The sequence below is a fragment of the Lachnoclostridium sp. An118 genome (assembly GCF_002160985.1).
GTDB lineage: Bacteria > Bacillota > Clostridia > Lachnospirales > Lachnospiraceae > Claveliimonas > Claveliimonas stercoravium.
The window spans coordinates 1-43,443 of sequence record NZ_NFLQ01000023.1 but is presented as its reverse complement, the minus strand read 5'-3'; the positions used below and the strand labels follow the sequence as shown (position 1 = coordinate 43,443).

Here is a 43,443-nt window from a genome sequence, read left to right as displayed (position 1 = left end):
TACTGCTGTCAGAAGGAGAGATAACCATACCATGGATGTATGAAAGAGTAAATATCAACTGTGCAGAAGTAAACGCTACTACCCGTAGGAGAGGTGGAATTTAAAATTTCATTTTTGGAACTTTGTTAGAGATGTAAAATAATCCGTCCAAATGAATACTAATATGTTATAATATATACGTGGTGAAGGGTTCTTAAGTATTGGTGATTAAAGGACCTTTTTTATATTTAAAGGAGCAGACTGTTTTTGTTCGCTTGAAGAACAAGGGCTAATTTACCTTAAGAAGGAGTACGAGTGTTGAAAGAATACAATGAGATAAGATGGCTACATATATCAGATTTGCATATTGGAAACCCTGATAGTTTGTGGCTTGATCCGACTTTACGTGACAGACTGAAGGGATTATTGAGGATTATTGGATCGATTGATTTTGTCCTAATTACCGGTGATGTGATACATCAAGGGAAATATCAGGATAGAGATATGGTTCAACAGGCTGAAAAATTAATTAGTGAAATAAAGAAATTCTGCCCACATATTATATTTTGTATAGGAAATCACGATTATGTGCGTGATGATGCAAGGTTTACTCTGTTGAAGGATTGGGAGCAAAAATCTTTAGATGAAAAAATAAAACAGCAAGAGAATTATGCGTCTAAATTACGGCCTGATTTTGAAAAATTTGAAAAATTTTGTAAAGGTGTTGCAGGGCAAGATAATTCGATCACAACAAAATCTTATATATATGATAAAGTGTCGGGGATAAATATTGTTGTTTTAAATACTAGTACTTTTGCTGGACAACCGGTTTTGGATGAGAAAGGTAATATTATTAAGAACGATGGAATAGTTGAGGTAAATGATCAGGGGAAAATGTGGATGTGTGTACATGATTTCCCTGATGTTTCGAATCTTGATAGTAGGAATCCAACAATCGTAATTGGCCATCATCCATTGCAGATGTTTGAAAAATATTCCCGAGAGAAGACATTAGAATTTTTGAAAAATTTACCGGCTAAGTATTACTTCTGTGGCCATATACATAAAAAAGAAGATAGAGAGATAGAAGGTATCACGCAATTAGCAAGTGCAGGATTATTTAAAGATGGTTACAATATCCCTACGGTTACTTTGTATCAGATAAAGAAAAATCAAAATGAACATATCGATATAGTAGACATATATAGTTTCGGTGATGGAGAATGGAACAAAAATACCAATAAAGATTCCGGAGCAAAAAATGAGAGAAATCAGAGTGAGTTGTATCAAAAGGAGAAAGAAACTGATGTGGATGATACTAAAGGTCAGATTGTATTCCCGGTTACTGACACATCTATAAGCGATGGAGCTGTTCGGATTCCATATAATGGGGGCATTTTTAATCTTTATCTTTCTAAATCGGCAGGGATGGATATGGTTGTACCTCATATGCATAAGGATATGGATGAAGTGACATATGTTGTAAAAGGAAATATATATGGTTATATAGGTAAACAATACATTGAAGCTTCTGCAGGAGCGGTTATACTGATGCCTAAAGGGGAATTTCATTCCTTTATCCCAAATGAGTATCCGTGTGAGCTTATTACAATGGGAGTGGAAACAGGTAACTATAGAAAATATGAAGCTCAGTGGAACGAAGAAATCGAACAGATTGAGCGGTTGAATCAAGAACTGGCGGACGGTGAAGGGGAAAAAGCTGGAGCAATCTATGACGAGCTAGTTAAGTATTTAGAGTCAACTATACTTGAGGTACGGTGGAAAGCGATAGATGTATTGAAGAAGCACCGTTCTCGAGAAGATGAAGACGGATATATAGAGGCTATCGTAAAAAGAATAGTTATTGAGTCATTGAAGAGTTCAAATACTGAAAGGAAATTATTCGGTATTAATATGGCTTATGAATTCAGGATTAGTATTGTTGCAAAAGTAATACATAGCCTTATGACAGATTTGAATCATTTTATGTATGCATGGAACTGTGCATATTACCTTATCGGCGTTAGACCGAATATTGACTACGATAATCTATATAACAAATTATTGGAGCTGGACTCAAAAGAGTTGTCTGAACATCAGAAAATAAGCCTTTATTACGATAAAATAATTATTGTGCTGATGCAATTGATAATAAAACACAATAGCAGACATTTCGATGCAGTATATGAACAAGAAAAGAACAGATTACAATCTGGCGTGATTCCGATTGATGACATTATAATTCATTTTGTTCTATGGTATACATCGTTTAACAAGCTTGGGGGTGACGTGTTGAATTATGAAGAGGCGGTTAGGCAGTTACCGGAAATTGAAGGACTAAAAAAAGATGATATTTTACGTGGAATGTTGAGCTTCAATAATTCAGAAGAGAGATTTAAAGTTTTAAAAGCATGTAAAGAAAAAGGTGTGCTTGCCGAAATAGTTAAAGCATATTTTGGTTCTATGAGGATAGAACAGGAAAATAAGCCGGAGGAAAACTCAACTAAGGAAAATGTAAAAAAATACCTACGCATTATTATATCTGAAAAATGTAATTTGAATTGCCTTTACTGCCATCACGAAGGACGTATTGATTCGCTTATCGGTTCTTCTATTAAATCTAATCCGGAGTTTAAATTAGAAGAATTTCTTGAGCAAGCTAGGAAAAACGGGTTTTCAAAAATAAAAATAAGCGGTGGAGAACCTTTGCTTTATCCAAATATCATCGAGATATGCAATAAATTCCAGAAAGATTTTGAAGACATTGGATTTACAACAAATGGAACTCAAATTACCAGACTAAAGTCGGAATTGGATAAAATCAAAGGTAGCAGTTTGTCATTTAATGTTACATTAAATACATGTAACAGCGAGAAATATAAGGTTATCACTGGAGGGGGAGAGTGCCTAGAAGATGTAAAAGCAGGGATAGAGTATCTTGTCAGCAATAAATTTCAGGTAAAATTAAATTCCGTTATCACAAAATACAATATCGAAGATATAGAGCATCTTGTAGCATACGCTGCAAGGCTGAAAATAAATATAAAGTTTTTGGATTTGTTTCCGGTAGGAAAACTGCCAAATGAGTTTCAGCATGTATCTATAGTTGAGATTAAGAATCGGTTAAAGCAGCTTTACGGAGTTAATGATGATGACTTTTATCTGCAAAAAGATTATCTGTGCATGAAAGCAATGGGAATAGAGATTATGATTCCTAAAAGAATATATTCTTCGGACTGCATATATAATTGCGAAATGTATCCCTGTGCAGAGGGAATTTTCGGTATGCGTGTATATGAAGATTATTCCTGTGCGCGTTGTTTTAATGGAGAGGTATTCGGGGGTGGATTAGAAAAATTCTCTGAAAATGTTGATAAAATACGAAGAGAACTTGATTTGATGAAGTTTTCATTTTAAAAAATGTTAAATAGAAAGTGGAATAAATGGAAGTTCAAAAATATATAGTTCTTTTATCATGTATTTTACGTAATCGGCATCCAGACCGGAGAAACAGAGGACTTGAAAAATTCAAGCCCTCAGTGTATAATCTGGGTAGAAAGGTAATCAGATGCAAGATCTGATGCCCTCAGTTATATCTATCAAAAAAGCGATAGCATCTCGAACTTTAGGCGGTTATGGGATGCTATTTCTTTTTGTCGTTATGATGATCTATGTAAGATAAAGCCGCAAAGATTACAAGCACTAATGTCATTACTTCCATAGCGTTCATTGGCATCACCCTCCTTTGTATCTTAGAGGGCTGACAGAAATCGCATCCGTTTCTCTCCCAGATTATACCAGACAAATATACCATGGCCGGCTTCTATTAGCAATAAGATCGGGGTCTAAGGCGATACCTTATTCTGCCACCTTATTCATAGGGAAATATTGAAATTCTGAGCTTTCTAAGCGGATGCCAGCTACATTTTGCAAAGGTAAAACAAGGTGGCACAGTGAAATGTTGAGTGCTATAATTTTTATAAAAACGGTGTAGATAAAGAGGTTAAAATGACAAGAATAAAATATGGCTATTTGCATTGGACTGATACTGATATATTTATACAGAAGATAGAAAATATTAGTCAAGCGGTTTCACAAGAAAATGTAAACGATTTTTCTATTAATGATGTCCTTGAAATATATAATATACTTCGTTGGATGCAATCTGATAAAATGATATATCAGAAACAAGAAGAATTAAATCAGCTTTCGTTACAATATGAAAAAATATTAGAAAAGTACCTTGGCAGATATATGAATCATATCATTGATGAGAATTTTCAAAACCTATATGATGAAATAGAGTGGGAATATAAAGAAGATTTTTGGACACTATTTGAAAGGTATAAAATATATAAAAAAGTAAGCAGTGGCACATTTAAAAAAGTTATATATAAGTCTAGAGTGCTGATAACGCAGATATTGGAGCATTCCCAGATAGTAAAATTTTATACTGAAGTTTTAAGAGAATGGTTTTTAAACACCCCCGACGCAGCGAAAATACTATTAGATAAATATGAAATTCATCCTTTAAATACGAAACACTCTATCTGCTTACCAGAGCTCTCAGAGGATGATATTAATGAGATATTTATGAATTATATTAATTCACCTTTAGCTCATATCAATTATTTGGAAATTATATATGGTGTACGCAGTAATGCTCAACTGCCAATTAGTGATAAGGTGAAACTGAATGCTGCAAGAAAACGAAAAGAAATTATTACTGACATGGAGAGAGAAAACAAGGGAGTAAAAATAGATCATGAGATTTGTGTATCTTTTCGCGACTGTACAATCCCATTAGAGGAGGAACAGGAGAGCCAATGCCAGTATTATATATATGATCGCAAGTGGATTGCCAATAATAAAGATTATCCCACATTACTAAATAATTTTATTTATTTGTTTGGGTTTGCCGATCGTGAGATGCGGATACCGCTCGTAAGTAAGAAATCTGAGATACCAATCTTAATGGAAAAAATAATTATTAGATCTCAAAATGATTATTTAGCTGGAAGTATATTTTATATGAAAATGGCATTGGCGTTACTTCAGGTAAAAGGGTATTATCAGGAGTTGGCAAGGCAAGGTGTATTATTAGAAGATGTCATACAGTGGTTCTTTAACGAGTATCTTAGAGATGAATTTGGCATCTCTGGATTTACGATTAAATTGCCATCGGCAAGTAGTTCATATTTAGAAAAATGTAGGCATATGTTACCAGAAATGGAGTCCGTGTTAAAGCAATTTAAATTATATGTTGAAGATGGTGAGATAGATCATGAATTATTGCAAATGACATCAGGTACAGTGGGGGTATCACAAATCCCCAGTCTACTTAAAAATAAATATATTTATGGTACAGGTTCAGAATTTGAACATATACAATATTTGCTTTTTTCAGATCAATGTTTGTTACACTGGGTTTCCCGGATAAATAAAAACTATAAAAGTTTTTCCGAGTTAATAACACATGAAAATGTTAAAAAGGAAGATTTTAGCGAGGCGTCTTTAGATGATTTGGAATGGCTCGCGAAAAATGGTTGGATTCTGTATGACAAAGATGGATATGTGAAAATAAAAGATTGGTATCTGTTTTCTATTATGTTGGATTTGCATAAAAATGAAGTGATAAATTCCTATTATTATTCCCCAAAGTTTAGGAGATTATTTGACTTACTTTATGATAAAAGAATAATTAAGATGGAAAGCACACTTTTTTCACTTCCAGAGCAGAATTGGATAGACTATTTACTCAATAAATCAAAATATAATAATGGGCTTGATATCCGAAATAAATATATGCATGGTACACAATCAGACAGTAATGATGAAGGAGTACATTATCAATACTATTTTTACATATTGCTATTACTCATCGAGTATATGATAAAAATAAATGATGAGTTTTGCACATTTTTTGATAATAATAATGAATTAAAATAGGAAAGGGGGGCAAAGTTGCCCCCTAGATTGTTATAGATTTTGCCGGATAATCCTTGTAATAATCCCAAGTGCCACATTACGCTCAGAGTCTATGTGAGTAACAACAAAAGAAACATCATCCTTTTTTCCTACAGTCCGGCTGTCATAGCAGGTATGGGCAATGGCATTGACACCGATCTGAAGCCTGACGAATACTGTTCCGTTATGGATATCTTCAACCGTGCCGGCATATTTTCCCTGTACCTTACAAAGTGCCAGATTTGCCTTGCTGGTATCCCCTTCTACACTTTTTACATCTGCCCGGACGGAAATGTGCTCCGGATCTTCTGCTTTTACTTCCTGAATCCGGACAAGGATATGATCCCCGACGTGAAAACGCTCTCTGGCATCACCCAGCCAGTCAAATGATAGATCCTTTGCGGGAATGGATGTCTCCACACCGAATATCTCCGCGCGAACGACCTTTTCCGCAACAGAGATCACCCGGGCCTGCACCACCCGATCCGGATAGACTTTCGGAGTTCCGGATGAATCCTGATCAAAATAGAAGATCTGCCGTTTCTTGAGCATGGCATCTTTCCGGCTTGCGACAATGCTTCGTTCTTTACTGTCCAGACCCTTGATGATGAAGTTAATCTCGCAGCCGAGCATTGTGTTTACGATCTTATTCTGCCGCAGAGACAGCTCCCCATAATTGTGCGTCTCATCTTCAATCAGATTGATCATCATTTCTGTTATGGGGATGACAACACGGAAGTTTTTGTAGTAAACGATCGTGATTGTAGCTCCGCCCTCCAGCTTTTCAATTCCGCCAAGCATCCCGGTCAGTATCCGGCGGGTGCGGTAAGCGTTGGTTATCTCGTGCCATATCAGATCTTCCTTAGATTTTTGTGTTTCAACTGCAGCGTCATTTTCCAGAGTTAAAATATTGTTCATTTCATTTGGCATAGTTTGTATCCTTTCTTTAAGACATAATTGAATTTTTATCTATGGGTGTCAGAAAATCATCCTCTTCAGAAAGCAGGTCATCAAACTCTGTTTCTTGAGAAAAATCGGGTTCCGGCTCCTGCACATTCATATCTTCTGAAGGTACAGGAGGGAAATCCGGGCGCTTCTTTTTCCGGCCGGGGCGCTTAGGCTTTGGTACAGCCGGAGCATAGTCGGATTCTTCCGTCTGCAGCTCCCGCCATTTGGGAATATGACTGGCGGCTTTCCGTTTCACTAGCTTCTTTGATTCGGGATGCCTTGTATAATCATATTTCTTCGCTTTCAGCACTTTCTGCCCTCGCAAGATAATGAGTTCTTCATCCAGAGACAGCCTCAGCACTTCATCCGGAGTCAGTACAGCTCTCTTGCCGATAGACTCCGTGCGGCGATATTCCGGAGTATAATCAGAAACACGCCAGCTATTGAGCTGTTTGGCCTCCGAAGAAACATTGACGGAGGCAATGCCCGTGCGCTCGGATATAAAAGTGGCAGTAATTGGATCTGTACAGCCTAAAAAGACTGTGGAATCGCAATTTCCTAAAATTTCCTGCCATGCATTATACGGATAGCGGTTTTGCATCTGGGGCAGATTTTGGAAGATGCAGCTAATGCTGATACGGCGGCTGCGGATTACAGAGATCTTCGTCTGAAGATCCAGGATTGTTCCGGAAGCCGCGCCCAGTTCATCTGCAAGGATATGGACCGGCACAGGGAGCTGCCCATTTTCACCGTGGATATCCGCAAAGCGTACTAATTTGATGAAAATAAAGGATAAAAAAAGTGAGGACAGGAAATCAAAACTATGATCCTGATCGCTCACAATACAAAAATAAGCGCATTTTTTCTGGCCGGGCAGCGTAAGGTCAATCTCATCATATGAGGTGATCTGCCGGATAATTTTGTTCTGGAAGATCTGGAGTCGTGATCCAAGACCGATGATTACGCCGCTTCGCACGGTTTCGGATGCCTGCTTATAAATACAGTATGGCACCTTTGCCGGATGACTGACCGGAAGGAGGTCAAAAAGAGCATTCAGCTCCTTTTCGGAACTCATGGTCAGAAGTTTGTATACCTGCCCGATATTTTTTGCTTCAGGCGGGTAGCCCTGCTCCACATAAAGGATCAGCGCCTTTAAAAGATTGAGCTCCGCGTTATCCCAGAATCGATCCCCTTTGCCGGTTCCGGTGTTTTGGATGACCACATCCGCAAATATCTGGGCCATTGTTTCAGAACCATCAATTTCCATGAGACAGTTCCAACTGTCGGAGTTTTCAGGGCTTACCAGGTTAAAGACTTTTACGATATATCCCTTATTTTCCAGATAGACTGCAAGATCCTCATAAAGTTCTGATTTTGGATCGGTGCATATCAGGCTTTCTCCGCGGGCAACGCATTGAAAGGCTGCATTTCGTACATAGGCGCGGGATTTCATTGATCCGGATGCGCCGTATACCGCAACATTGCGGTTCATTCTGGTTTCTTCCGGAAGACAGACTGCTTTGTTCCCGAGCCTGCCGAGAATCTGTCCTTTCGTATGCTTTACATTGTCAACAAGTTCCAGAACCTGGTGCATCTCCTGCGGTGTCATAAAGCCGGAGGTGCCATAGGTCCCCTTATTGGAATAGCTTAGATTCCGTTCTCGGTCTGATACGCCTCCGTTTCTGTCAAGGCCCATCCGCATAAGCAGGAAAGCCAGCAGAGCAAAGGCTGCCAGACAAATAAAATCATCGCCAATCGGTATGACAGTTGCCTGGACGATGTGGAGGAGAAGGTGTACACAAGAGATTTGTTCAGGAGAGATTAGAGAGGTTCTCAAATAATCTGATTAGATTAAAGGCCAGAAGAATTTTTATTAAGAGAAAAAACTTATGGAAACTGCCAGGAATATGTGCTACTATAGTTACAAAGCATTATATTTCTGGCAGTTTTTTTCTTTTGCGGCGTCTGCCGTGTCTGCAAGTCTGATAAGAAGATCTAAAAGAAATCTCAATGCTTTTTAATCCCATTGACAAAGCAGAGAGGTTTCCTGGAGATCATGATATCTTGTCCTACTTTTACGGGCTGCCTCCTGCGATTCTTGAAAAAGGAGGTACCTATGAGCAGAAAACCAAAGAAGCAGAACCGGAAGAAGCAAGACGGGGAAACGAAGGTGTATCCCGTTCCTGACCGGAACTACAAATCTTCGCTTTTTACTATGCTGTTCAGCGACAGGAAGGAGCTGCTGGGACTCTATAATGCGATAAGCGGAAAACAGTATAAGGATCCCGGGGCGCTGAACGTCAACACGCTGGAGAACGCCATCTACATGGCCATCAAAAATGACCTGTCCTTTGTGATCGACTCCCGGCTCTCCCTGTATGAGCACCAGTCCACCTACAGTCCCAACCTTCCGCTGCGGATGCTCCTGTATCTGGCAGATCTTTACGCGGACCTGACGAAAAATGAAAACCTGTACGGAAGGAAAAAGGTGAAGCTTCCGCCGCCCCAGTTTATCATCTTCTACAACGGAGAGGAGAAACAGCCTGACAGGCGGATACTGAAGCTGTCGGATCTGTACGAGGTGGAGGAAGAAGAGCATAAGCTGGAGCTGGAGGCAGTGATGCTGAATATCAACGCAGGCCACAATCCGGAGCTTATGAGGGCGTGCAAGACCCTGGCGGACTATGCCGAGTACACGGCCCGTATAAGAAGGTATGCCGCAAAGATGCCCATAGAAGAGGCGGTGGAGCGCACGATCACGGAATGTATCCGGGAGGGGATCCTTGAAGAGTTTTTGAGGAAATATCGAGCGGAGGCAAAGAGGATGAGTATATACGAGTATGATCAGGCAAGGCATATAAGGCAGGAGAGAGAAGAGGCCTGGGAAGAGGGCAAACAGGAAGGTAGACAAGAAGGCAGGGAGGAGGAAAAGAAAAACATAGCGGTCAATCTCGCTAAAATGGACATGACAGCGGAGCAGATCGGGAAGATAGTGGAAGAGGAGACTGCTGTGGTGGAGGAGTGGCTGGCTGATACTGACAGATGAATGCGTGAGAAGTGAAGAAAATCTCAGAGAGGATTGCTCAAGTCTTAGAAGGAAGCCAAATGGAAGAGTCTGTATGGTTTATGGAAATACTGAAGGCGTTTGTGCACAGGCAGACGCTGGAAGCATTTCCTGCGATTTCTGCGGAAGAGATACTAAAAATAGCAAAAATGCATAATGTGACCGGCAGCGTAATCACGTACTCAGAAATGTTTTGGCTGAAGAGGAGGCGGATGCGGTACAGCAGGCTATGAAGGATCAGTATCTGCTCACCATTTATCAGTCAGTACAGAAGGACGGAGAGGTTAATCTTTTCATAGAGGCGCTGGAGCGGGAGCGGATTCCCTATGCCTTTTTCAAGGGATATGAGCTGAAGGAGCTGTATCCGGTTCCGGAGCTTCGCACAATGGGCGATGTGGATCTGCTTGTGGAGGGGAAGGATATGGAGCGGGTCTCTGAGCTCTTGAAAGATCTGGGATACGAAAGAAAGGGAGAAGGAAACACTGTCTGGACCTTTCAAAAAGGGATCCTGTCTTTTGAAGTCCACAGGAAGCTGGCTGCGGGAAATTACTGGAACGGAGTTGATTATGAGTCCTATTTTGAAAAGGCCTTTGACAGGCTGCAGACATCAGGGGGCGGGAGTAGAAGATATTTTTCGGTAGAGGATCATTTTATTTTTCTCTGTTTCCACCTGGCCAAGCATCTGAACAGCAGCGGAGCGGGCATCCGCATGGTCATGGATATCGCCCTCTATCTCCAGCGGTATCAAAAAGAAATGAACTGGCAGTATATTCAGAAGGAATGTAAGGAGATCCACCTGGATGTGTTTGTCAGGAAGTTGGTCTATATTTGCAGAGTGTGGTTTGGGGTAGACACGGCTCCGGAGGTAGAAGCCGAACCAGTGGAGGATGAGGCGCTGAAGCAGCTGCGGGAATATATCCTGTCAGGCGGGACATTTGGCTTTGAGCGGGAGGACAGCATACGGCGCCTGCGAAAGGGAATGGAGAAGGGGACAGGAAAGGGAAACCTTCTGATTCAGAGCAGGGCCCTTTTGCGAATCGCCTTTCCGGACAGAAAGCATATGGAGTATTTTATTCCGGCTCTGGAAAAATATCCAATCCTGCTTCCGGTAGCCTGGGTGAAAAGGTGGAAGATTGGACTGGAAAATCGGTGGAAGCTAAAGGCTGCGATCCATGGACTGGGGAAAAATGTTGATGAGGCGAAGGCGCAGTATCAGATGCTGAAGAAAGTCGGGCTTTAGATCGGTCAGGGAATCTTTTGTGAATTAAATTAATGTTTTTTATGGAAACTGCCAGGAATATGTGCTACTATAGTTACAAAGCATTATATTTCTGGCAGTTTTTTTCTTTTGCGGCGTCTGCCGTGTCTGCAAGTCTGATAAGAAGATCTAAAAGAAATCTCGATGCTTTTTATCCCCATCGACAAAGCAGAGAGGTTTCCTGGAGATTATGTTTTGGAGCTTATGTTTTCGTCTTTACAGGCTGCCTCCTGCGATTTTTGAAAAAGGAGGTACCTATGAGCAGAAAACAAAAGAAACAGAACCGGAAGAAGCAAGGCGGGGAAAAGAAGATGTATCCCGTTTCTGACCGGAACTACAAATCTTCGCTTTTTACTATGTTGTTCAGCGACAGGAAAGAGCTGCTGGGACTCTATAATGCGGTAAGCGGAAAACAGTATAAGGATCCCGGGGCGCTGAGCGTCAACACGCTGGAGAACGCCATCTACTTGGCCATCAAAAATGACCTGTCCTTTGTGATCGACTCCCGGCTCTCCCTGTATGAGCACCAGTCTACCTACAGTCCCAACCTTCCACTGCGGATGCTCCTGTATCTGGCAGACCTTTACGCGGACCTGACGAAAAACGAAAACCTGTACGGAAGGAAAAAGGTAATGCTTCCGCCGCCCCAGTTTATCATCTTCTACAACGGAGAGGAGAAACAGCCTGACAGGCGGATACTGAAGCTGTCGGATCTGTACGAGGTGGAGGAAGAGGAGCATAAGCTGGAGCTGGAGGCGGTGGAGCGCACGATCACGGAATGTATCCGGGAGGGGATCCTTGAGGAGTTTTTAAGGAAATATCGAGCGGAGGCAAAGAGGATAGTGAAATCCTTAGACTGATAAAAGAATTTGACAGGCCAGTATGAGAATGAGATTTGTTGAGAGGGATTAGAAGGAAGCCAGATAGCCTGTATGGCTTGTGGAATTACTGCAGGCCTGCGGAAAGGGTGAGTGATATGAAGATCGCGCAGATACAGTCGCATGTGTACAGTGACAAAATGAAGAACGCGGAGCAGATGGAAAGACGGCTGGAGGAGCTGGCCTGGCAGAAGCCGGACCTTGTCATGCTGGGAGAGATGTTCTGCTGCCCCTATGAGACGAAGCTGTTTCCCGTCTATGCGGAGCCGGAGGAGGGACCTGTGTGGAGGGAGCTGAGCCGTCTGGCGAAAAAGCACGGCATCTATTTGGCGGCCGGGTCTGTGCCGGAGCGGGACGGAGAAGGAAGAGTCTACAACACAGCCTACGTGTTTGACCGGGCGGGCAGACAGATCGGAAAGCACCGGAAGGTCCACATGTTTGACATCCAGGTGGAGGGAGGACAGCATTTTAAAGAGTCGGAGACGCTGACGCCGGGGGATAAGTGCACGGTATTTGACACGGAGTTTGGGAAGGTGGGGCTGTGCATCTGCTTTGACTTCCGGTTTCCGGAGCTTGCAAGGAAAATGGTCCTCGACGGGGCAAGGCTGATCCTTGTGCCGGCGGCCTTCAATATGACCACAGGTCCGGCCCACTGGGAGCTGATGTTCCGGGGCAGGGCGGTGGACAACCAGTGCTTTGTGGCCGGGACCTCCTGCGCCCGGGACCGGGAGGCGGGCTACGTGGCCTGGGGACATACACTCCTCGTCTCCCCCTGGGGCGATGTGATAGAGGAGATGGATGAGAGGGAGGGCGTGATGGTCCATGACATTGACCTCTCCTATGCGGACAAGGTGCGCGCAGAGCTGCCCCTTCTGTCCGCCAGGCGGGAGGAAGTATACCGCTAAACAGGGTAGATGACATCAAACAGGTGTCAGTGAACGGGAGCATGAACGGGAGCAGTGAGCAGATAGTAACGGACAGATGACGAGGGAGCCTGAGAGAGGGCGCCCTCTTTTTATATGTAGAAATAAATTTCATTGTTTGATTAAAAATGAAAATTAACTTACATTTTACGGTGCCGTGATCTTATATTTAACCTACTCTTGATATGATACACAGCGTAGAAGATGAGAAACAGTGATCATCAAAAAGAACGTTATCAGGAGGTAAGAAAAAATGGCAAAGCGAGAGAATGCGACGCAGTCACAGAAGCTTATGGTGTTTGTGCTCACAATGTCCCTTTACGGACTGGCAACTTTATTTACAGAACTCATCCCATCTATCCAGGTGGGCATCGTGGAATTTTCAGTGGAGTATTTCCTGTTCATCCCCCTGGTGCTGGCCATGCTGTTTGATCCTATGTCAGCAGCCCTTGGCGCGGCTACCGGCGAGCTTGTCTTCAGCGAGATCATGCTGGGACAGTTCGGAGGACTGGGAGAGCTGGAGAAATTCATCACAGTGACCATCGGCGTGTACATTGCGGGGAGAATGGTGAGAGACCCCAGGAACCGGAAAATGGTGGGCATCGCGGCCATCAGCGGCGTCATCATCCAGCAGGTGCTGGGCATGATCGTGGACATCCTGAAGGTACAGTTTGCGGTGCAGGATTTTGAGGCGGTTCCGGGACTTCCTCAGAGCGTGTTCGCCACAGAGGGCTTTGCCTGTCTCAACGACGTGGTCTTCTCAGGCATCCTGTTCTGCATGCTCCCGACGCTGTTCCTTGTGCCCAGGCTTTACGGGAAGATCGAGCCTCTGATCGGCATGAGGCCCAGGACAAAGGAGACGGCCCTGGGCGCGGTAAACGCGAAGGTAGTCCTCGGTTCGCTGGTGGCATTTGCGGTGGCTGTCTGTGCGGAGATGCTGGCAGAGAGCGGAATGGCGCTGATCGACTGGGAAGCGGACTGGGCCGGAAGCGGTACAGCTCTGGCTGCCGGGATGATCGTGGCTGCTGTGGTGGCTGTCATCGTGCTGGCTGTTATGAAGAAGAGGGCAGAGGCATCCAAAGCCACGCAGGGAGTGTAGAGGCATGAATGTCATTGAGATCAAAGACCTGAAATTTTCTTATCCGGGGGCCAAGGCCCCTGTTTTGAAAGGCGTGGACCTGGAGATAGAGAAGGGAGATTTTGTGGCCATCATCGGAAATAACGGCTGCGGAAAGTCCACACTCTGCAAGGTCATGAACGGCCTGATCCCCCACTTTATCACAGGAGATTTCGAGGGGAGCGTGCAGGCGGCCGGCGTGGAGACGAGAGAGTCGGATATCGGGACACTGGCCCGGAAGGTGGGCTATGTGTACCAGGATTTTGAAAACCAGATCGTCCGCCCCACCGTGCTGGACGACGCCTCCTACGCCTGCATGAACTATGCGATGAAGGACTACAGGGAGAGAGGCATAGAGGCCCTGGAAAAATGCGGTCTCTCCGGAAAGGAACAGGACTATATCTGGCAGCTCTCCGGCGGCCAGACCCATCTCCTGGCTCTGGCCGGAGCCCTGTCCTTAAGTCCTGAGGTGCTGATCCTGGACGAGCCCATCGCCCAGCTGGACCCGCATCACGCGGATACCATTTACGAGATATTAAAAGAGCTGAATGAACAGCACGGCAAGACGATCATCGTGATCGAGCATCACACGGAATACATCGGCAACTACTGCAAACACGCAGTGCTCATGAAGGATGGGAAAATAAAATGGAAGCTGCCCGTGGTCGAGGCGCTCCAGAGGGTGGAGGAGCTGGAGGAGAGCGATATTTTTCCGCCCCAGGTGACCCGGGCTGCCTACAGGCTGAGAACAGAGGGCCGGCTGGCAGAGGGAGGAAAGCTGCCTTCCACTGTGGAAGAGGGCAGGAAGACATTTGCAGATTTCATTTATACCGGCAGAAAAGAGAACTGTGGGGAGCCTTCCCCCGCTGGAGAGAGGAAGGAGACGGTTTCCTGCGAAAACGTGTCTGTCTCCTACCGCTCCGTGAAGGGGGAGCCGAAGCAGATCTTCAGCGGCCTTGACCTGAAGCTGTACAAGGGCGAGAAGATCGCCCTCATCGGCTCCAACGGCGCGGGAAAATCCACTCTGATGAAGCTGATGGTGGGACTCTTAAAGCCCTCGGATGGAAAGGTCATGCTGAAGGGACAGAGCGTGGGAGACACCAGGCCGGAGAAGCTCTCCCGGTATGTCTCCTTAGTCTACCAGAACCCGGAGGACATGTTTATCAAGGACTCCATAGAGGCGGACATAGCCTACGCCATGAAGGTGAGAAATGAGGAGGGCTGGCAGGAGCGGACCGAAGAACTCCTTCGGCGGTTCCGGCTGACAGAGCTGAAGGACAGGGACGGGCGTCTCCTCTCAGGGGGCCAGATGCGCCGGGCCAGCCTTGCCATCGGCGTGGCGCTGCAGCCGGAGATCCTGCTCCTGGACGAGCCCACGGCCAATCTGGACATTGCGACGAGAAAAGAGATCATGAAGACGCTCAGAGACATGAAGGAGATCACGGACACGGTCATGATCGCCACCCACGATATGCAGCTTGTCTGCGAGTGGGCGGAGCGGATCATCGTCCTTAGCGGCGGCAGAGTCCTTGCGGACGGTGCCAGGGACGAGGTCTTCGGGAACCGGGACGTGGTGGAACAGGTGGGCATCCGCCCGCCGGAGATCTTCCAGATGGGGAAGGCGCTGGACGAGAGGGCCTTCTGCTACACCATTGATGAGTTTGTGCAGGGATTTGAAAGGGTGAAGTAAAATGCAAAGTATAAAGAAGAAACTGTCGGAAAACATACTGGACAAGCTGTCCATGGATTTTCTCAGGAACCAGGTGCTGAAAAATGCCTACGGCAATGACGACACATTTATCGCAAAGAGAGACCCCAGGATCCTCCTTGTGTGGTACGTGTTCTTTGCCCTGGCGCCCTGGTTTGTGGACGACCTGCCCTTTCTGCTGGGCTGCTTCGTCCTTGTGGCAGTTACCACAGTCATGGCAAAGGTGGCGCCCCTGGTGCTGGTCCTGTTCTGTCTGGGAGTATTTTCCCAGACCGGCTACCTTTTTGTGGTGTCCCTCCTCTTTGGGGGAAACGCACAGACCGTGGTGCCCCTTCTGGTGCTGACGCTGAAGGTGGCCAGCGTGTCCCTGGCGTCCATCACCGTGTTCTCAGGGCTGGATCCGGACCGGCTCTCCAACGGCCTGATGTGGTTCGGGTGCCCGGAGAAATTGTCCTTTTCCATCTCCTACGCATACCGGATGCTGCCCATGCTGATGGAGGAATTCCAGAATGTGCTCCTGTCCTACCGCCTGCGGGGAAACGCGCCGGAGCATGACACCCTTGCGGGAAAGGTGCGGTATCTGATCTACCAGATACAAGTGATCATCCACTCCTTTTACCCCCTTATGCTGAACACGGCAAAGCGCTCCCGGACTACGGTGGAGGCGCTGGAGATCAAGGGCTACCGGTATGCGGCGGTGAATAAAGAGGTGAAGAAAATGAAGCTGGCCACCCTGAAGGTCACCTACGATGACCTGCTGTTCCTGGCAGTGTCATTTCTCTGGATGGCTGTCGTCATCTTTGCGGGCACCCTCGTATAGGCCTGTATGGACCTGCATGAATGAAAGCGGAAGAAAGAAGGAAGAAAGATGTATATAGATTTTCACACCCACGGGAAACTGGCAAAAAAGCTGCCGTTTTCCACTGTTTACACAGACTGGCTCTTCGGGGAGGCCCGCAGGGCAGGGCTTGACGCCCTCTGCCTCACCGAACATTTTAACACGCTGCAGTTTGACGAGCTCTACGGCTACCTGATGTCTGTCTGTGACCGGCAGGGGGACACCCTGGTGACCGGGAACGGGCTCCGCATCTTCGCGGGCATGGAGACGGACATTGCGGAGGGCGGACATGTCCTGTCCATCGGAAAGCCGGAGGATATCCTGGAGCTGAACCGGCGGCTGGAGCCCTACAAGGAGAAGGGGCGCTTCCTTCCCTTTGCAAAGCTGCGGGATCTCTTCGACGAGTACCCGGTGATCGTGGGGGCAGGGCACCCCTTCCGGGAGGGAGGGCATATACCGGAGCTCCCTGCTGAGCAGCTTCGCCGCTTTGACTTCCTGGACCTCAACGGGAAGGACATTGCCCAGGACGAGGAAGGCACCAGGAGGAAGACAGGAGCCCTGGCGGGGGAGCTGGGCATCCCCATGGTGGGCGGCAGCGACACCCACCAGGCAGTGCAGTACGGCTGTATCCGAACAGGATTTGAAAAAGAAGTCCGGACGGTGTATGATCTCTATGAGGAGATGAAGGCGGGCAGGTACGAGATCAGCGTCTCGGACTACGCGGCCTTCCAGGTGAGGACGGCAGGGCTGCTGAAGAAGGCCCTGAAGGAGATACACGCCATCGGCGGCAACTATGTGTCCGTGCTGGTGGATGAGCCCTGCGCGGTGTAAGACCGGCAGGCTGTATGAGGCAGAAAACGGAGGAGAGACAGATGGAATTCCACAGAGAGGCCCTGGAGATCGTGCTGGCAGCGGGAAGAGAGCTGACCGGCCGCAGGGGGGCGGACCATATAAAAGAAAAAGGGCACACCGACTATGTGACGGAGGTGGACGTGCGGGTGCAGCAGTTCATTTTCCGGGAGCTCTCCAGGATAGACCCGGGCGCCCAGTTCCTGGGGGAGGAGAAGGATAACAGCGGCGTGGACATGAACGGCCGGGTGTGGATCCTGGACCCGGTGGACGGCACCACTAATTTCATCCACGATTTCCAGCACAGTGTCGTCTCCCTGGCCTGCTCGGAGCGGGGAAGGATTACCTCCGGCATTGTCTATGACCCCTACAGAAGAGAGTGCTTTGAGGCACAGGAGGGGCGGGGTGCCTTTCTCAATAAGAAGCCTGTCTCTGTGAGCAAAGCGGCGGAGCTCTCCCAGTGCCTGATCGCTGTAGGCACCTCCCCGGGGCACAGGGAGAGGGCGGACGAGAGCTTTCGGAAAATGCGGGCTGTGTATGACCGGTGCCAGGATATCCGGCGGGTGGGCTCCGCCGCGCTGGAGCTGTGCTACGTGGCCTGCGGCAGGCTGGACGGGTTCTTTGAGGAGAGGCTTAAGCTCTGGGACTACGGGGCGGCCGGCCTGATCCTCCGGGAGGCAGGCGGCTGGATACAGGCGGATGAGCGGCAGGTGGCAGCAGGCACGCCCGGCATCCGGGAGGAGCTCCTGGGGCTTGTCTGGGATGAGACGGATAAAAAGCTGTACAACGGTGACAGGGAAGGGATGTAATATGGGATCTTCAGTGCAGGAACCGGAAGGAAAATACACAAAATCAGACCGGCGTATCATGGATTTTGTGGAGGACTACACAGATGAGTTCCTTTTTATGAGCATCGGGCAGCTGGCTGGCCGGCTGGGCATGTCCGAGGCCACGGTGTCCAGGTGCGCCAGACATCTGGGATACCGGGATTTCAAGGAGATGAAAAACGACCTGATCCAGAAAAAAGCCGGGAAGGGCGCGGCCGGAAAGCTGGCAGGCACCCTGATGAAGGACCAGGGCTTTGACGTGGAGAACTGGTTTGACTTCCAGCGGGAGTGCCTCGCGAGGACGAGAGAGAACCTGGACATGGGGCAGTTCCAGGAGGCGGTGCAGCGCATTGGCAGCGCCCGGAATATCTATATCCATGCCAAGAACGCCTCCCTGGCGGCGGCCAGGCTCCTTTTTTTCCGGCTGCGGCGCCTGGGTTTCCAGGCATCCCTCATCCCCTCCGGCGGTTCCGAGGTGCTGGAGGGCATCGCCCATGCGGGGGAGGGGGACCTGGCTATCCTCTTCAGCTTTTCCAAGGTGTCGGAGGAAGGGCGGATGATCCTGGACTATGCCCGGGAGGCGGGCTGCTCCACCCTGGCCTTTACGAGCCGTCTCTACGCTCCCCAGGAGCAGAGGGCGGATGTGAACCTGTATGTATACCGGGGGGAGAAGGAGGAGTTCCACACCATGTCCTCCGCGGTGGCGGTCATAGACGCCCTTGTGCTGGCCCTTTCGGACAGCATGCAGCCCAAGGCCGCGGAGAAACTGATGCGGCTGCAGAAACTGAAGAAAAAATATGGCAGGAGGCTGTACGGAAAAGAAGACGGAAAATCCGGGCAGGAGTAGTCCTGCCCTTTTCTTTTTGTGCGCAGATATGCTATACTTTATACTTAGCTGCTGTGCCGTATCTGCCTGCCAGGCCTGCGGCGGACAGCGGCGAAACAGACGAGGTGAGAAAGACATGCAGATCGTAGATAAATACATTGAACACGTAAGGGGGGAGGCCATCCGGCGCCCGGAGAAGAGCTGGGACAAGATCCTCCTCGGCTTTAAGGCCAACAAGTGGAGGATGAAGCTCCTCCCCAACAAAAATATATCCGAGGGCTACCACCGGCTGGAGACCATGATGATGAGCCTGGTGGCGGACTCGCTGTGCAGGGAGGGAAGCTACGTGTGGGGCAATATCTTCGCCCCCTGCGAGCTGATGCAGTGCTTCGGCCTGAACACCCTGTCCATCGAGTGTCTCTCCTGCTATATGAGCGGGTACCACCTGGAGGACTATTTTATCGACTACGCCCAGAACATGGGCATCGCCCCCACGCTGTGCTCCTACCACAAGACCTTTGTGGGGGGCGTGGAGAGCGGCGTGGTGCAAAGGCCCGAGTACGCGGTGACCACCTCCCTCTCCTGCGACGGCAACCTGAATACCTTCCGCTATCTGGAGAAGAAGGCAAAGGTGCCCTTTACCTTTCTGGACGTACCCTACGCCGCTGATGAGGAGTCTGTACAATACCTGGCGGACCAGCTGCGGGAATTTGCCCGGGAGCTGGAGTCCCGGACAGGCCGCAGGTTTGACGAGGAGGAACTGAAAGACATCCTGCGCACGGAGAACGAGACGAGGAAAGAACTGAAGCGTTTCTTTGGCTATCAGAAGATCTACTATTATCCGGGAGAGCTGATCAGCCATCTCTACATGATGATGGGCATGCATCTGCTCATCGGCACGAAGGAGTTCCTGGAGCTGCTGCGATTCATGAACGAGGAGATACAAAAAGGGCCGGTGTTCCAGGGGAAAAAGATCCTGTGGATCCACCTCCTGCCCTTTTACCAGGAGAGCCTGAAGGAGTATTTCAACAGCAGTCAGGAGTATCAGATCATTGCCAGCGACATCATCCTGGACTACATGGATGAGCTGGATGCGGAACACCCCTTTGAGGCCCTCGCGGGCAAGATCATCAGGAACCTGTACAACGGCTCCTACGCCCACAAGGCGGAGATGATCGGCCAGCTGGCGGACGAACTCCATCCTGACGCGGTCATCCACTTCTGTCACTGGGGCTGCAAGCAGGCATCGGGCGGGAGCATCCTTCTGAAGGAGAAGATGCAGGAGAAGGGGATCCCCATGCTGATCCTTGACGGGGACGGCATAGACAAGCGGAACAGCCACGACGGCCAGATCAAGACAAGGCTGGAGGCGTTTCTGGAGATGATCGGGACAGGAGGCAGAGAGGCATGTTAGGATATATCTGTAAATACGCGCCTATAGAGGTGTTCCGGTCTATGGGCGTGGAGATGAAGCGGATCGAGCCGGAGGTGACCAACTTCACCCAGGCGGACATGAAGATGCACCCCAATATATGCAGCTTCGCCAAGGGCGTGCTGGAGGATGTGCTGGCGGGGGACTACGAGGGCGTCATCCTGACCACCTGCTGCGACAGCATCCGCAGGCTCTACGATGTGCTGACAGAGGAGCTGCCGGACAAATTTATCTACATCCTGGACACCCCCAGGATCACAAAGGACGCCGGGGTCACGCTCTATGAGAAGCGGATATGGAAGATGATCCGGGCGTACGAGGCATTTTCAGGGAAACATTTTGAGGAGGAGAAGCTGGCGGAGCTTTTAAAGACCAGACAGAAAGAGCAGGCCATCTCTCTGAAAGAACATGCGCTCAATATCGGTATCGTGGGGGCCAGGGCCAATGAAAATATCGCCCGTATCCTGGAGGAGAAGGGGGCGAATGTGGCCTTTGATATCACCTGCACAGGACTTCGGAGAAAATACCTCCTGGAGCCGGACCAGGTGATGACCGGCTACACGAGAGGGCTTTTAAGCCAGTTCCCCTGCATGCGCATGGAGGCGGCAGCGGGAAGGGATGAGCTGATCGAGAAATATGCCCGGAGCGTGGACGGCATTATCTACCATACTGTCCAGTTCTGCGACAACTACTCCTACGAGTACGCCTGGCTGAAAAAGGTGCTGGACGCGCCCATGCTCCAGCTTGAGACAGACTATACAAAACAGAGCTACGGCCAGGTGCTGACAAGGATCGAGGCTTTTCTGGAGTCGCTGGATTCCGGAAAGGAAAAGAGGCGTCCGGCCCCCAAAGGAGAGAAGAAAGACATGTATGTAATGGGAATAGACAGCGGTTCCACGTCCACCAACGCGGTGATCATGGACGGGGAGAGAAACATTGTGGCGTCATCGGTGGTGCGCACAGGCGCCAAGTCAGGCGAGAGCGCCCGGAGGATTTTGGGCGAGATACTGGAGAAGGCAGGGCTTAAAAGGGAGGACATCTCCTGGATCGTGTCCACGGGATACGGCCGGGTCAGCATTGATTTCGCTGATGAGAATGTGACCGAGATCAGCTGTCACGGCCGGGGCGCCCACTATTTCAACCCCAGCGTGCGCACTATCCTGGACATCGGCGGCCAGGACAGCAAGGCCATCCATTTGAACGAGGCCGGGGAGGTGACGGACTTTGTCATGAACGACAAGTGCGCGGCCGGCACCGGGCGTTTCCTGGAGATGATCGCCCGCACACTGGAGGTCGATGTGGACGACCTGGGACCTGAGGCCCTCCGGTCCACGGAGGACATTGAGATCACCAGCATGTGCTCTGTGTTTGCCGAGTCGGAGGTCATCTCCCTGATCGCCAACAACAAGGAGAAAGCGGATATCGCCTGGGGCGTCTGCCGCGCTATTGCGGGGAAAGCCTACTCTCTTATGAAGAGAGTGGGCCTGGAGGAGACCTTTATGATGACCGGCGGCGTGGCCAAGAACCCGGGCGTGGTCCGGGCGGTGGAGGAGAAGATCCAGTCCAGGCTTTACATCTGCCCGGAGCCGGAGATCGTGGGCGCCGCCGGAGCGGCCCTCTACGCCCTGGACAAAATGCAGGCGTAAGCGGGAGGTTCCCCTTTTCCTCTGAGTGATAGAATGGTATAATAACCACATCTTGGAACAATGAGGAGGAAAAGGAATGGAAGGAAGAAAGATCATACAGGTGGAGGACAAAGTCCCCCTTAAATTACTGGTACCCTTAAGCATCCAGCACATGTTCGCCATGTTCGGCGCCTCTGTGCTGGTGCCCTTCATGTTTGGCATCAGCCCGGCCATTGTGCTGTTCATGAACGGAGTGGGTACCCTTTTATTTATTGCCATCACAAAGGGGAAGGCGCCGGCCTATCTGGGCTCCAGCTTTGCCTTTCTGGCTCCCGGCGGCATCATCATCGACCAGATGGGCTACGAGTATGCCCTGGGCGGCTTTGTGGTGGTCGGATTCTGCGGCTGTATCCTGGCTTTTATCATCTACAGGTTCGGGTGTGACTGGATCGACATCGTGCTGCCCCCGGCGGCCATGGGGCCTGTGGTGGCCCTCATAGGACTGGAGCTCTCCAGCTCTGCGGCCAGCAATGCGGGACTTCTGGATGAGACCATTGATCCAAAGAATGTCATTGTCTTTGCGGTCACACTGGGCGTGGCTGTCTTTGGCAATATCCTGTTCCGAAAGTTCCTCGCGGTCATCCCCATCCTGATCGCCGTGATCGCCGGGTACGTGGCGGCCATCCTGTGCGGCATCGTGGATTTCGCCCCGGTGGCAGAGGCGTCTGTCTTTGCCCTGCCCCATTTCATGCTGCCTAAATTCAGCGTGGAGGCCATTGTCACCATCCTGCCGGTGCTCCTTGTCATCACCTCGGAGCACATCGGACACCAGGTGGTCACCAGCAAGATCGTGGGAAGGGACCTGCTCCGCGATCCGGGACTCCACCGCTCCCTTCTGGGGGACAACCTGTCCACCATGATCTCCGGTCTTATCGGGTCCGTGCCCACCACCACCTACGGGGAGAACATCGGCGTCATGGCAGTGACCAAAGTGTACAGCGTGCGGGTCATCGCGGGAGCCGCCGTGCTGTCTATCATCTGCTCCTTTGTGGGCAAGCTGTCCATGCTGATCCAGACCATACCGGGGCCTGTTATAGGGGGAATTTCCTTCCTTCTGTACGGCATGATCGGGGCATCCGGCATCCGCATCCTGGTGGACTCCAGAGTGGATTATGGACGCTCCAGGAACCTGACCCTGACCAGCGTGGTCTTTGTCACCGGCCTTTCGGGCATTGCGGTCAATATCGGAAATATCCAGCTCACCGGCATGGTGCTGGCCTGCATCACCGGCATGGCTTTAAGCCTTGTGTTCTACGTCCTTGACCGGCTGAAGCTGACCAATGACCAGGACGGGGAGGACTGAGGATTACAGGGTCTGCCTTATCCGGGAAATATCAATTTCTAAATCGTCAAAAATGCGGACCGGAACCCGGTCGTCAAATGTGAACCGTGTCAGCGTGTCCGGCTCTCTGTCTTCGGAGAAGCAGTATACGCTGACCCGGTTCACTTTATAGTCCAGGGCCAGTATTCACGGACACCTGCACTTCTGTATTTCTCCAGTTTTAAAATATGATCTCTTCCAGAATAGCCTGGTGCTTGCTGTACGGAGGGGGGAGTGCCTGGCGGTGCTGCCGTACAAAGGTGCGCTTTCCTTCGGCATGCCGCATCCTTATCGACAGAATAAAATATGCAGATCTATATATTATTGTAAATCAAACCTGCAAAAAATCAGCGGGATATGTTCATGCTATGGAAATACTGTATAAGCCAGACGGGAAAAAACAAAATAGAGAATGACAAAAAAGTAGTTGTAAATACAAATTAAGTGAGATATATTGTACTTATAATGACAAATTATAAAGCAAGGAGGGTACAACTTATGGAACAGAAACAGTACAAGTTCTGGTTTTGCACAGGCTCTCAGGATCTGTACGGAGACGAGTGTCTGGCCCATGTGGCAGAGCATTCCCGGAAAATGGTGGAGGTGCTGAACGCATCGGGCAATCTCCCCTACGAGCTTGTGTGGAAGCCGACGCTCATCACAAATGAGCTGATCAGAAGGACGTTCAACGAGGCGAACATGGACGACACATGTGCGGGCGTCATCACTTGGATGCACACGTTCTCGCCGGCCAAATCCTGGATACTGGGGCTCCAGGAGTTCCGGAAGCCGCTGCTCCACTTCCACACCCAGTTTAACAGGGAGATCCCCTACGACACCATTGATATGGACTTTATGAACGAGAACCAGGCGGCCCACGGAGACAGGGAGTACGGACACATTTTCAGCCGCCTTGGGATGGAGCGCAAGGTGATCATGGGCTACTGGGAGGACGCAGATGTCCAGAAGCGGATCGGAGCCTGGATGCGCACGGCGGTTGGCGTGCTGGAGAGCAGCCACATCCGCGTCATGAGGATCGCGGACAACATGAGGAACGTGGCCGTGACAGAGGGCGACAAGGTGGAGGCCCAGATCCAGTTCGGCTGGGAGGTGGACGCCTATCCGGTGAACGAGATCGCGGAGGCTGTGGCGGCTGTATCCAAGGCAGATATTGACACACTGGTGGAAGAGTACTACGATAAATATGACATTCTGCTGGAAGGAAGAGACGAGAAGGAGTTCCGTGAGCACGTGGCGGTGCAGGCGGGGATCGAGATCGGATTTGAGAGATTTCTCAGGGAGAAGGATTACCAGGCTATCGTGACCCACTTCGGTGACCTGGGATCGCTGAAGCAGCTTCCCGGACTTGCCATTCAGCGCCTGATGGAAAAGGGCTACGGCTTCGGCGGCGAGGGAGACTGGAAGACAGCGGCCATGGTGCGCCTTATGAAGATCATGACCCAGGGGATGAAGGACGCTAAGGGAACCTCCTTTATGGAGGATTACACCTACAACCTTGTTCCCGGCAAAGAGGGAGTTCTGGAGGCACACATGCTGGAGGTTTGCCCCACCATCGCCGAGGGGCCCATCGGCATCAAGGTGCAGCCCCTCTCCATGGGAGACAGGGAGGATCCGGCAAGGCTTGTATTTACCTCCAAGACAGGACCGGCTATCGCCACCTCGCTGATCGACCTGGGAGACCGATTCCGCCTGATCATCAACAGCGTGAACTGCAAGAAGACGGAAAAGCCTATGCCCAAGCTTCCGGTAGCAACCGCTTTCTGGACACCGGAGCCCAATCTGCAGACAGGATCAGAGGCCTGGATCCTGGCGGGCGGCGCACACCACACTGCCTTCTCCTACGACCTGACCGCAGAGCAGATGGGCGACTGGGCTGCCTATATGGGGATCGAGGCCGTGTATATCGACAAGGACACGACCATCCGCCAGTTCCAGAACGAGCTGAAATGGAATTCCCTGGTGTACAGAAAATAGTGTAGAAGAGGAGGAAGACGCATGTTAGAGGAACTGAAAAAAGAGGTGTATGAGGCCAATATGCTCCTGCCAAAATATGAGCTGGTGACCTTTACCTGGGGCAATGTGAGTGGTATTGACCGTGAGAAGGGACTGTTTGTCATCAAGCCAAGCGGCGTGGACTACGACAAGCTGACACCCGATGATATGGTCGTGGTGGACCTGGATGGAAACAAGGTGGAGGGCAGGTACAATCCCTCCTCTGACACGGCCACCCATGTGGTCCTGTACAACCGCTTCCCGAATATCGGGGGCATCGTGCATACCCACTCACCCTGGGCTACAAGCTGGGCTCAGGCGGGAAGGGACATTCCCTGCTATGGCACCACCCATGCGGATTACATCTACGGTGAGGTGCCCTGCGTACGCAACCTGACAAAGGAGGAGATCGAGGAGGCCTACGAGAAGAACACGGGCGTTCTCATTGCGGATGAATTTGAGAAGAGGGGAAAGGATTACATTGCGGTTCCGGCGGTGCTGTGTAAGAACCATGGTCCCTTTACCTGGGGGAAGGACGCCCACGAGGCGGTGCACAACGCGGTGGTACTGGAGGAGGTTGCCAAGATGGCGGCCCGGTGCGAGATGATCAACCCTGAGAACGGGCCGGCTCCCCAGGAGCTGCAGGACAAGCACTACTACCGGAAGCACGGAGCGAACGCCTACTATGGACAGAAGTAGTACGGCTGAAGCAATATAAAAGCAGAAGTTGTATGTAGACCCTTGCGGAAGCAGTTGACTGCTTTTGCAGGGGCTTTTTTTGTTCCTGAAAATAGCCGGAATAATTACTGAAAACATGCTGCTGAAATACTAAATTTTAACCATACAACTTTCAAATAAACGGCAAAATTGGCGAAATTTATACGTATAAATAGTAATTTTATACAAAAACGTATATGTACATTTGTGATTTATTCAGTATTGCCAAGACACCGGGGGGAGGGTAAAATGAATATAACAAAGGGCAATTAAAGAGAAAAATTGTCTAAAATTCACAAAAAAGGAGGATGTATATGAAAAGAAAACTTGTGAGCAGTCTTTTATGTGTTGCAATGGTTGCGACAATGCTGGCAGGCTGCGGAGGCAGCAGTGATTCCGGAAGCTCAGACAGCGGAAGTGCGGAAGACACTTCATCCAGCGACGGAGAGACTCAGGGCACGAACACCTTTGTAGACGGAGGTACAGAGCTTTCCCTCTGGACATTCCAGGAGCTGCACGTAGGATTCTGGACAGAGATGGCAGATAAGTGGAATGAGGAGAACCCGGACAACCCGATCAACCTGACAGTTACTACAGGAGAGTCTCACTCCGTTCAGCAGAAGCTTCTGGTTGCATGTCAGGCAGGCGAGGGAACGCCGGATATTGCTGATATCGAGATCGGCTACTATGGCTCCTTCCTGAAGGATGACTATCTTCTTCCTCTGAATGATGTGGTTGAGCCTTATCAGAACGATGTTGTTATGTCCCGTATCGAGATGTACGGCGACCAGGAGGACAACTGGTACGGCATCGACTTCCATCTGGGAGCTTCCGTATGCTACTACAATATGGACATCATGAACGAGGCCGGTGTTGATCCCTCTACCATCGTTACATGGGATGATTACTACAATGCCGGACTTACAGTTCTTGAGAAGACAGGTAAACCGATGTGTGCAGTTGAGACAGCAGACCTCTTCCTTCCGCAGCTGATGATGCTTGAGAAGGGCGCACAGTATGTGGATGAAGACGGACAGCCCAATATTGCGACACAGGATCATGCGGACGTTATCGATTTCATCAGAAAGATGATCGATGCCGGCATCTGCGAGATCGCTCCCGGTGGCGGCTTCCACACAGAAGAGTGGTATGGCCATCTGAACGACGGCGGAGTTGCTTCTATCGCAATGCCTCTGTGGTACATGGGACGTTTCACAGACTACTGCCCGGACCTGAACGGCAAGATGGCGATCTATGAGATCCCTGTATGGAACGAGGGTGATACACGTGAGGTTCTCCAGGGCGGTACAGGTACATCTGTTCTGAAGTTTACAGAGCATGAGGACCTCGCAAAGGAATTCCTGGCATTTGCTAAGCTGTCAGAGGAAGGAAACCGCTACGAGTGGGAAGAGCTTGGATTTGACCCGATCCGCTCCTCTCTGTGGACAGATACTTCCATTACAGAGAACCAGGACAACAAGTTCCTCAGCTACTTCCAGACCAATCCGTTTGATATCCTTGTAAAGAACGGAACAGAAGGGCTGACAGCTCCGAATATCTCCGGTTCCTACTCAGCAACCTACAACGTTCTGGTATCCACGACCTATGCGAATGCATTTGAATTGTCGACAGATCAGGATGCTATGGAGCTGCTCGAGTCAGAACAATCGACCATTGTGTATGATGAATAGAGACTGAATGAGAGTTTAGAGGAGGAAAAGGCGTATTGGCGTATTGTTCTAATACGCCTTTTCTTTTAGAAAGTGCAGATGCTTGAAAGGAGTCAACTATATGGAAAAGAAAAGTGTTTTCAGGAAATTTCTTTATTCCCAGAAAGCGGCGCCGTATGTATTTGTTCTTCCCTTTGTTCTGACATTCCTCATCTTCTTTGCGTATCCTATCGTGGACACGATCGTGATGAGCTTTCAGAAGGTTTCCGGCGGCGGAAATGAGTGGGTGGGGCTTAAGAACTACCAGACGCTTCTGAATCCGGTTTTCTATAAAGCTTTGAAGAACAGTATCTTATATATGATCCTGAGCTGTGCCCTGATGATTCCGATCCCCATGTTCCTGGCTACCATGCTGAACAGCAAGGCTATGAAGGCAAAGGGATTTTTCAGAAGCATCATGTTCATCCCGGCCCTTACTTCAGTCGTTGTGGCGGGTGTCATTTTCCGACTGATGTTTGGTGAGCTGGAAGGATCCTTCATGAACCAGGTGATCTCCTTCTTTGGTATGGAGCCTATGGTATGGCTGAGAAGAACAGTTCCGGTGTGGATCGCCCTGCTTCTTCTGTGTCTGTGGAGGTGGACCGGTGTTAACATGATGTACTATCTGTCCGGTCTGCAGCAGATCCCGGGAGATCTCTACGAGTCGGCGGATATTGACGGGGCCAGCTCCATCCAGAAGTTCCGCTATATCACTCTGCCCCTCCTGAAGCCTACCACGGTCTATGTGCTCACTATTTCCATATTCGGAGGCATGGCCATGTTCACCGAGTCGTATCTGTTGTTTAACGGAAACAACTCGCCGAACAACGTGGGACTTACAGTGGTGGGATACCTGTACCGTATGGGACTGACCCAGAACAATATCGGTCTGGGATCCGCTATCGGCGTCGTGCTGCTGATCATTGTGCTGATCCTCAATGTGATACAGCTTATCCTGAACGGTACATTCAGCAAGAAAGGAGACTAGATCATGAAAAAGAAAAATACAGTTTTGTCTGTTCTCCTCATTATATTTTTTGTTATTGTAGCTCTTATTACCATTCTGCCGCTGCTGCTTTTGTTCGTGTCATCCTTCCGCCCGGGCTCGGATCTGATGCGGTATGGCCTGAACTTTGATGTCAACTGGGCGACGGCAAACCTGGATAATTACCAGCTTCTTTTCAGCGGCCAGAACAACTACTTTACATGGTATAAGAACAGTCTTGTGATCACAGTGGTCCAGGTGGTGCTTGCCCTGTTCCTCAGCGCGTGCGTAGGCTATGGCTTTGCCATGTACAATTTCAAATTTAAAAATGCACTGTTTGCATGCGTGCTGGTTGTCATGATGATCCCGACAGAGGTGATCATACTTCCTCTGTACCAGCTGGTGATCAAGCTGGGGATCATGGACAGCATGTGGGGAATTATCCTGCCCTATGTTGTCGTCCCGATGCTGATCTTTTTCTTCCGACAATACCTGTCGGGCATTCCGAAGGATTTCCTGGATGCGGCCCGTGTGGACGGCTGTACCGAGTATGGTATTTTCGCCCGGATCATGGTTCCGCTGATGAAGCCATCCTTTGCGGCTATGGGCATCTACCAGGGCATGTCAAGCTGGAACAATTTCCTGTGGCCTATGATCGTTGTCCGTTCACAGACAAAGATCACGCTTCCTGTCGGCCTGCAGAGCCTGATGTCCCCGTACGGCAACAACTACGATATCCTGATCGCCGGCTCCTGCTTTGCCATTGTGCCGATCCTGATCCTGTTTATCTGCTTCCAGTCCTACTTTATCGAAGGTATGACTGCCGGCGGTGTAAAGGGCTAGCCTATGAGTACGAATCGAGAGCTTACATACAACAGCGTATGGATCCCCCAGAGAGCGGATCCATACGTATACAGACACACAGACGGCATGTACTATTTTACGGCGTCGGTGCCGGCCTATGACCGGATCGTGCTGCGCCGGGCTGACAGCCTGGCGGCGCTCCCGGAGGCGGAGGAGCACACCATCTGGACAAAGCATGAGAGCGGTCCCATGAGCGAGCACATCTGGGCCCCTGAGCTTCATTATCTGGACGGGAAATGGTACGTGTACTATGCGGGGGGAGAGAAGGAGGACGTGTGGAGGATCCGCCCCTATGTCTTGGAGTGCGGGGACGCAGATCCCATCACCGGGACCTGGACAGAAAAAGGGAAGATGCAGCGGTCAGATGACGACGAGTTCTCCTTTGAGGCCTTTTCCCTGGATGCCACGGTTTTTGAAAATAAAGGTGAACATTACTATGTGTGGGCGGAAAAGGTGAGTGTTGGAAAGCAGATTTCCAATCTGTATATTGCCAAAATGGAATCTCCCTGTAAGCTGGCTACAGCCCAGGTGCTCCTGACAACGCCCGACTACGACTGGGAGAGAGTGGGCTTCTGGGTCAACGAGGGCCCCTTTGTCCTGAAAAACGGGGAGGGGAAGCTCTTCCTCACCTACTCGGCCAGCGAGACCGGTGCCTGCTACTGCGTGGGCATGCTGGAGGCTGACGAGGAGTCGGATCTCCTTGATCCGCTGTCCTGGAGGAAGAGCAGATATCCTGTTCTTGCGACGGACGAGGAGAAGGGGATCTACGGTCCCGGGCACAACTGCTTCACAAAGGCGGAGGACAGGACGGATATTATGGTGTATCACGCAAGAACAGAGAAGGAGATCACGGGCAATCCTCTCTACAATCCGAACCGGCACGCTATGCTGATGCGGGTAAAATGGAACAGGGGAGAGGACGGAGTAAAGAGGCCTGTATTCAATTATGATTAATCGACAGGAGGGCTGCGCATGATACTGCACGTCAACAGGAAGAGAAGGCTGGGACAGAGAAATCCCATGATATACGGGCATTTTATCGAGCATTTCCACAGGCAGATCTACGGCGGCATCTATGACCCGGGAAATCCCCTCTCCGACGAGGACGGACTGCGGACCGACGTGCTGGACGCCATGAGGCATATCAGGGTGCCGGTGCTGCGGTGGCCCGGCGGCTGCTTCGTCTCCTCCTACCACTGGAAGGACGCGGTGGGAGAAAAACGGACGCCCTTTTTTGACAAAGCCTGGCGGGTGGAGGACCCGAACACCTTCGGCACCGACGAGTATGTGAATATGTGCCGGAAGCTTGGCTGTGAGCCCTATATCTGCACAAATGCGGGAACCGGGACCGCGGAGGAGATGAGCGACTGGGTGGAGTACTGCAACCTGGAAAACGAGGGGCAGTACGCAAGGTGGCGCATCGCCAACGGCTATGAGAAGCCCCACAGGGTAAAATACTGGAGCGTGGGCAATGAGAACTACGGTGCCTGGGAGATCGGTGCCAAGTCCGCGCAGGAGTGGGGGCGCCTTGTGGCGGAGGCCTCCAAGATGATCAAGCACGTGGACCCGGAGACGGAGCTGACAGCGGCTGCTCTCACAGATCTTGACTGGAATATCAATCTGCTGAGGATGAGCGGTCAGTTCCTGGACTGGATCTCCATCCACCGCTACTGGGATGATGTCCATGAGCACAATGATCTGGCGGATTATGAGACGGTCATGGCCTTTACCAACCACACGGGGGACTCCATCAGACAGGTGAGGGGGCTTCTGGAGGCCATGGGGCTTGAGAAGAAGATAAAGATCGCCTTTGACGAGTGGAACCTGCGGGGCTGGTGTCATCCCAAGGCGCACACAGTCAGCCAGGGCGTGACTAAGGAGGACTATCTCTACCCGAGAGACCTGAATGATGACAACAGCAAGTACACCATGGCGGACGCGGTATTTTCTGCCTGCTTCCTCAATGAGTGCAACCGGAACTGTGACATTGTGGGCATGGCAAACTTTGCCCCTATTGTCAACACCCGGGGATGCATTTATACTTATAAAGAGGGAATTGTACTGCGAAGTACCTATCACGTGTTTGATCTGTACGTAAATTACCTGGGAGATGTGATCCTGGATGCCTGGAGCGAGGGGATGAAGTCCATGGAGGCAAGAAATTCCGCCTCCGGACAGACGGAGACCACAGAGCTTATAGATGTGCTGGCCACAGAGTTCTCCGACAGAGAGGGAGCTGCTCTGGCCGTCGTGAACAAGCATCCCGGCGAAGCGCAAGAGGTCACCCTTGACCTGGAGGCGGAGGGCGTGGCTGTCCTGTACTACATCGCGGGCAGCAGCACAGAGAGCTACAACGATGTGGACAGGGAAGAGGTCCGCATCCAGCGGGAGGATCTGGGTGTGTACACTCCCGGCATGAAGGTGAGCGTGAAGCCCCACAGCGTGGGTGTCATCCAGATCGGCGTAAAATAGACTGACAGACAGGAGGAGAAGAATGAATCCGGACAGCAGGATCATGAGTTTCCTGGCAAAGCTGGGAGATATGTTCATATTGAATGTTCTATACCTGGTATGCTGTATCCCCGTTATTACGATCGGAGCGGCGACCACGGCACTGTACTACAATACACTGAAGATGGCGGAGAACAGGGAGTCTTACGTGTGGAGGGAGTTCCTTCGGACCTTTAAGGAGAATTTTAAGCAGGCCACCATCATCTGGATGATCATCCTTGTGATCGGGGCGGTCCTTGTCGGTGACTTCCTTGTGATGGGGGGGATCGGCAGTCAGGCGCTGGCCTCCGTGACGGCTATCGTGGTCATCGTGGTGGGCGTGTTCCTGATACTGACAGCGGTGTATGTGTTCCCGGTGCTTGCAAGGTTTGACAATTCAGTGCTCAATATCATGAAGTATGCCCTGCTCATGGCGATCCGGCATCTTCCCTCCACGGTTGTTATCCTCGCCATACACAGCGTCCCGATGCTGCTGGCATTTGCCTCCCTTGAGGCTTTTATAAGAGGCCTGCTGCCGGTCCTTCTGTTTACGGTTTCCATTCTGGCATACTTTGAATCGAAGCTGTTCAGCAGGATCTTCAGCAACTACTATCCAAAGACAGAGGACTATGATTTTGCACATTATAATAAGAAGAACAGAGGAGGATTTCTGACATGGCAAAACAGACAAAAATGATCATCGACAAGGATTTTAAAATTGCGGAAGTTGACAAGAGGATCTACGGTTCTTTTATTGAGCATCTTGGGAGAGCTGTCTATGACGGCCTGTATCAGCCGGGGAATCCGCTGTCCGATGAGGACGGATTTCGCAAAGATGTCATTGACCTTGTGAAGGAGCTGGATGTGCCCATCATCCGGTATCCGGGCGGCAACTTTGTCTCCAGCTTTGTGTGGGAGGACAGCGTGGGTCCTGTGGATCAGAGACCGGCCAGGCTGGAGCTTGCATGGCGCAGCCTGGAGAAGAACGAGGTGGGCATCAACGAGTTCGCAAAATGGGCAAAGAAGGTTAATTCTGAGGTCATGATGGCGGTCAATCTGGGGACAAGAGGCATTGCAGATGCCTGCAATCTTCTGGAGTACTGCAACCATCCCGGCGGAACAAAGTACAGCGACATGCGTATCGCTCACGGCGTGAAGGAGCCCCACAACATCAAGGTGTGGTGCCTTGGAAACGAGATGGACGGCTCCTGGCAGCTGGGCCACAAGACCATGGAGGAGTACGGCCGCTTGGCTGAGGAGACGGCCAAGGCTATGAAGCTTATTGATCCTACGATCGAGCTTGTGTCCTGCGGAAGCTCCAACAGGGAGATGCCTACATTCCCCCAGTGGGAGGCCACCACTCTGGAGCGCACCTACGACTACGTGGACTATGTTTCCCTTCACCAGTATTATGGAAATGAGGCAAATGACACGGCAGACTTTCTGGCTAAATCCAACGACATGGAGGAGTTCATCAAGACGGTCATCGCCACCTGCGACTATGTAAAGGCGAAAAAGCGGGGAACGAAGGACATCAATCTGAGCTTTGACGAGTGGAACGTGTGGTTCCATTCCAAGGCGGAGGAGCTGGACATCACACAGAACAAGCCCTGGCAGGTAGCCCCCTCGCTTCTGGAGGATATCTATACCTTTGAGGATGCGCTTCTGGTAGGCCTGATGCTGATCACCTTCATGAAGCATGCGGACAGAGTGAAGATGGCGTGCCTGGCGCAGCTTGTCAATGTTATCGCTCCTATCATGACAGAGAAGGACGGCGGACCGGCCTGGAAGCAGACGATCTTCTATCCCTTTATGCACGCCTCCAAATACGGCCGCGGCGTTGTGCTTCAGCCTGTCATCAGCACAGGCGTGCACGATACGGCACAGCATGAGAACGTGACAGATGTTGAGAGCATTGCCGTCTACAACGAGGAAAAAGAAGAGTTGACTATTTTTGCAGTTAATCGTAATATTAATGAAGATGTTGAAATGGTTACGGATGTGCGTGGAATGGGAGGCTACAGGCTCCTTGAACACATCGTGCTGGAGAACAGTGACATGAAGCTCGTGAACGCGGCGGGAAAGGAGAATGTATATCCAAAGTCCGTACAGCAGTCAGCTCTGGACGGAGGCATTATGACCAGTACACTGCATAAGGCTTCCTGGAATGTGATCCGTCTGGGAAAATAAGATGAAATGGAAGGTGGACGGGACAGGAGAGTATGGAGCAAAAGCCAAAATATATAGAAATCTGTGACTGGATCAAGCAGCAGATAGACAGGCGGGAGCTGAGTCCCGGAGAGAAGATATATTCTGAAAATGAACTGATGCAGATATTTTCCGTCAGCCGTCAGACGGTAAGGCACGCTATTTCCTGCCTGGAATTTGACCACCTGGTGATCCGGAAGAGGGGGAGCGGAACCTATATCAGCGGTCCCAGGAGCTACGGTGACCGGAGTGTCCACAGCAGGCAGATCGCCATCGTGACAACCTATATTGACGAGTATATCTTTCCTAAGATCATCAAGTCCATAGAGAAGGCGGTTTTTGAGGAGGATTATTCCATGCAGGTCGCCTCCACCCACAACTCTGTTGAGATGGAGAGGAAGATCCTCTCCAAGCTGGTGGGGGAGAACATGGTGAGCGGGCTGATCATCGAGCCCACAAGGAGCGCTCTGCCGAACCCCAATATACATTTGTACAGGGATCTGATCAGTCAGGATATACCTATCGTTCTTCTGAACTCCTACTATCCGGATCTGAAGGTGCCACATGTCTCCATGAATGATAAGCAGGCCGGCAGGCAGGCGACAAAATTCCTGATCGAAAAGGGGCACAGAAGGATCGGAGCTATTTTTAAGGCGGACGATGGGCAGGGACATCGCAGATACCTGGGATATATCGAAGCCCTGATGGAAGCCGGGATCGAGATTGAGGAAGAAAATGTACTCTGGATCACTACTGGCGATGTGGAGCAGATGAAGGACGAAAGAAACCGGTATCTCAGGCGTATGAGAGAGGTGACTGCCTGTCTGTGCTACAACGATACAGTGGCCGGAGAGCTGATGAGCATATGTCTGGAAAGCGGCATCCGTGTCCCGGAGGAGCTGTCCATTATGGGGATCGACGATGCGGACATGTCAAAGGATCTTCCTGTTCCTCTCACCACTGTGCACAATCCTCTTCAGAGGCTGGGGAAGCTCAGCGCCGAGGTTGTGATGAAGATGATCGCGCAGGGGGATGTGGAGGAGGCCTATGAGCTGAAGGCGTCCGTGGTGGAGCGCAGCTCTGTGAGAGCGTATATGGAGTGACAGATCGAGCTGATACATCTCCGGGATGGCCACATTCCGGAGATTTCTGTTTTTTGGTCCTATGAGAGAAAACAGAGGACAGGCAGTGTTGACAGAAAAGTGAGCCTGTCCATATAATGATTGTAATGAGAGAAATACAATAAAAGGAGGATAACAAGATGAGTGCGGATGCTGTAAAGCAGACAATTGAAGCTGGAAAAGCGATTGCGGGGATTGAACTGGGCTCGACCAGGATCAAGACCGTGCTGATCGATGAAGATCATGTGCCGATAGCGTCAGGAAGCTATGACTGGGAAAATAAGCTGGACGGTCATATATGGACCTACTCCCTGGAGGATATCTGGAAGGGACTTCAGGGCAGCTACCAGGATATGGTCCGCGATGTAAAGGAAAAGTATGGCGCGGAGGTGAAAAAGCTGGCTGCCATCGGTTTCAGCGCCATGATGCACGGATATATGGCCTTTGACAGCCAGGACCAGCTTCTGGTGCCCTTCCGGACCTGGAGAAATACCATCACCGGACAGGCGGCAGACGAGCTGACAAAGCTGTTCCAGTACAATATTCCCCAGCGCTGGAGCATTGCTCATCTGTACCAGGCTATTCTGAACGGAGAGGAGCATGTAAAGGATGTGGCTTACTTTACGACGCTGTCGGGCTACATCCACTGGCAGCTTACCGGACAGAGGGTACTGGGTATCGGAGATGCTTCAGGCATGTTTCCCATCAATATCCAGGATAAGGATTTTGACAGCGGAATGATCGAAAAGTTCGATGAGCTTGTAAAGGATAAGGGCTATCCCTGGAAGCTGCGCCAGATCATGCCCAGGGTGCTGACCGCCGGCGAGGACGCGGGTGTTCTGACAGAGGAGGGGGCTAAGCGGCTGGATCCTTCAGGAGCGCTGGAGGCCGGCATTCCTGTGTGCCCGCCTGAAGGAGACGCGGGAACAGGTATGGCAGCTACCAACAGTGTGGCTGTTCGGACAGGAAATGTTTCTGCGGGAACCTCCGTGTTTGCCATGATCGTGTTGGAGAAGGAGCTCTCAAAGGTACACACGGAGATTGATATGGTCACCACCCCCAGCGGCAGCCTTGTGGCCATGGCGCATGCCAACAACTGTACGTCCGATCTGAATGCCTGGGTGTCTCTTTTCCGGGAGTTCTCGGAGGCTATGGGTATGAAGCCGGATATGGATCAGCTTTTTGGAACACTGTATAATAAGGCCCTGGAGGGAGATCCGGACTGCGGCGGACTTCTCTCGTACGGCTACTATTCCGGGGAGAATATCATTCCTGTGGACGAGGGACGGCCTGTCTTTGTGCGCACGCCGGAGAGCAGATTCAACCTGGCAAACTTCATGCGCACGCATCTCTATGCTGCGCTGGGAGCTCTGAAGATCGGTATGGATATCCTTGTGAAGGAGGAGAAGATCCAGATTGACAAGATCCTGGGACATGGCGGCCTTTTCAAGACGCCGGGTGTGGGTCAGAGGATCATGGCAGCAGCCATGCAGGCGCCTGTGTCTGTTATGGAGACGGCAGGAGAGGGAGGCGCCTGGGGCATTGCCCTGCTGGCTGCCTACGAGGTGCTTCGGGAAGAGGATGAAACCCTGGAGTCCTATCTGGCTGACAAGGTATTTGCAGGCAACGAGGGTGTGAGGATGGAGCCGGACGCTGGCGATGTGGCGGGCTTTGAAAAATTTATCGAGAGATTTAAGAACGGACTTTCCATTGAGCAGGAGGCCATCAGGAAGATGAGGTAAACTGCAGGGAAGAGGACCTGGAGAGAATTTTCCCCCGGCAGAACGAAAGGGGCTGCCGGGGGAAATTATTGTCTGTGGACGTCAGAGCCCCACGGAGGAGATGATGTCATCCAGCACCTCGGGCACGGAGTCTGTCACATAGGTGGAGTAGAAGGAGATGCCCGGCGCCGCGTTTGACATGGCGTAGCTTGTCCCGGCAAGCTGCAGCATCTCAACGTCGTTGTACTGGTCTCCGAAGGCTGCGCAGTCCTCCGGGGCAATGTGGAGGTGGTCCAGGAGTGTCTGGAGAGCATTTCCCTTGCTGGCGCCCGGAGCAATGAAGTCCACCCAGATATTTCCGGAGGTCACCACCTTGATCTCCTGTGAAAAAAGCTCCTGAAAATAGGCGAGACAATCCTTTGTTCCGCCGAAGCTGCAGACAGCGATCTTGAGGAAGGGTTCCTGGATCTCGCTTATGCTGTCTACAAATCTCATGTCGTTTTTTACTACATTTACCATATGATCCCGGAAGGCTTCATTCCGGGAATCGCTGTAGCATACCTCCTCGCCTGAGATGATGCACTCACATCCGCTGCAGTGGTGAATGGCGTCCACAATACGGTTCCCCAGTTCCCTGGGGATCAGTCCTCTTGAGAGAGTTTTGCCTTCATGGATACACAGAGAGCCGTTCTCGGCTATATAGGAAATGTCATCCTGGACAGGGGCGAAGAGACGCCGCAGATTCGGGTACTGACGCCCGCTGGCAGCCACAAAGCGGATGCCGTTCTCTGCGAGCGCGCGGATCTGGTCAAAGATTACAGGGTCCAGTTCCTGGGCCCCGTTCTGCAGCAGCGTGCCGTCCAGGTCACTGGCGATCAATTTGATCATAGGTTATGCTCCTTTGCTTTTGTGTCGGATTATATTGACTGGTACCTGATAAGATCAGTGTGGAACAGCTGTGAGACCGCTCCGCAGGTTATTATAGTATAATCCCGGTAAATAGGGAAGGGGAAATATTTAGAGCCTTTGTGTGAAAAATTGGTGAAAGCACCGGGGCGGGGGTGCATTTTTCAGAAAAAAGAGGTATAATAGGCGTATATTTGAAAAAAAGGCCGGATAGTGCCGGTCAGAAACGGAGTGCGGAAATCATGAAGAGAAGATATGCTATGGCGGCGCTGCTTCTGGCTGCCGCGGCAGGGCTTACGTCCTGCTCGGGGGGAAGTGCGTCCAATGATTACATCAAAATTTCAAAATATAAGGGAGTGGAGGTCCCGGCTGTAGAGGGCCTGCCGGATATTACGGACGAGTCTGTGGAGAACAATATCCAGACTGTGCTGGAAGGCTTTGCCGAGGTCACGGAGGTGACAGACCGTCCGGCGCAGGAAGGAGACATTGCTGTCCTGGACTACACGGCTTCGGCAGATGGTCAGGAAATCGAGAACGGAGGAAACAGCGAGTACGAGCTGGAGCTGGGATCCAACACCTTTTTTGCGGAATTTGAGGAGGCTGTTGTGGGCCACAGTATCGGTGACACTTTTGAACTCCAGCATTCATTTGATGCCAGCTATACCAATCAGAATTATGCGGGAAAGGATGTGACCTTCCGCATTACTCTCACGGGGATCAAGGAGAAGGAGCTGCCTGATCTGACGGATGAATTTGTGCAGACCATCTCCCAGGAGTCTGAGACAGTGGACGAGTACAGGGAGGAAATCCGAAGGCTTCTGGAAAAAAATAATGAGGAGTATATCCAGTCTGAGCTCCAGGACACGGTGTGGCAGGAGGTCCTTGACAACACAGAGGTGATCGAGTACCCGGAGGACAGACTGGAGGAAGAAAAGCAGCATTTTTACGACTATTACCAGGCAGGCGCAGACTACTATGAGATGGAGTTTGCGGACTTCCTCGAAGGTATGGAGGTGACCGAGGAGGAGTTTGAGGAGCAGGTGACCGAGGCGGCCAGATCTAATCTGAAGGAGGACCTGACAGCAGAGCTCATTGCGGAGAAGGAGAACATCAGCATGACGGATGAGGAATACGAGAAAGCCAAGGAAGACCTGGCGGAGGAGATGTCCTATACCGATGTGGAGCAGATGGAGGAGGAAGTGGATGAGAAGAACATCAGAAGCTATATTCTCAGGGATCAGGTAAAAGCCTGGACTGCGGAAAACTGCATTCAGGTGAAGGAATAGAAGGGCGTTTTTTGGTGAAAACCACGGGATTGATAAAAAAGTAACAATAAAATCCCCCGTTTTACCGGAAAAATTGGCGCTTTTCATTATTTACCTTTGTGAGTCAAGGTGTTATCATACTATCAGAAACAAGATAAACAAAAAATTAACAATCTATGAGGTGGTAAGTATGATGACAATATTAGCAACAATTGCGGCGATTGCTTTCGTAGCAGCAGGATGCTTTATTATTTTAAGAGACTTATACAATATTGTTGAGGCGCTGGCATCTGGAATCCAGAGAAGCTACAGGGCAGAGACAGGTAAGCAGGGCAGCGTGCAGCTGAAGAACGCATATGCGGCAAGATAAACAGGCGGTCTGGATGTAACGGCGGACAGGAGCCTTTAAAGCCTTCGGAAGAGATAAATTTTCCGAAGGCTTTATTGTGTTTTCCGGGAAAAAATTCCAGTAAAAAACCAGGTACAAAAGTAAGGAAAGAAGAAAAATGTCATTGCCTTATCTGACTGAAAATTATATAATAAGACCTAGAACGGAGTAATTGAATATACAATTTAATGAGGAGGTGTTTCCGCATGGGACAATATGTAATGGGTCTGGATAATGGTGGGACTTCTACAAAGGCCGCTATCTTTGACCTGCAGGGCAGAGAGATCGCGACAGCGGGGAAGCAGACCAGCATGATCACCCCGAGATCAGGCTACACAGAGAGAGATATGGAAGAGCTCTGGCTGGCCAACTGCGACTGCATTAAAAGAGCCCTGGAAAAAGCAGGGATAGACGGGAAGGATGTCCTGGGTATCGCTGTGTGCGGACACGGCAAGGGGCTGTATCCCTGGGGAAAGGACGGGAAGCCGGCCTATAACGGCATTATTTCCACAGACAGCCGGGCCTGGAAATATCCGGAGAAGTGGCACGAGAGCGGTGTGTACGACGAGGTCCACGACCGGCTGTGCCAGGAATTCATGGCCTGTCAGCAGGTTTCCCTTCTGGCATGGCTCAAGGATCATGAGAGGGCGGTGTACGACAATATCCGGTACGCCTTTTCCGTGAAGGACTATGTACGCTTCCGGCTGACAGGAGAGGCGTACAGTGAGGCGACCGATATTTCCGGCTCCGGCCTTATGAATGTAAGAGACGCGAGCTTTGACAGGGATATCCTGGAGAAGCTGGGGATAGGAGAGGCATATGACATGCTGCCTCCGCTGCGCTACTCCTATGATCTGTGCGGTACTATCTCGGAGGAGGCGGCGAAGCTGACAGGACTTCCGGCCGGTACCCCGGTGGCGGGCGGGATGTTCGACATTGACGCCTGTGCCGTGGCGGTGGACATCACTTCTCCCGAGAAAATGTGTACCATTGCAGGTACATGGAGCATCAACGAATACATAGCAGAGAAGCCGGTTATGGACGGGAGCATTGCCATGAACTCGCTGTTCGCCATGCCGGGCTATTACCTGGTGGAGGAGTGCAGCGCCACTTCCTCGGGAAATCTGGAGTGGTTCCTTGAGAACTGCATGGACCATGAGCCCATACCGGAGGGGGAAAATATCTACAGCGTTGTAAATGAAAAGGTAGCCTCTGTGAAGCCGGAGGAGTGCGACGTGTATTTCCTTCCCTTCCTCTACGGATCCAACGCCCATCCCCTTGGGAAGGGAGCCTTTGTGGGGCTGACGACCTACCACAATAAGGCGCACATGCTGCGGGCTGTCTACGAGGGAGTGGTATTTTCCCACAAGACCCACATAGAGAGGCTTCTGTCCTCCAGAAAGTCCCCCGAGGCGATCCGGATGGCAGGAGGCGCCTGCAATTCAGAGGTGTGGGTGCAGATGTTTGCGGACGTCCTCGGATTTCCGATAGAGACTGTGGACGCAAAGGAGCTGGGAGCTCTCGGGTGCGGCATGGCGGCGGCCATCGCAGCCGGCGTGTACAGGGATTACAGGGATGCGGCGGAGCATATGGTGCACGTGTCCGGAAGAGTGGAGCCAAATCCGGAAATGCGTGAGATCTATGAGAAAAAGTATCAGAAATACAGAGCTGTCAGCAGAGCGCTTGATACTGTCTGGGGACAGTTCGAGGTATAAAGAAATATAAAAAGTAAAAGAGAAAGGTGGAAAGAATTATGGCACACAGAGGAAGTACTCCGAAAACAATGAAGGCACTGGTAGCGTACGCGAAGGATGATTACCGCTTTGAACCGGAATATCCCGCTCCGGTGTGCGGCCCGGACGATATCATCATCAAGACCGAGGCCTGCGGCATCTGTGCCGGCGATCTGAAGTGCAATCACGGCGCGGCCATGTTCTGGGGAGACGACGTGCAGCCAGCATGGGTAAAGCCGCCCTTTATCCCGGGCCACGAGTTTTTCGGGAGAATTGTGGAGATCGGAGAGAATGTAGAAGGCTATGAGCTGGGAGACCGCATTATTGCAGACCAGATCGTTCCCTGTGGAAAATGCCGTTTCTGCAAGGATGGGCACTACTGGATGTGCCAGCCCCACGACATGCTGGGCTTCCAGTCTTACAACAACGGCGGAATGGCCGAGTATGTGAGATACCCCAAGAACTGCGTGATCAGCCGCGTGCCCGAGGACATGACCATCGAGCAGGCCCTCCTCGTTGAGCCCTACGGCTGCTCCAAACATGCCGTGGACCGCGGAAGCATCACGAACGAGGACGTGGTTGTCATCTCCGGAGCTGGAACACTGGGACTTGGGATGATCACCTACGCCAGAATGAAAAATCCGAAGCTCCTGATCGTGCTGGATATGAAGGACGAGCGTCTGGCAAAGGCGAAGGAATTCGGGGCTGACCTGGTATTCAATCCGGGCAAATGCGACGTGGACAAGGAGATCAAGGCGCTGACAGAAGACTATGGCTGCGACGTCTATATTGAGGCTACGGGGCATCCATCCAGCGTGATCCAGGGACTGACCATCACCCGGAAGCTGGGCCGATTTGTGGAGTTCAGCGTGTTCGGATCAGAGACGAGCGTTGACTGGTCCATCATCGGCGACCGGAAGGAGCTGGATATCCTGGGCTCCCACCTGAGCCCCTACGCATATCCCTTTGTGATCGAGAACATGATGAAGGGCAACCTGAAGACGGACGGAGTTGTGTCCAGCATGTTTAAGATCGAGGAGTGGGAGAAGGCGTTTGACTACGCTTCCGGAAAATACGGAGATTTCAAAGTGGCGTTTAAGTTTGAGTAGTGCAGAATGTATAAACAGAGCTTCATCACCTCCAAAAACAGGAGAGTTGATGAAGCTCCTTTTTTTGTTAGGCCAAGGGCCTGTTTTCTGGCCCGGAGTTTTTCGGGTTCCGAAAAACGGAGGGTTAGAAAACCAAAAAACCACTTGCTATGCAAGTGGATAAGGATGCTTCAGCTTACAGAAAAACCTCCAATGTTATAATTAATGCAGGTTCGCCAACCGCATTAAAAACAAAGGAGGTATCCATATGGATAGTAATAGTCTATCACATACCAGATGGAATTGTAAGTATCATATAGTTTTTGCACCGAAGTATAGAAGAAAAGTAGCATATGGAAAAATAAAACAGGATATAGCCAATATCCTAAGTATGTTATGCAAGAGGAAAGGCGTAAAAATTATAGAAGCAGAGATATGTCCAGATCACGTCCATATGCTGGTAGAAATTCCGCCAAGCATGAGTGTATCGTATTTTGTAGGGTATCTGAAAGGGAAAAGTACACTAATGATATTCGAGCGGCATGCCAATTTGAAATATAAATATGGGAACCGACATTTCTGGTGCAGAGGATACTACGTAGATACGGTAGGGAA

34 protein-coding genes and 1 pseudogene are annotated in these 43,443 nt (G+C 50.3%); 32 read left to right on the top strand and 3 right to left on the bottom strand.

From position 1 onward, the window contains the following. Nucleotides 1-297 precede the first annotated feature (297 nt). Together B5E62_RS15010 and B5E62_RS15005 are read left to right on the top strand one after the other, a co-directional pair. Nucleotides 298-3,396, top strand: a complete 3,099-nt coding sequence (locus tag B5E62_RS15010) for a radical SAM protein (RefSeq protein WP_162610326.1) — start codon at nt 298-300, stop codon at nt 3,394-3,396. A 591-nt stretch (nt 3,397-3,987) separates the two neighbouring features. Continuing rightward, a complete protein-coding gene (locus B5E62_RS15005; RefSeq protein WP_087175333.1) occupies nt 3,988-5,928 on the top strand; it encodes a hypothetical protein in 1,941 nt (646 codons plus the stop codon). A gap of 30 nt (nt 5,929-5,958) precedes the next feature. Here B5E62_RS15005 and B5E62_RS15000 read toward each other — a convergent pair whose 3' ends face one another. Further along, the gene (locus B5E62_RS15000) at nt 5,959-6,876 is read right to left on the bottom strand and encodes a S1 RNA-binding domain-containing protein (protein WP_087175332.1); all 918 of its coding nucleotides are present in this window, start codon (nt 6,874-6,876) and stop codon (nt 5,959-5,961) included. A gap of 16 nt (nt 6,877-6,892) precedes the next feature. Next, nucleotides 6,893-8,635, bottom strand: a pseudogene (locus B5E62_RS14995) (VirD4-like conjugal transfer protein, CD1115 family); the annotation flags it as partial. A 375-nt stretch (nt 8,636-9,010) separates the two neighbouring features. Here B5E62_RS14995 and B5E62_RS14990 point away from each other — a divergent pair. The 25 genes from B5E62_RS14990 to B5E62_RS14870 all read left to right on the top strand — a co-directional run bounded on the left by B5E62_RS14990 (nt 9,011) and on the right by B5E62_RS14870 (nt 37,469). Continuing rightward, the gene (locus tag B5E62_RS14990) at nt 9,011-9,940 is read left to right on the top strand and encodes a hypothetical protein (protein WP_242957975.1); all 930 of its coding nucleotides are present in this window, start codon (nt 9,011-9,013) and stop codon (nt 9,938-9,940) included. Between the two features lie 59 nt (nt 9,941-9,999). After that, a complete protein-coding gene (locus B5E62_RS16985) occupies nt 10,000-10,191 on the top strand; it encodes a hypothetical protein (protein ID WP_087175331.1) in 192 nt (63 codons plus the stop codon). Then, nucleotides 10,152-11,198 carry a nucleotidyltransferase domain-containing protein gene (locus B5E62_RS14980; RefSeq protein ID WP_162610325.1) on the top strand — a complete coding sequence of 349 codons (1,047 nt, stop codon included), beginning with the start codon at nt 10,152-10,154 and terminating at the stop codon, nt 11,196-11,198. Before B5E62_RS16985 ends, B5E62_RS14980 begins: the two co-directional genes overlap by 40 nt. Before the next feature lie 275 nt (nt 11,199-11,473). Then, nucleotides 11,474-12,076 carry a hypothetical protein gene (locus B5E62_RS14975; protein WP_087175329.1) on the top strand — a complete coding sequence of 201 codons (603 nt, stop codon included), beginning with the start codon at nt 11,474-11,476 and terminating at the stop codon, nt 12,074-12,076. A 116-nt stretch (nt 12,077-12,192) separates the two neighbouring features. Beyond that, the gene (locus B5E62_RS14970; protein ID WP_330398149.1) at nt 12,193-12,999 is read left to right on the top strand and encodes a carbon-nitrogen hydrolase family protein; all 807 of its coding nucleotides are present in this window, start codon (nt 12,193-12,195) and stop codon (nt 12,997-12,999) included. Nucleotides 13,000-13,270: 271 nt separating this feature from the next. Next, nucleotides 13,271-14,116: a cell division protein FtsQ gene (locus tag B5E62_RS14965; RefSeq protein WP_087175328.1), complete on the top strand. Its 846-nt coding sequence runs from the start codon at nt 13,271-13,273 to the stop codon at nt 14,114-14,116. Nucleotides 14,117-14,120: 4 nt separating this feature from the next. After that, nucleotides 14,121-15,824 (top strand): ABC transporter ATP-binding protein, encoded by a 1,704-nt coding sequence (locus B5E62_RS14960; protein WP_087175327.1) that lies wholly within the window; start codon nt 14,121-14,123, stop codon nt 15,822-15,824. Between the two features lies 1 nt (nt 15,825). Next, the gene (locus B5E62_RS14955; RefSeq protein ID WP_087175326.1) at nt 15,826-16,662 is read left to right on the top strand and encodes an energy-coupling factor transporter transmembrane component T family protein; all 837 of its coding nucleotides are present in this window, start codon (nt 15,826-15,828) and stop codon (nt 16,660-16,662) included. Between the two features lie 48 nt (nt 16,663-16,710). After that, nucleotides 16,711-17,511 (top strand): PHP-associated domain-containing protein, encoded by an 801-nt coding sequence (locus tag B5E62_RS14950; protein WP_087175325.1) that lies wholly within the window; start codon nt 16,711-16,713, stop codon nt 17,509-17,511. A 14-nt stretch (nt 17,512-17,525) separates the two neighbouring features. After that, on the top strand, nt 17,526-18,338 hold the full coding sequence (locus B5E62_RS14945; protein ID WP_206414330.1) for an inositol monophosphatase family protein: 813 nt from the start codon (nt 17,526-17,528) through the stop codon (nt 18,336-18,338). A gap of 1 nt (nt 18,339) precedes the next feature. Continuing rightward, on the top strand, nt 18,340-19,203 hold the full coding sequence (locus B5E62_RS14940; RefSeq protein ID WP_162610324.1) for a MurR/RpiR family transcriptional regulator: 864 nt from the start codon (nt 18,340-18,342) through the stop codon (nt 19,201-19,203). 115 nt (nt 19,204-19,318) lie between these two features. Beyond that, nucleotides 19,319-20,596: a 2-hydroxyacyl-CoA dehydratase family protein gene (locus tag B5E62_RS14935; RefSeq protein WP_087175323.1), complete on the top strand. Its 1,278-nt coding sequence runs from the start codon at nt 19,319-19,321 to the stop codon at nt 20,594-20,596. Beyond that, nucleotides 20,590-22,260 (top strand): acyl-CoA dehydratase activase, encoded by a 1,671-nt coding sequence (locus B5E62_RS14930; RefSeq protein WP_087175322.1) that lies wholly within the window; start codon nt 20,590-20,592, stop codon nt 22,258-22,260. Before B5E62_RS14935 ends, B5E62_RS14930 begins: the two co-directional genes overlap by 7 nt. Nucleotides 22,261-22,336: 76 nt before the next feature. Continuing rightward, on the top strand, nt 22,337-23,602 hold the full coding sequence (uraA, locus tag B5E62_RS14925; RefSeq protein WP_087175321.1) for a uracil permease: 1,266 nt from the start codon (nt 22,337-22,339) through the stop codon (nt 23,600-23,602). A gap of 516 nt (nt 23,603-24,118) precedes the next feature. After that, entirely contained in the window at nt 24,119-25,615 is a 1,497-nt protein-coding gene (gene araA, locus B5E62_RS14920; RefSeq protein ID WP_087175320.1) for an L-arabinose isomerase, read from the top strand. A gap of 21 nt (nt 25,616-25,636) precedes the next feature. Beyond that, the gene (locus tag B5E62_RS14915; protein ID WP_087175319.1) at nt 25,637-26,332 is read left to right on the top strand and encodes an L-ribulose-5-phosphate 4-epimerase; all 696 of its coding nucleotides are present in this window, start codon (nt 25,637-25,639) and stop codon (nt 26,330-26,332) included. Nucleotides 26,333-26,664: 332 nt separating this feature from the next. Continuing rightward, the gene (locus B5E62_RS14910) at nt 26,665-28,041 is read left to right on the top strand and encodes an ABC transporter substrate-binding protein (RefSeq protein ID WP_242957973.1); all 1,377 of its coding nucleotides are present in this window, start codon (nt 26,665-26,667) and stop codon (nt 28,039-28,041) included. Nucleotides 28,042-28,141: 100 nt separating this feature from the next. Next, nucleotides 28,142-29,047, top strand: coding sequence for a carbohydrate ABC transporter permease (locus tag B5E62_RS14905; protein WP_087175318.1), 906 nt, complete (start codon nt 28,142-28,144; stop codon nt 29,045-29,047). Nucleotides 29,048-29,050: 3 nt separating this feature from the next. After that, nucleotides 29,051-29,887 carry a carbohydrate ABC transporter permease gene (locus tag B5E62_RS14900; RefSeq protein ID WP_206414329.1) on the top strand — a complete coding sequence of 279 codons (837 nt, stop codon included), beginning with the start codon at nt 29,051-29,053 and terminating at the stop codon, nt 29,885-29,887. 3 nt (nt 29,888-29,890) lie between these two features. Continuing rightward, entirely contained in the window at nt 29,891-30,862 is a 972-nt protein-coding gene (locus B5E62_RS14895) for a glycoside hydrolase family 43 protein (protein ID WP_087175316.1), read from the top strand. Nucleotides 30,863-30,880: 18 nt separating this feature from the next. Continuing rightward, complete coding sequence (locus B5E62_RS14890) at nt 30,881-32,380, top strand: alpha-L-arabinofuranosidase C-terminal domain-containing protein (RefSeq protein WP_087175315.1); 1,500 nt, start codon at nt 30,881-30,883, stop codon at nt 32,378-32,380. A gap of 22 nt (nt 32,381-32,402) precedes the next feature. Continuing rightward, nucleotides 32,403-33,095 (top strand): YesL family protein, encoded by a 693-nt coding sequence (locus B5E62_RS14885; RefSeq protein WP_087175314.1) that lies wholly within the window; start codon nt 32,403-32,405, stop codon nt 33,093-33,095. Continuing rightward, nucleotides 33,074-34,588: an arabinosylfuranosidase ArfA gene (arfA, locus tag B5E62_RS14880; protein ID WP_087175313.1), complete on the top strand. Its 1,515-nt coding sequence runs from the start codon at nt 33,074-33,076 to the stop codon at nt 34,586-34,588. The genes B5E62_RS14885 and arfA overlap by 22 nt, the downstream gene beginning before the upstream one ends. Before the next feature lie 32 nt (nt 34,589-34,620). Then, complete coding sequence (locus B5E62_RS14875) at nt 34,621-35,709, top strand: GntR family transcriptional regulator (protein ID WP_087175312.1); 1,089 nt, start codon at nt 34,621-34,623, stop codon at nt 35,707-35,709. A gap of 158 nt (nt 35,710-35,867) precedes the next feature. Next, nucleotides 35,868-37,469: a xylulokinase gene (locus B5E62_RS14870; protein WP_087175311.1), complete on the top strand. Its 1,602-nt coding sequence runs from the start codon at nt 35,868-35,870 to the stop codon at nt 37,467-37,469. A gap of 81 nt (nt 37,470-37,550) precedes the next feature. Here the strand turns inward: B5E62_RS14870 and B5E62_RS14865 are convergent, their stop codons facing one another. After that, on the bottom strand, nt 37,551-38,336 hold the full coding sequence (locus B5E62_RS14865) for a Cof-type HAD-IIB family hydrolase (RefSeq protein ID WP_087175310.1): 786 nt from the start codon (nt 38,334-38,336) through the stop codon (nt 37,551-37,553). A gap of 260 nt (nt 38,337-38,596) precedes the next feature. On the opposite strand from B5E62_RS14865, the gene tig reads away from it, so the two are divergent. The 5 genes from tig to tnpA all read left to right on the top strand — a co-directional run. Then, nucleotides 38,597-39,640, top strand: a complete 1,044-nt coding sequence (tig, locus tag B5E62_RS14860) for a trigger factor (protein ID WP_087175309.1) — start codon at nt 38,597-38,599, stop codon at nt 39,638-39,640. A 169-nt stretch (nt 39,641-39,809) separates the two neighbouring features. Beyond that, on the top strand, nt 39,810-39,989 hold the full coding sequence (locus B5E62_RS14855; protein WP_087175308.1) for a hypothetical protein: 180 nt from the start codon (nt 39,810-39,812) through the stop codon (nt 39,987-39,989). Nucleotides 39,990-40,213: 224 nt separating this feature from the next. After that, entirely contained in the window at nt 40,214-41,722 is a 1,509-nt protein-coding gene (locus tag B5E62_RS14850; RefSeq protein WP_087175307.1) for an FGGY-family carbohydrate kinase, read from the top strand. Nucleotides 41,723-41,790: 68 nt separating this feature from the next. Further along, the gene (locus B5E62_RS14845) at nt 41,791-42,849 is read left to right on the top strand and encodes an alcohol dehydrogenase catalytic domain-containing protein (protein ID WP_330398148.1); all 1,059 of its coding nucleotides are present in this window, start codon (nt 41,791-41,793) and stop codon (nt 42,847-42,849) included. Nucleotides 42,850-43,096: 247 nt separating this feature from the next. Continuing rightward, the coding region (gene tnpA / locus B5E62_RS14840; protein WP_087175305.1) for an IS200/IS605-like element ISEnfa200 family transposase at nt 43,097-43,443 on the top strand (347 nt) is incomplete at its 3' end.

Bases quoted from the DNA above. Each gene is read 5' to 3' on its own strand.
- B5E62_RS14865 (WP_087175310.1), bottom strand. From the start codon at position 38,336: ATGATCAAATTGATCGCCAGTGACCTGGACGGCACGCTGCTGCAGAAC.
- B5E62_RS14905 (WP_087175318.1), top strand. From the start codon at position 28,142: ATGGAAAAGAAAAGTGTTTTCAGGAAATTTCTTTATTCCCAGAAAGCG.
- B5E62_RS14890 (WP_087175315.1), top strand. From the start codon at position 30,881: ATGATACTGCACGTCAACAGGAAGAGAAGGCTGGGACAGAGAAATCCC.
- B5E62_RS14845 (WP_330398148.1), top strand. From the start codon at position 41,791: ATGAAGGCACTGGTAGCGTACGCGAAGGATGATTACCGCTTTGAACCG.
- B5E62_RS14895 (WP_087175316.1), top strand. From the start codon at position 29,891: ATGAGTACGAATCGAGAGCTTACATACAACAGCGTATGGATCCCCCAG.
- B5E62_RS14900 (WP_206414329.1), top strand. From the start codon at position 29,051: ATGAAAAAGAAAAATACAGTTTTGTCTGTTCTCCTCATTATATTTTTT.
- B5E62_RS14935 (WP_087175323.1), top strand. From the start codon at position 19,319: ATGCAGATCGTAGATAAATACATTGAACACGTAAGGGGGGAGGCCATC.
- B5E62_RS14915 (WP_087175319.1), top strand. From the start codon at position 25,637: ATGTTAGAGGAACTGAAAAAAGAGGTGTATGAGGCCAATATGCTCCTG.
- B5E62_RS15005 (WP_087175333.1), top strand. From the start codon at position 3,988: ATGACAAGAATAAAATATGGCTATTTGCATTGGACTGATACTGATATA.
- B5E62_RS14855 (WP_087175308.1), top strand. From the start codon at position 39,810: ATGATGACAATATTAGCAACAATTGCGGCGATTGCTTTCGTAGCAGCA.
- B5E62_RS14950 (WP_087175325.1), top strand. From the start codon at position 16,711: ATGTATATAGATTTTCACACCCACGGGAAACTGGCAAAAAAGCTGCCG.
- B5E62_RS14870 (WP_087175311.1), top strand. From the start codon at position 35,868: ATGAGTGCGGATGCTGTAAAGCAGACAATTGAAGCTGGAAAAGCGATT.
- B5E62_RS14990 (WP_242957975.1), top strand. From the start codon at position 9,011: ATGAGCAGAAAACCAAAGAAGCAGAACCGGAAGAAGCAAGACGGGGAA.
- B5E62_RS14965 (WP_087175328.1), top strand. From the start codon at position 13,271: ATGGCAAAGCGAGAGAATGCGACGCAGTCACAGAAGCTTATGGTGTTT.
- B5E62_RS16985 (WP_087175331.1), top strand. From the start codon at position 10,000: ATGGAAGAGTCTGTATGGTTTATGGAAATACTGAAGGCGTTTGTGCAC.
- B5E62_RS14850 (WP_087175307.1), top strand. From the start codon at position 40,214: ATGGGACAATATGTAATGGGTCTGGATAATGGTGGGACTTCTACAAAG.
- B5E62_RS14970 (WP_330398149.1), top strand. From the start codon at position 12,193: ATGAAGATCGCGCAGATACAGTCGCATGTGTACAGTGACAAAATGAAG.
- tig (WP_087175309.1), top strand. From the start codon at position 38,597: ATGAAGAGAAGATATGCTATGGCGGCGCTGCTTCTGGCTGCCGCGGCA.
- B5E62_RS14910 (WP_242957973.1), top strand. From the start codon at position 26,665: ATGAAAAGAAAACTTGTGAGCAGTCTTTTATGTGTTGCAATGGTTGCG.
- B5E62_RS14885 (WP_087175314.1), top strand. From the start codon at position 32,403: ATGAATCCGGACAGCAGGATCATGAGTTTCCTGGCAAAGCTGGGAGAT.
- uraA (WP_087175321.1), top strand. From the start codon at position 22,337: ATGGAAGGAAGAAAGATCATACAGGTGGAGGACAAAGTCCCCCTTAAA.
- arfA (WP_087175313.1), top strand. From the start codon at position 33,074: ATGGCAAAACAGACAAAAATGATCATCGACAAGGATTTTAAAATTGCG.
- B5E62_RS14955 (WP_087175326.1), top strand. From the start codon at position 15,826: ATGCAAAGTATAAAGAAGAAACTGTCGGAAAACATACTGGACAAGCTG.
- B5E62_RS14940 (WP_162610324.1), top strand. From the start codon at position 18,340: ATGGGATCTTCAGTGCAGGAACCGGAAGGAAAATACACAAAATCAGAC.
- B5E62_RS14875 (WP_087175312.1), top strand. From the start codon at position 34,621: ATGGAGCAAAAGCCAAAATATATAGAAATCTGTGACTGGATCAAGCAG.
- B5E62_RS14945 (WP_206414330.1), top strand. From the start codon at position 17,526: ATGAGGCAGAAAACGGAGGAGAGACAGATGGAATTCCACAGAGAGGCC.
- araA (WP_087175320.1), top strand. From the start codon at position 24,119: ATGGAACAGAAACAGTACAAGTTCTGGTTTTGCACAGGCTCTCAGGAT.
- B5E62_RS15000 (WP_087175332.1), bottom strand. From the start codon at position 6,876: ATGCCAAATGAAATGAACAATATTTTAACTCTGGAAAATGACGCTGCA.
- B5E62_RS14975 (WP_087175329.1), top strand. From the start codon at position 11,474: ATGAGCAGAAAACAAAAGAAACAGAACCGGAAGAAGCAAGGCGGGGAA.
- B5E62_RS14960 (WP_087175327.1), top strand. From the start codon at position 14,121: ATGAATGTCATTGAGATCAAAGACCTGAAATTTTCTTATCCGGGGGCC.
- B5E62_RS14930 (WP_087175322.1), top strand. From the start codon at position 20,590: ATGTTAGGATATATCTGTAAATACGCGCCTATAGAGGTGTTCCGGTCT.